We start from the raw sequence: 57,671 nt of genomic DNA on the forward strand, positions 1-57,671 counted from the left end.
GTTGTCGTCGCATGACCTGTGTTGATAGCACCCATGTTCAAAGCATTACTGGCTATTCGCCGGGCATGATCACGCCTATTGCAGTATTGGGGGCGATGCCGATTTTCTTCGACCCTTCTCTCAGCGAATTTGAACATGTCAATATCAGCAGTGGTTCGCCATTGGCAGGCATTGAATTGGCCTATCAAGATCTCATTGCCCTGTGCCAACCTGTGGTGGCCGACATTTGCCGTGAGGGTACGCCAAGCTCATGAGTCGCGTAAATTGGCGTGGTGTGGATTTAAACCTACTGGTGGCTTTCTCCGCGCTAATGGACACACGCAGTGTCACTCGCGCGGCCGAAAAACTATCCATTGGGCAATCGGCCATGAGCCACAACCTCTCCCGTCTTCGCTCCCTGCTTGATGACCCACTGTTCCACCGTCAAGGCAACGAAATGCTGCCGACAGCAAGGGCGATAGAACTGGAGCCCGTCATCACCCAACTATTAGAAACCATCGCCAGTGACGTGCTGACACCTATGGCATTCGAGCCATCACAATATCAAGGCGTGGTGAGGATTGGCCTGACTGATTATGCAGAGCTCGTCTTTGCCCCTGCACTGTTTGATGTGTTTCGCCAGCAAGCGCCGCACTGCCAACTGAGTTGCCGCCCCGTCGATCGCGTCAATTATCGCGAAGCCTTGAAAGCGGATCAGGTCGATGTGGTATTAGGTGCAGTGGAAACGCACGACCCTACGCTGCGTATGGAAGATCTCTACACGGAGCGCCACGTGTGTTTATTCGATCCTGTCGCGACGGCGCTAAAAAGCCCACTGACATTGGATGACTACATCACCACACCCCACGCGCTTGTTACTGTGGATGGGCAGCTTAGTAGCCCAGTCGATGACACACTCAAAGCCTTTGGGTGTGATAGGCAGGTTGTGATGGGCTCACAGCGCTTTCTTACTGTTCGCCATTTACTATCAGGTAGAAACCTCATCTGCACCGTTGCAGAGCTGATGGCAAAACTGGACATGTTCAACACCATGCTCGCGATCAGCCCTGCGCCCGTCGATGTCAGCAATTTTGTTATCCGCCAGATTTGGCACAAGAAACACGCCAACAGTGCTAAGAATCTATGGATTCGCCAAACCATTCATCAAACCGTCCGCCAACAAGTGCAAGATTTACGTGCCAGATAAATAAACCAAGTGTCTAGTTATCTAGAATGTGACCTATCCCAAATTCATTCGCTTAATCCTCATTTTATTCGATCAAGTGTCTTAGCTGTCACATTGTGGTCATGCACGCGTCGTTATAATGCAGCCCGCCAAAATTCCAGAATGAATCACTGGAATAAAGGATGTTGGCTAGCCGTGCCGGGAGGCACAATAATAAAAAAGAAAAGGAACTGCGAATGCGGATGTTTAATCGTTATTTCCCGACTCTCATCGCCAAACACGTCTATCGGTTGTTTAACGGACGTATTTATATTGATGGCCGCGGAGATTTCGACTTTCATCAGGGAATGGTGCAGGCGCAATCAGACGCGGATTTTGAGCATTATCGTACCGTAAAGGAAATTAATGCTGAGATCCGACGCTTGAAAGAGCAGTGCTAATTAGTGCTTCAAACACTTCGCTTGATCAAAAACACCGCGCATTGCGCGGTGTTTTTTTATTGTTTCAACTGGACTACTCTTCTTCTTCCAGATTTTCTTGATACGCTTGTGCATCAAGAAGCTCATTGAGTTCCGAATCGTCGGTGATACGAATTTGGAACAACCAACCATCTCCGTAAGCGTCGGTGTTGACGTACTCCGGAGAGCCTTCCAAATCTTCATTGACCGCAACGACTTCGCCCGTCAGCGGCGAATAAATATCTGAGGCCGCTTTTACTGATTCAGCAACGGCGCAATCATCACCCGCATTTACGGTGTCACCCACCTCTGGTAAATCAACGAAGACCATATCACCCAGCATTGCCTGAGCATGGTCAGAAATGCCTACGGTATACACACCATTGCCTTCAGGTCGAACCCACTCGTGGGATGCCGCGAATTTTAACTCAGATGGGATATCACTCATAAATCAGGTTCCTTCATAAATTTGTGCTGCAAACTGTCGGTGACTTAAAAAAGCGCACAACATCAGATACGCAAGGTAGGAAAGCCTTCACCTAATCGCAAGGAAAATCACTACACAGGAAGCAATTGTTTTAACTCGATCAACCCTTGTCTCAAACATTGATTCAGCGACAGTCCAGAATACCGCCCAATCCAAACAAAAAAAAGCCAATGACAACATAACTGCCATTGGCGCTTTATTCACTTAGCTAAGTATTAGCTTTCGCTTTTTTGCACATGAACATCCATTTGAGGGAAAGGAATTTCTATTCCTTCTTCGTCCAATGCTTCTTTGATAGCTTGCAGCAAATCGAAGTAAACCGGCCAGTAATCACCAGTGCGCACCCAAGGACGTACCACAAGGTTTACCGATGAATCGGCTAGCTCAACCACACCGATAGTTGGCTCAGGCTCAGCAAGAAGACGTGACTCTGCCGCCAATACGCGTGTCAGTACATCTTTGGTTTTTTTCAAATCCGCGTTATAGGAAACGCCAACAACGAAGTCGATACGACGGGTATCATGACGTGAATAGTTGGTGATTGGGCTAGAGATAACGCCACCGTTAGGCACAACGATCATTTTGTTGTCAGGCGTTTTCAATACCGTCGAGAAAATTTGGATTGAATCTACTGAACCTGCTACACCCGCGATTTCAACGTAGTCGCCCGATTTAAACGGACGGAATGCAACAATCAATACGCCCGCAGCAAAGTTTGACAGCGACCCTTGCAGTGCCAAGCCAACAGCAAGACCTGCAGCACCGATAACAGCAACCACAGATGCGGTTTGAACACCCAATTTACCCAGCGCTGCAATCAGGACAATAACGAATAGTAAATAGCGAATAAAGGTATGCACGAATTCAACAACAGCATTGTCGAGGTCTTTCTTGCGTAACACTTTCGCGACGGTACCGGCAATCTTTTTAACGACCCAATTACCGATAATGATAATAACGAGCGCGGATATAACATTCACCGCGTATTGAAGCAGCAGATCTTGGTTTGCAGTAAACCAATTCAAGGCTTCATTAGTTGCATTTTCCATTGCGATTCCCTTGATAGTTGTTTTGTAGTTTGGTCGATTTCCCTGAGAGTCGACAACAAGAGCCTCTCATTTCCGGATCAATCCGCACCAGAAAAATCAGAGCAGAGTGTACAGTTTAAACAGTAAAAAATACTGTCTCAAATTTAAAACACTCACACTGATCTATTTGTGACTTCTCGGGATGACACGCATAAAAAAGCCCTACCAAAGGGCAGGGCTCAACTTCAATATGCTGTCTTTATGCCATTTCAGCGACGGGTTTGCTTTTTTCCTTCGCTTTCGCATTCACAATGGCGGCGTGATAATGCACATCCATCTGTGGGAATGGAATTTCAATCCCTTCTTTATCGAGACCTTCTTTGATCGCCTGCATCAAGTCAAAGTAAGTCGCCCAGTAATCTGCGGTGTTAACCCAAGGGCGAACCACAAAGTTCACCGATGAATCAGCCAGCGCGTGAACACCAATGGTTGGCTCAGGATCTTGCAAAACACGCTCATCAGCATTAACAATTCGGGTCAGTACTTCTTTCGTCTTTTGCAAATCCGCTTTGTAAGAAACACCAATGATAAAATCAATACGACGTGTCTCATGACGAGAGTAGTTGGTGATTGGGCTTGAAATAACCGTCCCATTTGGCACAACGACCATCTTGTTATCTGGCGTCGTCAATACAGTCGAGAAAATCTGAATCGAGGCAACAGAACCCGCCACGCCGCCCACTTCAACATAATCACCTGACTTGAACGGACGGAACGTCACAATCAACACACCCGCCGCAAAGTTCGACAGTGAGCCTTGTAGTGCCAAACCAATTGCTAAGCCAGCAGCACCGATTACAGCGACGATAGAGGCTGTTTGAACACCCAAGCGGCCCAGCGCTGCAATCAGCACAATCGCAAACATCACGTAACGCACCATGTTCTCGATAAAATCGACAACTGTTTGATCCAGTTCGCGCTTCTTCAATACTACCGCCACAGATCCGGCGACTTTCTTCACTATCCAGTTACCGATAAGCAGGATAGTCAGTGCTGTCAGCACATTCATGGCATATTGAATCATCAATTCTTGGTTCGAAGCCAACCAACTCATGGCTTCATGTGCTGTTTGTTCAACAACAAGTACGGCATTTTGTTCGGTCATCGTTTCTCTCACTAGTACAAAAACAAAACCACCTCACGCGACGAGAAACCATCAGATGGCATCCAGTCACGTGAGGTGGTTCAGGGTATGACTGAAATGCAGTCATAAAAAAACCCGCTAAATTTAGCGGGTTTCTAGATCTTTTGTAACCTGTTTTTTTAAAAAACTAAATTACAGAACGTCGATTGCGTTCAGGTCAGCAAATGCTTTCTCAAGACGAGTAACCATAGAAGCCTGACCAGCACGTAGCCATACGCGTGGATCGTAGTACTTCTTGTTTGGCGCAGCTTCGCCAGTTGGGTTACCGATTTGACCTTGTAGGTAATCAAAGTTATCAGCAGAGTAAGTACGGATACCGTCCCACGTTGCCCACTGAGTATCAGTATCGATGTTCATTTTGATAACACCGTAACCGATAGACTCTTGGATTTCTGCTTCAGAAGAACCAGAACCACCGTGGAATACGAAGTTCAATGCGTTCGGAGCGATACCGAATTTCTCAGCACAGTAAGCTTGAGAATCACGCAGGATAGTTGGAGTAAGAACAACGTTACCCGCTTGGTAAACACCGTGAACGTTACCAAAAGATGCTGCGATAGTGAAACGTGGGCTGATAGCGCTCAGTTTCTCGTATGCGTATGCAACGTCTTCTGGAGAAGTGTAAAGCTCAGACGCGTCCATATCAGAGTTGTCTACGCCGTCTTCTTCACCACCAGTACAACCCAGTTCGATTTCTAGCGTCATGCCCATCTTTTCCATGCGAGCAAGGTATGCAGCACAGATTTCGATGTTTTCTTCTAGTGATTCTTCAGACAGGTCAATCATGTGTGAAGAGAACAGTGGCTTGCCCGTTTCAGCGAAGTGCGCTTCACCAGCGTCAAGCAGACCGTCGATCCATGGCAGCAATTTCTTAGCAGCATGGTCAGTGTGCAGAATAACGGGAACACCGTAAGACGCAGCAACTGCGTGAACGTATTTTGCGCCAGCAACAGCACCAAGGATTTGTGCACCTTGGCCTTCTAGCTTAACGCCTTTACCAGCGAAGAAGCCTGCGCCACCGTTAGAGAACTGAACAACAACAGGTGCTTTAACTTTAGAAGCAGCTTCTAGAACACCGTTGATTGAATCCGTGTTTACTACGTTTACCGCTGGAAGAGCGAATTTATTCTCTTTAGCAATTTCAAACACTTTCTGTACGTCGTCACCAGAGATAACGCCAGGTTTTACAAAATCAAAAATCTTAGACATAACAATAGTCCTATTTACTCTGTAGTCTTTGAATGAATCAGTACCAAGCTGGCCATATCCCGACCAACTCAGCTAAATCGGCAAACGTTTGCGATCAGCGCTGCGCATTGTACCCAAACGTCTCACCAAACACATTAATTTTTCGGTTTGGTGTCTGCATCAAACCGGACATTAGTCGCAAGATAAGATGCATAAAAAACGGGGGTAACAACCCCCGTTTTTTATATTATGCTTTTGCGCGAGCTTCTAGCATTTCAACAGCTGGAAGTACTTTACCTTCAACAAACTCAAGGAATGCACCACCGCCAGTCGAGATGTAAGAAACATCAGCTTTGATACCGAACTTGTCGATAGCTGCCAATGTGTCACCACCACCTGCTACAGAGAAGCCTGCAGATTCAGCGATGGCTTTAGAAATACCCGCCGTACCCGCTTCGAAGTTTTTGAACTCGAATACGCCAACAGGGCCATTCCATAGGATGGTTTTCGCGTTGCTGATGATTTCAGCAAGAGCCGCAGTTGATTGAGGACCTAGGTCGAAAATCATGTCGTCATCTTGAACGTCAGCAACGTTCTTGATTTCAGCTTCTGCGTTTTCGTCAAATGCTTTCGCACATGCAACATCAGTTGCAACTGGAATTGCACATTCTTTCATTAGCTTTTTCGCTGTATCTAGCAAATCCGCTTCGTACAGTGATTTGCCCACGTTGTGGCCTTCAGCTGCAATGAAGGTGTTCGCGATACCACCGCCAACAACCAATTGGTCAGCGATTTTAGATAGAGACTCAAGAACAGTCAGTTTGGTAGAAACTTTAGAACCACCAACGATAGCAACCAACGGACGCGCTGGGTTGTCCATCGCTTTACCTAGTGCTTCAAGTTCAGCCGCTAGAAGAGGGCCTGCACATGCGATAGGAGCGAATACACCTACGCCGTAAGTCGATGCTTGTGCGCGGTGCGCAGTGCCGAATGCATCCATCACGAACACATCACAAAGTGCAGCGTAAGCTTTAGACAGCTCGTCTTCGTTTTTCTTCTCGCCTTTGTTGAAACGAACGTTTTCTAGAACCACTAGCTCACCCGCGTTCAGCTCTAGGCCGTTCAGGTAGTCTTTTGCTAGTTTAACGTCACAATCAAGCGCGTCGTTCAAGTAGTTAACGACAGGCTGCAGAGAGAATTCTTCTGCGTACTCACCTTCAGTTGGACGACCAAGGTGAGAAGTAACCATGACTTTCGCGCCAGCTTCTAGGCAAAGCTTAATCGTTGGCAGAGATGCAAGAATACGTGCATCAGAAGTTACTTTACCTTCTTTAACCGGTACGTTTAGGTCAGCTCGGATAAATACACGTTTGCCAGCCAGATCCAGATCGGCCATTTTGATTACAGACATTTTCGTCCTCTCTCTAAAGTTGCAAAAATAAAAAAATTTGCTTTGGTTTTTACAAAATAAAAACCGTGACTCAAGCCTTCGAGCCACTTGAAATTGCATCCATGGCTAACGCGGTATCAAGCATCCGGTTAGCAAATCCCCACTCGTTATCACACCACACCAGCATCTTCACCAAATTGTGGTTACTTACTCGTGTTTGCGAGCCATCGACAATGGCGCTGTGAGGGTCATGGTTAAAGTCTATCGAGACAAGTGGTGCCTCGGTATAATCTACAATGCCGTTCAATGTACACCGAGCGGCCTCTTCGAGTGATTGATTTACGTCATTAACTTTCACTTTCGTGTTAACTGTGACGCTTAAATCCATTGCAGTGACGTTAATCGTTGGAACTCTAACCGAAATCGCTTCAAATTTGTCAGAAAATTTCGGAAAGATTCTTCCAATTCCCAAATGTAATTTGGTGTCGACAGGAATAATTGACTGACTCGCAGCACGGGTGCGTCGCAAATCAGGGTGATAAGCATCAATCACTTGCTGGTCATTCATGGAAGAGTGAATGGTGGTGATGGTGCCAGACTCAATACCAAACTGTTCATCAAGCACCTTAATCACAGGCACGATACAGTTAGTGGTACAAGAACCATTGGAAACAATGCGATCGCTGGCTTTCAAGGAGTCTTCATTCACACCAAAAATGATGGTGTTATCTAAGTCATTACTACCAGGATGGGAGAACAATACTTTTTTCGCACCAGCATCGAGATGGGCTTGACCATGTTCGCGATTGCCATAAACACCCGTGCAATCGAGCACGATGTCGATGTCTAGATCACGCCAAGGAAGCAGATTAATGTCACTTAAGTGAAGGATGCGAATTTTATCGTCGCCGACAAAAAGAAACTCCTGGCTATTGGAGACTTTTTTAAAAAATCGACCATGACTGGTGTCATATTGCAGAAGGTGCGCCATCGCATCAGGCTCAGCGAGTTCATTGACAGCGATGATGTCAATTTTGTCTCTTCGGCCACTCTCGTAAAGTGCGCGAAGCACACTACGGCCAATTCGACCAAATCCATTAATTGCAACGCGTAATGCCATGTCCCTGACCATCTGAGTCGTGAATGAAATACGGCGGACAGTCTATCTCAAGCACGTAAAATACGCACGTAGAATGTGACTGGTCTCTCATCAAAACTTCTGATTGATTCGTTCAGACATCGAAAAGAAAAAGCCCCGCAAAAGCGGGGCTAAATATTGACGTTCGAACACCTGACATCGTCAGTTATGCAAGCAGCTCTTTCGCCGTTTCTACCACGTTTTCAACGGTAAAGCCGAACATCTTGAACAGCTCGCCTGCTGGTGCAGACTCACCGAAAGAGTGCATGCCGATGATACGACCATCAAAGCCAACGTACTTGTACCAGAAGTCAGCGATGCCCGCTTCAATTGCAACACGAGCGGTCACATCTGAAGGCAGTACTGATTCACGGTATGCCGCATCTTGCTTGTCATAAACGTCTGTCGCTGGCATAGATACCACGCGAACTTGCTTACCTTCAGCAGAAATTTGCGCAGCCGCTTCAACCGCCAGCTCAACTTCTGAACCGGTTGCAATCAAGATAAGATCTGGCTGACCCACACAATCTTTCAGCACGTAACCGCCTTTAGCGATGTCAGCCACTTGCTGTGTGCTGCGATCTTGTTGTGCCAAGTTTTGACGCGAGAAGATCAGCGACGTTGGACCGTCTTTGCGCTCAATCGCCAGTTTCCAAGCGACCGCAGATTCCACTTGGTCACATGGACGCCATGTGCTCATGTTTGGCGTTAGACGCAGTGAGGCGATTTGCTCAACCGGCTGGTGTGTTGGGCCATCTTCACCCAGACCAATCGAGTCATGGGTATACACTTGGATGTTCTGAATTTTCATCAGCGCAGCCATACGCATTGCGTTACGCGCGTATTCCATGAACATCAGGAAGGTTGCGCCGTAAGGTACAAAACCACCGTGCAGCGCGATGCCGTTGATGATCGCTGTCATACCGAACTCACGCACACCGTAGTGAATGTAATTACCGGATGCGTCTTCAGCAGTCACGGCTTTCGAACCCGACCACATGGTCAAGTTTGAAGGCGCAAGGTCAGCAGAGCCGCCCATAAATTCTGGTAGCATGGCACCAAACGCTTCTAGCGCGTTTTGAGACGCTTTACGTGATGCAATGTTCGCTGGGTTTGCTTGCAAATCAGCGATGATTTGGCTCGCTTTCGCTTCCCATTCTGCTGGCAGTTCGCCGTTTACGCGGCGTTTGAATTCAGCAGCAAGCTCTGGGTATGCCGCTTCATAAGCTGCAAGTCTTTCATTCCACGCAGACTCTTTCGCCGCGCCAGCTTCTTTGGCATCCCATGCGCCGTAAACGTCAGCAGGGATTTCAAACGGACCGTGCTCCCAACCAAGCTGTTTACGGGTCGCTGCGATTTCGTCAGCGCCTAGTGGTGCGCCGTGACAATCGTGGGTGCCAGCTTTATTTGGTGAACCAAAGCCAATCACGGTTTTCGTACAGATCAGGGTTGGACGACCTGTTTCTGCTTTTGCTGCTTCAATCGCCGCATTGATTGCATCGGCATCGTGACCATCAACAGCAGGAATAACGTGCCAGCCGTACGCTTCAAAACGCTGAGGCGTATTGTCAGTGAACCAGCCTTCAACATGACCATCGATAGAAATACCGTTGTCATCCCAGAACGCAACCAGCTTACCAAGACCTAGCGTACCCGCCAGTGAACATGCTTCATGAGAGATACCTTCCATCAAGCAACCGTCACCCAAGAACACGAAGGTGTTGTGGTCAACGATGTCATGGCCGTCGCGGTTAAATTGCGCTGCCAGTGATTTCTCTGCCATCGCCATACCAACAGCGTTGGTGATGCCTTGGCCTAGAGGACCAGTGGTGGTTTCAATGCCCGGTGCATAACCATATTCAGGGTGCCCTGGGGTTTTTGAATGCAGTTGGCGGAAGTTTTTCAGATCATCAATCGACAGATCGTAACCTGTCAGGTGAAGCAGAGAGTAAATCAGCATTGAGCCGTGGCCGTTCGACAGTACGAAACGGTCTCGGTCAGCCCATTCAGGGTTTTGCGGGTTATGGTTCATGTGGTCGCGCCACAGGACTTCAGCGATGTCCGCCATGCCCATTGGGGCGCCTGGGTGACCAGAATTGGCTTTTTGTACACCGTCCATGCTTAGAGCACGGATCGCATTGGCAAGGGTTTTACGTTCCATCTTAGGCTTACCTTATTAAATGATGTTCAGACCTGTAGGTCAGGATCATATAAGAAATAAGAGAGCGGCAATAGCCGCTCTTGAAAATGTGTTTTGCGAACTTACAACTTCTCGCGAATCATGACTTCAAGTTTGCCTTGGTCAACGGCGAAATTGCGAATGCCCTCAGCCAGTTTCTCAACAGCCATAGGGTCAGAATTATGTTCCCACAGGAACTCAGCGTGTGTCATCGAAGCTGGACGCTCTTTAATTTCAACATCATCAGAAAGCTTACGAACCACTTCACCTTGTTCATCTGACAGCGTTTGAAGCAGGTCAGGACTTATGGTCAGACGATCACAGCCAGCCAGCTCAAGAATTTCACCAATGTTACGGAAGCTTGCGCCCATCACGACGGTATTGTAGCCGTGAGACTTGTAGTAATCGTAGATAGCAGAAACAGACAATACGCCTGGGTCTTCTGCTGGGGCAAAATCGCGGCCTTCTTTTGCTTTGTACCAGTCCATGATGCGACCAACAAACGGCGAAATCAGGAAAACACCCGCTTCAGCACAGGCGCGCGCTTGAGCAAACGAGAACAGCAGCGTCAGGTTACAGTTGATGCCTTCTTTTTCTAGCACTTCCGCCGCGCGAATACCTTCCCACGTTGATGCCAGCTTAATAAGAATACGGTCGTTGCTGATACCTGCTTCGTTGTACATGTTGATCAGCTTGCGTGCTTTAGCGACGCTATTTTCGAAATCATAAGAAAGGCGCGCATCGACTTCGGTTGAAATACGACCTGGAATAACGTTTAGGATTTCTGTGCCAATATTTACCGCGAGACGGTCACCCGCATCTGCCAGTTGTTGTTCAGTGTCTTGGCTTTTTGTTTTTGCGTAGGCAATCGCTTCTTCAATCAGAGGCGCATACTCGGGGATTTGGGCTGCTTTTAGGATAAGAGATGGGTTAGTTGTCGCATCCTGAGGTTGGTACTTCGCGATAGCGTCGATATCACCAGTGTCCGCAACCACGGTTGTGAGCTTGCGTAATTGTTCGAGTTTCGTGCTCATCTTTTAGACCTTTAATGTAGAGTTTCACCATGAATGCTTTGCAGTCAGGAGCTGCTCGGTGACATTTCTATCAACCTGCTTGAATCGATGTCAGCAACAGGTTGAACAAATGCAACGTACCTGTGCAAATGATAGGGTCATATTTCTTGTTTTATGCGATAAAGTCAACGATCTGATCGGATAAATCTCACGACGATCTCACTCATTTTACCCTTGATAACCAAATGTGTTGAAAGGGTGCTGAAATATTGTCCAATCCGCATTTTAGAGAAATATGGTCACTGTTCGTTATCAACCATATTAAGCAATGCCATGGCACAACTTGCACTGGTGGCTAATACGTCAATGGTTTGGGTTTTTAGTGCGCCAAGAATAGACAGCGCTTTTCGACTTTCACTGGCCATGGCGATCACATTAGGAATGTTGATTAAGTCCTGCATTTCCAATCCGACTACACGGTCACGCATCAGTGTATTGGCGCGACTGCCATCCAATTTGAAGAAGTCGAAGCCACCAATGTCCCCAACAATACCGTCGTTAACTCGGGCTTCAACGAACTCGCGTGCAGAAAAGCACCCCAGTTTCACCATGTGGCTATTTTCGTCCATGTCACCGATACCAACCAGTGCAAATTCAGCCTTGCGGGCTTGGTTTAATGTCTCGTTGATATTGGGATGACCAAGAAAAACATCGCGAATCTGCGGTGTGTCTACATAAGCAGGGGCGTAGAGCGTCTCGCTGCTGCCGCCAAACTTCTTAGCCAGACGACGGCAGATGTGGTCTGCGTTAATGATGTCGCCACTTCTGTGTGTACCGCCGATGGCACAAACGAAACGCGCATTTCGATGAGAAACAATGCCGGGTTGATCGGCAACCGCCGCAACGTTTTGGCCTTGTCCAACGGCGACAACCATACCGTCTTGCAAGTTGCCGTCGATAAATGAGGAAACCAGAGTGGCAACTTGGGTGCGTTGCTCTTGCACACTGGGCTGGTCGAGGGCGATCAATGCGCGTTTTAGATTAAATTTCTCCATCAACCGTTGTTCGAGTTGTGCGCTGTGAACCGGGTGGAATTTCACTGTGATTTCGACAATGCCTTCTTCACGAGCTCTTCGTAAAAGCCGACTCACTTTCGCGCGGCTGACACCAAATTTCTTAGAAATCTCTTCTTGGGTCGTGTTGTGTTGATAGTACAGAATCGCGATTTCAGTAAGAAGATTCGTGTCGTCTAGCAGGCTTTCAAAGTTGCTGCTCAATGTTCGCGTGGTGCTCATTGTCACGTCCTACTTTAAATTATTCGTCTTCAGTCTACTGATTTTCTTCAGAGTGAACAAATGTTCACGATCATTTCATTTGTTCGCGTCAGTAACGACAGAAAACAAGATGAAATTTATGCTTCATCCTGCATTCGTGTTTGAAAAAGTAGTCATCCGTATCTAAATTGAAACATACCGGTATCGCTATTTTGGTGGTTATACGAACGATGACATCGCCCCTCATGAACCGTGTTGTGAAAAGATTCCTTTATATTATTGATGTAGCAGCACTTTAGTTGGTTAGCCTATGAACGTTTTATCGAATCCGTATGTTTCCGTGTTTTATCGGTTCATCGGTAGCCTGCGCTTGCAAAGCGAGGCAGGGGCATGAGATTCCGATCCCTGATACCTAACCGGATGCTTTGGATTTATGCGACATTGCTTGTTGTATCTTTGTTCGCCATCGTAGGGATCCGTTTTGCAGGGCTTTTCCCTCCTTTGACGTCTTATGCAGAAAACATCAACGTCAATTATGGGTATTTTGTTGATAGCACCAATAGCCACATTCTTGGTTACGTCAAAGAATCTGCGATATTCAGAAGTGTTGATGACCCGAAAGACATTCCATGGCAACTTGGGAAAAAATCTTACTGGATCAAGATGAATGTCGAAAATATGGGCGCAGATCATCGTCATCTGAGCTTGTATTTTGATACGCCAATGATCGACAGGCTCAACATTTATCAGTTCGCGTCTGAGGGGCAAGAAGTTAAGCGTTGGCACTTGGGAGACAGTGTCCAAAAAGGTTATACGCAAGTCGATATGCCTCCAGCAGTACCATTAACGTTGGATGGGTTTGAAAGCTCAACGATTTATTTACAGGTGTATTCAACGGGTATACCTGTTATGCCTATTTGGCTGCTAAATGCGCATGAGTTCCATGTGCTAACACAACTTCTTCATGCGGTATGGGGTGGTTTCATCGCGATTATGTTACTGGTTGCGGTATATAATCTTGCTGTGTTTTTGTCGCTCAAAGAACGAGTTTACTTGGTTTACTCAGGGTATGTGCTGACGGCGTTAGTACAACTCGGTGCCGTTCATGGTTTTGGTATCTATTTGTTTCCACCCGCGGTACAGACGTTTTTTAGCAATAATATTGTCGCGTTAACGTTTGGATTATTCTTACAAGCGCTCCTATTTGCCCACCTTTATCTGAGAGTGCACAAAGTCGAGTCTCTGCTTAGACAAATCGTTCACTATGGCATCATGGTCTTAAGCGGTTTAATGCTGATTTCCTTTGTTTTACCAGAACACATTTCGGGTACTTTTTTAATTGCGATTCAACCAATGTTCTACGGCTTAATCGGCGTGCTTATTTGGCAGCGCTGGAACGTGGGCAGACGTTGGAGCGGGATGTTCCTGTTTTCTTGGCTTCCTTTACTGGTTGCGGGCATTTTCCCGCCGCTGCTGGTGACTGGCGTGATTGAATACACATTGCTGACTCGTTACGCATTGATGTTTGGTACGGTACTGGCTGTTCTTTGTATGGCGCTTGCGTTAGCTGAACGTTTTCGACATCAACGAGAAGAATCGGTATATCAGCTCACCCACGATGCCATGTCGGCAACACCCAATGCGAATGTGTTGTCTCTGATGGTCGAAAGTCTGATCAATAGAAACGTCAACTTTAAACTGTGCTGCTTTGAAATTGGTCGATTCTCAAGCCTAGCACCCTATATGTCGGCGGAAGAAAAACGATATTTCGTTGGTCAGGTATGCGAAAAACTGGATGCAGCATTAGATAGCGATGTTGTCCACGTTGTGGAATCGGGCTATCAAAAATCGCGGTCGTATAGGATTGCCAGTATCAAGGAAGGTCACTTTGGTTTCATCGTCTTGTCGTCTGACGATGAGAAAGTGGCGTTGCTCTTGTCGAGTGTGATTGATGAACTCGATTGTTATGTAGAGCTCAATAGTTTTGCTATTCGTATTCAGGGTACGATTGGAACGAGTTCATATCCAAAAGACGGTAAGCTTACCGATGTACTGTTCAATAAATCGTTGCAGGCACTCACTGAAACGTCCATGACGGTCAATAAAGTTCATGCTTATGATTCGCTGAATAACTTTAACCGTACCTTGAATATGTCGTTAGTCGCGGACCTCAAAAAGGCGATAGACAACGATGAATTGGAGCTTTATCACCAGCCACAGATTGACCTGCGTTCGGGCTCAATACATGGGTCAGAAGTCTTGTTACGTTGGGAGCATCCTAAGTTTGGGCAAGTGTCGCCAGAGGTGTTTGTTAAATTGGCCGAGGGAGTAGGCTTGATCAATGACCTGACGATATGGGTTATCAAGCGGGCGTTCTATCAACAAAGTAAGCTAATAGAACTGGGTTATAGCCGTCGCTTATCCATCAATATCAGCGCGTCAGACATCGCGATCCCTAATCTTGTCGACAAAATCGCCGACATTGCACAAAACTACAATGTCCCAACCGGTCTTCTTTCGCTTGAGCTAACTGAATCCACCATGGTGTCTGATTACGTGAGGCTTAATGAAGTGATAGAGAAGCTTTCAAAGTTTGACATTGAAGTGTCGATAGACGACTACGGAACCGGATATTCCTCGCTGACTTATCTCTCGCAGTTGCCGTTTACGGAATTAAAAATTGATCGTAGCTTTATCACGGGGATTACGAGTAATCCTCGCCAGCAAAATATCGTGAGAACAACAACGGAGATGGCTAAATCACTGGGTTTGATGGTGGTGGCTGAAGGGGTTGAAGATCTCGAAACGGCAGTCATCCTGAAACGTTATGGTGTGGATATTGCCCAAGGTTACCACTATTCGCGTCCGCTGAGCTTTAGCCAATACTTGCTCTATCTCAAGCGAACGAGCCACCAAATACCGATCTCTGTTAAACACCCGCGTCGGCAGGGTTCTCAACTGGGCTAGCGCGAAAGATCAGTCCGAATAATAGATAGCGCCAAGTCGGCAAGGTCGGCTGGCGCCTGTCACTTCAGGCAAATTTCCCGGTTCCCCTTCTAATGCCTGACGTGCTAGCCACGCAAAAGCGAGTGCTTCCATCGAATCACCGTCTATCCCTTTATCGTCTGTTGTCATGACTTGCCAGCTTGGCAGTGCGTGTTGCAACGCATTCATTAGGGTCGAATTTCTTGCCCCACCGCCACAGACCAGCAACTCTCCCTTGTCATCATCGTTAAGTTCGTCGGCAATTGAGGTTGCTGTTAATGCCAGCAACGTGGCTTGAACGTCTTCCGGTGCGATCTCTTCTCCGAACTGTGCCAATTGTTGAGTTAGCCAACCCTGATTGAAAAGCTCGCGTCCTGTGCTTTTTGGGGCAGACTTTGCGAAATATCCATCAGATAGCATTTGGTTGAGTAATGCCGGATTCAGCTCGCCGCAAGCGGCCCAATTGCCGTCTTCGTCATAAGGTTTGTGTTGGTGTTCGAGTACCCAGCTGTCCATCAACATATTGCCAGGGCCGGTGTCATAACCCATCACGGGGTGATTGGGCGCCAATACGGAGATATTGGCAATACCCCCGATGTTGAGCACGACGCGCGTTTTATTGCTTTCTCCAAACAAGTAACGATGAAACGCAGGAACGAGTGGCGCGCCTTGGCCACCTAATGCCATATCTTTGCGACGAAAATCAGCGACGGTGGTGATACCGGTTAGTGCAGCAATGATGTTGGCATCGCCAAGCTGCATCGTGAAAGGCATAGGACCGTTAGGTTGATGGAATACGGTTTGGCCGTGGCAGCCAATAGCCGTGATGTCTTCGGCTTTTAATCCTGTTTGTGCTAAGAATTGATTGACGGCGCTTGCGTAGGTTTTGCCAAGGAAATGGTCGATGGCGCCAATTTCTTCCAGTGTGACAGGTGCGCCTTGGCTCAATGCAATCAGCTTTTCCTTAAGCGCTTCAGGAAAGGGATACATGGCTTGATGATGCGCGTTAGCGCTTTGATGATCAAAATCAGCAGCCACCAAGTCAATACCGTCCAAACTTGTGCCGGACATAATGCCAATATACATGCTCACGGATAGCCTCTTTATTCTTCTAAATCTGATGACTTAAGTCTCTCACAGTCCTAAGAATTTGGTGATCGAAATTGTGTTGAAGATGTGACTCATCGTACTATTCACCACAGAGCCTAATTTGAAACAGGAGAGCACCATGGGCCCATTGTGGCTTGATGTGGAAGGATGCGAGCTAGACGCTGAAGAGCGAGAGCTATTGGCACACCCAACCGTTGGCGGCGTAATTCTATTTGCGCGTAATTTTCATGACAGCCAGCAACTTGCGGCGCTGAATCAGGCAATCCGAAAAGCGGCAAAACGCCCTATATTAATCGGTGTTGATCAAGAGGGTGGTCGCGTACAGCGTTTTAGAGAGCAGTTCACCTTGATCCCGGCCGCACAATCTTATGCGCGAATGCCTAATGGTGAGGCGCTTGCAAGAGAGTCTGGATGGTTGATGGCTGCAGAGCTAATGGCGCACGATTTCGATCTTAGCTTTGCGCCAGTGCTCGATCGAGGTTTTGATTGCAAAGCCATTGGTAGCCGTGCTTTTGGCGATGACAATGCGACTGTAATTCGTTATTCAAGCGCGTTTATGTCAGGCATGAAAGAAGCGGGCATGGCAACCACGGGCAAACACTTTCCAGGACACGGTGCCGTGTTGGCGGATTCTCATGTTGAGAGCCCAATCGATGAGCGTAGCAACCTATTCGAACAAGACATGGCCATTTTCAAGGCCCAGATTGATGCGGGTACCTTGGATGCCATGATGCCCGCACACGTCATTTATCCACACTATGATGATTTACCTGCAAGCGGTTCATCTTACTGGTTGAAGAAGGTGCTGCGGGAGCAGTTGGGCTTCAAAGGTATTGTTTTCTCAGATGATCTGAACATGGAAGGGGCAACCGTGATGGGTGGCCCAGCAGAGAGAAGTCAGCAAGCATTGTCGGCAGGTTGTGACATGCTGTTGCTTTGCAACAATCGTCGATCATCGATTGAAGTGTTGGATCAACTGCCAATCACTGAGGTGTCACATGCTGGTAGCCTAGCGAAAAAGCACGAGTTTACAGTGAAAGAGTTACAAAGCTCTGTGCGTTGGCGCGAAACGACGAAACAGGTCGAAATCTTCAACGCACAATGGCAAGAGCAAAACGCTTAAGTCTATTCTGTTATAAATTCGCGGCGGGCTACTCTGAAAAAAGAGTGCTTTGCCGCTATGTCTTACCACGAACTTTGATACTCATTCCGCGCTAATTTGTCAGCTCTTCGTCAGCACAACACTCTTCTTGCAAGAACGTCAGGACACCATTCAATTGTTCAAACTGAGGCACACAGTAAAGAACACGGCCTTCACGACGCTGAGTAATTAGACCTGCTGACATTAAGCTAGACAGATGATGTGACAATGTCGAGCCTGGGATGCCGAGATCTTCTTGAACTTCTCCGACGGAGATACCATTGTGTCCGGAACGTACCAAGCGTTTGAAAATCGACAAGCGGGTCGGGTGCCCTAACTCTTTCAGTGCTTTCGCAACGATCTCCAGTTCCATGTCATATCCTCTCATCTATTCTATTTAATATTTCGATATTACCAGAAATGTCTTATTCGTGTCTTCGAAGATCCTTACGTTTCTTGCGGTCGACATTTTCCCATTAGTTATTTGGCTGGTGTGCTGCGAAAGGTATGCTCGTTGGAGCAGTAATGGCTTCAGTGATTGGTCGTGCGGGAGCCACGCACCTTGAGGTTACTCGGGCATGGTTTGCTCATTTACAAAACTATAAAAGCCAGGAATGCAGAGCATTTCTGGCTTTTTTCTCATCAATCGAACGGGTATTCCTCGTGGGAAGTTCGACTAGGGCGCGGTTTACGTCGCTTCTTGTCGCGTTGAGGTTGCTCACCGAACTCTTCGTTGAACTTAGAATGTACTTTGTCTTTTCGATTAGTGTCGTTTTTCAGCCACTGTTCCCACTTGGCCATCTTATTTTACCTTGTTCGTATTCTTGTTACTTTGGATAACTAGGGATCTAGAACCTACTTGGTTTCTAGACGCTAAGTCGTTGTCTATTAAATATAGCCCAAATAACATGACATATTGATGAAGTTTCTTTGGCGTTTCCATTACGCCAATTCCAAGTAAGAATAAATCCAGATCATGAATTAAATACAACGAAAAAAATCACTGCGTTTGATTAAATATTTCGATTGTCATGAGTGCCGGTTGGCTATTTTGGGACGTATGTATCATTAACGGAAGATAGCGATAGTGAAAGTGGCAATAATCAGCTGCAAGCCAGTAAATTTGGGTTTTTATTTGTGATTCAGGGGTGTGATGTAAAACAAGTAAACGTCAAAAAGTGGCATATTTTTTGTAATAAGATGATGTTTTTCACATTGTTACAATAACTTACTTCATTCATGCTCGACCTGCGAATGCTTATTGGCTACCTTACTTATAAAATTCATCACTAAACAGGTGTTTGATACTCGACAGGGTTCTAAAACACCGCTATAACGCTAAGAGAATAAATTTTCTTTGTTGTCAGATAAATAATATTTTTCTTTACATCGAATGTAGTAATGAAGAATATTGCACAATGTATGTTGAGGAGTTAAATAATGTTTAGTGGTCAAAGGTTTTTTGATGACAGGCATTTCCCAAAAGGTTTCGCGCGTTCCGGCTATTTCACGATTAAGGAATCGCAGCTTTTGGAAACCAGTGGCCGTACCATGAAAGCACTGTTTGACGGTGTGATGGTGCCGCAAGACGAAGAACAGCAAAAGTTTGTCGACGAGATAAACGGACGTCGTGCAGCGGAGTCTCAATACGCGCTGTGTTGGTTGAAGTATTTAAGAGAAATCAATCATAAGCACGTGGTATACAACCTGTGCTCTACGTCTCGTAACGGTGCAACTGAAGATTATTCTGAAGCAGAAGCAGACGAATAAGAAATGTGACTGACAAGTAAAAAGCGAGCATATCGAGCTCGCTTTTTTGTTTTGTTGACGAAAGATTACGCGAGTAATTGTGCCAATGTGTATGGTTGCCTCGTTAGCCCCAACGCTTGTGCTGGGGTTATCCCATCGCCATTTTGATGGCACAAGTTGTTCCAAGCGCGGAAAATATCCAGCAGAGGGAGCAAGCCTCCTGGTCGAAGTCGTCTTCTAGGCTCATCGATCAATGATCGGAAGTTCAGGTAGAAGCGGGCTTGATACTCTTCCAGCATGAAGGTGCTTGCACGCTGCAGCCATTCATCTTCTTTTCCCGTCTCTTTACCAAGGTGACATATTGCTTTGGCTGCATTGCCTCTTTGGGTGAACGCCCAGCGATCACGCCACCAACTCAGTAACATGATATCAATATTGTCTGCCGTGTCGTTTTCTTGCCATTCCGACGTCTGCGTGACGTAAACCGGTTGGCATTGGCGTTGTTGCAAGCGCTCTTTAAACACACTAATTACCGCCGAACGCAGCAAGGGTTCTTGTGGGAGATAGAGTGTTAAATCATCCCATTGCATGGTCAATTCTTGTAAACGCAGAAACTGGGCATACGCAGTGTACTGAGGGCGTATCAAGCAACCTTTTGATGGATAGTCCACATTGACGGGGCGCGTGTACAGGTCTTCTACATTGCTACGAGATAGGACTTCTTTGTATTTGTTATTAACTTGATTCAGCAAATCATTGCTGTCTGGCTCGCCAATTTCTGCCAAATGAATAAAGCTATCGGGCATGCGACGTGAGTTTGGGGTGTAAACATCGGCTTCTTCGTCGGGCTTTTCTTCATCTTGGGAATAATTGATGTTTTGAAGCAGTACATAACCTTGCGCTGCATCGCCTGTGGTTAGCCACATAACCCCGTTATCACTCAGTGGTTGCAACGGTGCAAGCGTTGAAGCAAGAGGGTTATTGATGGCAAGTTGTAAAAAACGGGCGTCAACACTGGCCAGTTTGTTTCGACAGCGTGCCGCAACTTGATCCAAGTGATCATAAAATGTCTTGGGGTTCATGCTTAACTTGCGGCAGATTTCTCTGACAGGGTGACCAGTGAACAATAAACCAAGCAGCTTTTGTTGTACGCCAGACTTTGGGTTCGCGTTCGACCACTTGTCCACGAAGGTTGATTGGCAATGTTTGCAGCGATAGCGCTGACGTTCACCACTGTATCCAAAAGCATGATAGAGCTCGCGGTTAGTGAGGACGGGCTTACCATGTGCAATGCAGCCCTCTGTGCTGCAGGCTGCCAAGTTACCTGAGTCTTGCGTTTTGAGTCGTGCAAACTCGGTTCGCACGGCTTGATTGTTAAGGAGAGGAGGAAAGGCGCCACACTCACGGCACACCAAACCGGGACGAGACGGATCAGTATCTTGAAGCAAATAGTACTTCGCATCACTCAATCCAAAGTTTCGACACGCCAATGTTTTACAAAAGTTGAGTTGTAATCCATCTGCCGCCGGCGGTAGCTTCCCTGTAGACACCAGTCCTCCTCGAGTTTTCTTACATCTTTAATAGAAAATAAAAACTGGCACACCTTGCGCTAGATATGAACAGAACGGGCTTGGGTTAAGAAAAAAAGCGGGTAATCATTGTTTGGTAGGCCATGCCACCCAAGTAGATACCAACAATGCCCATAATTCCGGAAATGACAGGAGGAGCAGGTAACGGTAGCTTGACCGCGCTGAAGAAGAAGCCCACAACGGCACCTGCAACAATGGCTAAAAGAACTTCACTCATCACGACACCTCTCTGTCTTTTTTAGACGAACAGCAGTTTGTTCCTGTAAATGTATATTCAGTGTTAACGTTTCTGTGCCCAGTCTAAGGAACCCGCAACATGCTTCAGCAGATCGTGATCACATTCATTGGCATTCTATTTGGCTTTTCTGTCTTAATTTACCTTTCCTGTTGATTTGGTGATATCGATCACTTTTTGGGGTTAGGGTTTTATCCGAACTATTGGTCAAGATAGAGAGCTAACTGAATAAATCTCTTGGATCTTTTTTCTACATATTTTTTAAAATATAAAAAAAATACTATTATTCATTGCTTTAGAGATGTAAGTCTTGACTGGCTTGAACCTCTTCTCCGGCTCGCATATTCCCACATTAAAACTAAGATTAATTTAATTCTCAATATTGAGATATAAAACGTTATTTAATGACTTTGGCTTGTGAGCAGGGGGATGTATGAAAGGTTTATCGAAAATGGCATGTATAGGGCTGCTATGCAGTGCGATATGGGCGTGTAGTGATAGCGGTTCTACAGCAGCAACGACCACGTCAACCAGCAGTTTACAGTTACCCCAGCAACTGGAGGTCGTGACAAATGAAAATGATTAACACTCTGTGTGTTGCGGGTTCTGCTGTGCTGTGGTCGGGTATCGCCACGGCAGCTTTTAACGATGCTGGAACGGAATATTCGACAGCTGAGACCAAAAACTATGTATGGAATGAGGCGTTAGAGCCCATTGAGCTGGTCAACAGTATCTTGTGCTTCACGGCTCAATTTAATGTGACGGAATTTGCCAATGAAGGACCATACCTCGTTTTGGCCGATGAAGGGGCATGTTTTGATGACAGTGATGATGGATCTACCGGTCAATCTTCTGGGGCTAGCAATACACCGTCCTATTTAAAGGCTGTCGCGAACGTAACGCGAGAATCAGATTCTTCGCCCTTGATCGCCAATGTTTGGATTCCGGAAATGGCGTCTGGATCAGGCGAACAGGCCATTCGATTTAAAGCTGTCATTTCTGAGGGGGCCTCGAGTACGGATCCTTTCGGCCAGTTCACCTTTAACTTTGAGTTCTTTGATAACTTCACCGATTTATCGCCACAAGGTGGCGGTGAAGTGCTGACTGTTGATTCCTTGGCGGGGTCGATTGGTTTTACCTTATATGAGTCCAGCCAACAGGGAGCGAGTACATATACACAAAGCGCCAGTGTTGTGATGTCGAGCGATCGATCTGATGGGATTGCCTTGACCTCTTCAGGCAATGGCGGTGCTTATGCGTTAACGTTTAGTGCTGATAATGTATTGCTTCAAAATGCCAGCGACTTTGATAGCTTGCCTTATAAGTCTGGCGATAACAGCGGTACGTGTCTCAGCCGAACGCTGTTTGACAGCGATGTTCATCGCTATGATTTATACAATGCGTCAACGGGTGCGCAAATCGGCGTCAATGCGGGTTTTCCTATTCGCTATGCCAGTGCAAACAACGCCAACTATGACAGTTATGGTTACATCGGTTACTGGGGGCTTTGGTCTGAGGTAGAGGGTGCGGTGACGAACGGTGAGACGATCGTTAAAGATGACGGTGGTACGCAAACGCCTTATACCGTGGTGACTGCGCCAGGTAGATTGATTAAAAACACGGTTAAAACATTGAATCTATCTGATGCGCGAGGCGTCAGCTTTAGTTATTGGGATAGCACGGTATTCAGTGACAGCACGTTTGATCAATGGGTGGTGAAATACCTCACTGCGGCACAAGACAGTGTGGGGTCTGACGGTTTTTATAAAACCGGTAAGCTTAGCTGGGGGCAAAATGGCCCAACGATTACTGCGTTTGGTCCGACTCAAATTGTGTTGTCGAGTAATGAATCGTTATATATGTATTCAGAGCAACTTGGCGGCGAAGTGAAGTATCTGCAGGGAAAAACGGCGCTGACTTATTATGAGCAGAGCTTTATTAACGGCAGTGAAACAGGGTCTGGCGAGTTACTTAATGGTGGGTCAGTGACGCTGTACTGTTACGACAATTGCCCTATTGGTACGCTCGATCTTAGTGATTTGACTCACTGGAGTGGAGCTAGTAGCCCATTTGAAACTGCCAGCGGCCCGCATAATTTCACGTTCAGTACCACTGGCGGTAATTTACTGACGCTTGTGAGTGCAAACAGCAGCGAACCTGTGCGCTATAACGCGTCGCTCACGCAATCTAACATTGATTCAACGCCACACAGTTGGGGTGTAAGAAGTGGGCCGATGGTGACATCAACGGTGTCGAATTCTTATGATATTTATGACCCTGCGATCGTGACGGAATACTATGTGTGGGAAACGGGTCTCCAGCCATGGAACCAGCTCACAGCCATCCAAGACGGTAGCGGGGATGTTGTTAGCTTCGACAAGCCACTTCAATTTACTTATTCACATAGTAATGCCAATGACAGATCGGGGTCGGCGGGAACGTTTGCGGGACAGACATTCTTGCTGAATTATGGTGGCAATGGCGATCTGTGGGGAATTCCTTATACGCAGAATGGAGAGCGTTATGTTCCTCAGTTCTCGGTTTCTGACGGAGTTCTGATGGGGTCAGCAAATCAATATGTGGTTAAAGCGAGAGAAATTGAGCAGACCATGCAGGCCGCTTCAGGACAATGTAGTGCGCTGACGTTGGCCGATCCAGCAGTGAGCGTGCCAACGTCTGTGTCTGGTTCAGCAGATATTGGCGATATGCCTGTGATTGAGGGTGAGCCGTCGGTTATCGCAGGTGTCACACAATAACGCGGCTGTTTAGAACGGAAAAAGCGCCAGATTTTACTCTGGCGCTTTTGTGTTATTGAGCTTCAGGAAGTGGCTAATTGTCGCAGGGAAGCACAGTGCTTACCGTTTGTCCCAAGCGTCAGCCCAGTAAAGGCTATCACCCGGTGCGTAAGATGCATTCGCACACCAGCTGGTGTAAGGCCAAGGCTTACATTCGTATATATGACCGTCTACACCTGTCACCAAATCGCCCGCCGCGTAAGCCGTACCTGATACATAGTCAGGATACTCGCCACCCGGAGGTGGAGGCGTAATTGCCTCATCTCTCACGGTAAACGCCGCGTTTTGCTTCACGGTGGTGCCGCTTTCGGTTTTACCAATAACAGATACCGAGTATTGACCGGCTTCAACGTTGCTCAACGTCAGAGAAACAGCCAACTTACCGTCAACGTTCACTTGAGTTTCGCCGCCAGACACCATTGAAGCGCCAGAAACGGTGATGTCTGTTGCCATCGCTTGGTTGCTCTCTAGCTCCAGCTCTAGCGTGACATTGCCATTGTCGGCAGTGTAGGTGCTTTTCACGCCTGACAGTTTCAACGATGCCGCTGGCGTGCCAGTGTCACCGCAATCGCTGTCGCCTGTTTCGCGCCAAACACCCCATTCGCCCGTTGTGCCTGGTTCTTCACCACGTGACCACCAACCCGCTTGCCAGGTTTTGCCGGCGTGGCTCACGATATCGTCTGTGTTATATACCGATGAGGCATCCCATGCGTTCACACAGGTGCTGCCGTCGGTAACAGAAATCACACGGTCAACGGTCGCGGTTTGAAGTGCACTATCAGTGACGCGGTAACTTATTCCGTATTTGCCAACAAGGGATGTATCAACGTTACCTTCAACCGATACGGTGCTGGTCAGGTCGCCATCTTCTGCATCAGTGGCTTTTACGCCGGCCATTGCGTCGAATTCAGCGCCCAGTTTTAGGGTAAGTTTCTCCACACCGGAGAAAACAGGTTTTTGGCTGTAAACCTCAACAGTGCGCGTTGCTTTGGTTTCGTTGTCATCTTCATCAGAAACACTGTAAACCAGCACGTATTGACCCAAACGTGAGGTATCAACGCTGCCATCAACCACAATGCTAAAGGTCAGGTCGCCATTTTCTTCGTCCATCGCAGAAACGCCTGCCATGGCATCGAATTCATCACCGTGGCGAACGCGAACGTCATTCACACCGCTGAACACAGGTTTGCCTTCCGCTGGTGGTGGTGGCGTTTGGCCGTGAATAAATGGGCCGTAATCTTTAATGAACTGCTCGTTGTATTGGTTACCCGCTGCATCTGTTCCCATGTCCCAGTTCACTGACCATGTCATGACACCGCGAAGTGGCTGACCTTGGTTACTTAACTGTCCAAAGGCTGCATATAGCTTGGCAGGATCTTTTACAAAACCGGTTGCTGCCGCATCGTCGCTTGAAGGAATACCGAATACCAGTTTGTCGTGCGGGATCTTGTGGAAGCCACGGGTACCGTTGATCAACGAATCAGAGATGTAATAGATAAACTCTTGTTTTAGCGCATCGTTGTTTTGTGCAATCCAGCCCACACCATCAATCCAAATGCCGTCGCCGCCTTGGTTGTAAAACTGTGGGTTGATCCAATCGTAGTAACCTTCCAGTGCCGTAATGTAAGGCACGTATTTCCCGCCTTCTGTCAGGTAAGGAAACTCTGGTGCCATGGTGATCAGGAAGTTTTTACCTTGCGCCGCATAGTGGTCTTTGACCATACGCAGTGCAGCAGGAATCACGGTTTGGTTGTCTGCCGCGGTAACCGCCGCTTGTTCTAGGTCGATGTCTAAACCATCGAAACCGTACAGGTCGGTAAGACGAATGATTTCATCGGCAAATGCTTGCTCATCGCCGGTCTTCAATTCTACGTGTGCATCCGCACCACCAAGAGCTAGCAGCACAGAACGACCTTGACGGTTTAGCTCTGCGATTTCGTTAATGAAATCTTGCTCAGACAAGCCAATCATAGGGTCAAGACGGAAAGTAGGAATGCGGCCTTCTGCGGTATCGAACACTTTCATGAAAGACACGTCGATCACGTTATACATTGGGTTCACTTCTTCCAACGTGACACACGGTGCGTTGCCGCGTTTATAACCTGCACCATCACACCAGTTGTGCCAGTAACCCACAACAACGCCACCCTCAGGGTTCACCATATCGTCGCCGTTTACCGCTGACACAGAAGCGTGAGTAGAAAAGCTCGCTAAGCCTAAAAAGAGTGCCGCACAAATTGCATTTGGCTTGAACGTCATGGCCGTTTTATTCCTTAAAAAAGAAGAGACAGGTATTTTCGCCAGTAAGTTACGGGATGTTTTTAAAAGACATAAGCGAAATTTATGTCTGCTTTTTTTACATGGAAGTATGATCACGCCTTGTCCGCTGCTCTGACAAGGGTATACAAAATTCTTCTGTGTAACTCACTGAAAATCGGCGCGAATTGTAGGGGGGGGATGTGGGCGTAATATCAGGGCAATGATGAAAAAACGTCAGAGGAATGTCAGGAGTCGCCGTGTTGAACAATAAGAACTCAGCCATATAGCGAGTTTCCAGACAGCCCTGACGATGCTTTTGTATATCGGTAAGAAACGGCGGCGAGTCATGAATAAATGACACCCTAAGAAGGCATGCTGGGAGTTCGGGTGAATGTCACGAAATTTGGGGTGCTTTTTTAACCGTTTTGGTTTTTCTAAAAGCGCCACTCCTCTGATAGGCAAAGTCGATAATTATTGGCTTTAATTCATCGACTCGCCTCTAGCTCATGCTCACAATCACTCAATCGTTTCAAAGTGGAACTTGTAATCACGGACACCGTCTATCTGAACCCCTTTTTCTCTCAATTCAAGATACTGCTTAATCTTCACGGTTCTGAAATCCATTGCTTTCAGCGCAAGGATTATCCGGAGTTCATCCATTGAGCGTGATTTAGCGTCAGAGCCACACGTACCGCAGACAACATGCGTCTTTTGCTTAAAACCCACCTTATCCAGCCAGTGCAGTTCTTTGGGTTCTTTGCGTGCGCCACAGAAGTAGCATTGATTATCTTGTTTCAATGCTGCCTGTTCCCTTAACGCTTTAGGGCTTGGCGATTGTGTTGCTGGGGTATTGTTGGTCTTCTTACTACCACCAAACTTCGAGAACTGAACGACATTAGACATTGGGATTGCTCTTATCATCAAGGTAAATGGCATGTCACTGAACTTGACTGCTATGTGCCTTTATACCCTATTTTTAGTGCATGCAATGAGTCAAATTATTCTAAACATGTTTGTTCTTAGATAGACGCGAATGAGTTAGCTAGCAGGCAACTGCATCGGCGTTAAATTTGGTGACACCAGAAGCGTGGCTTCTGTCGCGGCCTGAACGTCGTCGATGGTAAACTCAGGGGCAAGCTCAGTGAGTACCATGCCGCGTTCGTTGATTTCAAACACGCCCATTTCTGTCACGATCAAGTTCACCTGATTCGCGGCGGTGAGTGGCAGGGAACATTGCTTTAACAGCTTAGGCTGGCCTTTCACGGAATGCTCCATCGCGACAATGACCTTTTTGGCACCGACGACCAGATCCATTGCGCCGCCCATGCCCGGCACCATTTTCCCTGGAATGATCCAGTTGGCGAGGTTGCCCTGTTCATCGACCTGCAGCGCACCCAATACCGTGGCATCGACATGACCGCCACGGATGATGGCGAAAGAGTCGGCGCTGTTGAAGTAACACGCCCCGTTTACGGCAGTAATATGCTGTCCGCCTGCATTCACCAGATCGGCGTCCATGGTGTTTTCACATGCCAATTGATCAATGCCTAACAGGCCGTTTTCCCCTTGCAGTAACAACTCGACCTCTTTATCGACATGGTTGGCGACCAGTGTTGGCAAACCAATGCCTAGGTTTACCACATCGCCGTCTTTCATCTCGCGGGCGACACGCCATGCAATGCGACGTCGGATAGTATTTTTATCTAATTGTGCTGTCATTGCGTGTCCTCCACCTGAATGTGATTGACGTTGATATGATCGACCAAGATATGATCGACAAAAATACTCGGGGTATGAACCGCTTCGGGTGCAATCTCGCCAAGCTCAACAAGTTGTTCAGGTTCGACAATGACGATTTCTGCGGCGGTTGCCATTAACGGATTAAAATTCTGGGTGGTTTTGCTGTAAAAGACGTTGCCACGACGATCGACTTTTGAGCCTTTGATTAAAGCCAAGTCGGCTTTCAGGGGGGGGGCTAGCAAAAATTGTTGCCCATCGACGTCTATCACGCGCTTGTTTTCCGCCACAATCGTGCCAAGCCCTGTTGGGGTAAGTACGCCGCCTAATCCTGCACCTGCAGAGCGAATACGCTCGGCGAGGGTGCCCTGTGGAACCAGTTCAACCTCCAACGTGCCTTCGTTCATTTGTTTGCCTGTTTCGGGGTTCGTCCCAATGTGAGAGGCATACAGCTTTTTGACCCGCTTATCAGCAATCAAACGGCTTGAACCACGACCGGGAGAACCCGTGTCTGTGGTGATCAGCGTAATGTCTCTAATGTCTTTTTGAATTAAGAGATCGATGAGGCGCTCTGGTGCGCCTGTCGCCATAAAGCCGCCAATCATAATAGTCATGCCGTCATGCAAAAGGTGTTCAATCTGCTGGGGTGTCGCTGCTTTTTTCATGGTGACTCTCCCTTAGCAACGTTTCAGAATGAGTGCCGTGCCCATGCCGCCGCCAATACACAGCGACGCTAAGCCGTATTCTTGCTGCGTGCGTTGCAGTTGGTAAACTAGCGTGGTGACAATACGGTTGCCGGACGCGCCAATAGGGTGACCGAGGGCAATCGCGCCGCCGCTTAGGTTGCTGCGCTCTAACAGCCAGTCTTGTTCGATCTGATGTTCTTCAGCGACTTCTTTGATCACACCTAGCGCTTGTGCCGCAAAGGCTTCGTTCAGTTCGAATACCTTGATGTCTTCGATGGCCATTTTGGCCTTGGTCAACGTGTTGGCGATGGCTGAAACAGGCCCAAGCCCCATCACCTCTGGCGCAATGGCGCCCTGTCCGTATTCCACCAACTCAGCCAATGGGGTGAGGTTGTGACGTTTCACCGCGCTTTCTGATGCCAGCAAAATGGCTGATGCGCCATCGTTAATGCCAGAAGCGTTGCCCGCCGTTACGCTGCCTTGTTTGTCGAAGGCTGGGCGCAGCGCTTGAAGCCCTTCAAAGGTAGCGTTTGCTTTGGGGTATTCATCGTCTTTAACGTCGAACTGACGTTTGCGCTCAGTCACCGTGATTGGCGCAATTTCCGCCTCGAAATGACCGTTTTCAATGGCGTTCACGGATTTCTGTTGGCTTTGCAGGGCAAATTTGTCCTGCGCTTCGCGGCTGATATTGCATTGGGAGGCAATGTTCTCGGCTGTTACGCCCATATGGTAGTGATGGAAGGCATCGGTTAACCCGTCTTTGATGATGCTGTCTTCCTGCATCTGATGACCCATGCGAACACCACGGCGGACTTGCCCAGACGTGATATACGGCGCGTTGGACATGCTTTCCATGCCGCAAGTGAGGACGATTTGCGCATCGCCGGCGCGGATGTGGCTGGCACCGTCCATGATGACTTTCATGCCGCTGCCGCAGATCATGTTCAGGGTGTAGGCGGGCACCGTATCTGGAACGCCTGCGTTGATGGCGGCTTGACGACCCGGCCCCATACCCGCACCGCCCGTTAGCACATTGCCAACAATGACTTCGTCGATAAGGTCTGGGGTGATGTTTACTTGCTCAAGTGCGGCTTTCATCGCATGTGCGCCAAGATCAACGCCTGACAATGGCGCGAGAGAACCGTTAAAGCTGCCGATTGGCGTGCGCTTAGCCGCCACAATATAGATGCGTTCCATGTCACCAGTACTCCCATGTTTGCTATTTGCTAACTGCTTTTCAGCTTACGGAAGGGGAGCGGGAGGCGATATAGACAGAAATTCAAAGTGGCTTTGCAAAAATGCAAAGCAGGAACATTAGGCGAGTGGAGGCTCTATAAACAAGAATTTGTCAGCAAGGATTATCCAGTAAGAAATCTTTAAATTTACTGGCGACGGGCGAGGCGACACTGGCTGGGTGGTAATACAGATTCAAACTCCAAGTGCTGGTGTTAAAGTCTTGCAGCAAGGGAATTAGCGCTCCGCTTTCGACCGCTCCTTGCGTCACAAATTGCGGCAGGTAAGCAATGCCCGCCCCTTGGGAGACGCCACGAAGCAAGAGGTCGCTGTCGTTTACTTCAATGGTTTTTGGCACTTTCAGCACGATGTTTTCAACGCCTTTTTGGAAGATCCATTCGTTGCTGCCAGTGAGTGTGGTGGCGACCAGACAAGCGTGATCGTGTAAATCTTCTGGCTGGGTTGGCAGGCCTTGTTGCTCTGTGTATTGCGGTGAAGCCACCACCACAAACGGAGAAGCCAACAGTTCCCTTTTTACCAGCAGCAAATCCTTTTCACGGTAGCCCTGAAAGCGGGCGTTGGCACTGATCATCAAATCGCTAGTGCTGGCATGGTCGAGAGCCCAAGGCGTGACGTTGATGTTGAAGGTCACTTTCGGGTTGAGTCGGGTGTACTCGGTGATTTTGTCCATCAAATAGTGGTTGGCATAAACCGGTGTACAGGCAATGTTGATGTGGCCTTTTTCATGATCCTGAAAGCCTGCTAGCTTTTGACTAATGCGCTCTGCTTTGTCGACAATCGGCGAGAACTCTTCATAGAGAGTCTGACCCGCCTGTGTGGCTTCCAATAGGCGGTTTGAACGATGGCACAGCGTGGTGCCGAAATGTTGTTCCAACTCTTGAAGCCAACGGCTTCCCGCAGAGACGGAGACATTGAACTGACGCGCCGCAGAAGAGATAGAACCTGTGCGGATCACGTAGATAAAGAATGCCATTTTATCGAGCATGAAATCTCTCCGAGGCTGTTTGGGTATATGCTAAATCCCTTTGTAACGTCCACTTTCCTTTGTCATGGGAGCGTGCTTCACATCTTGAGCGGGCGTTATACCGTAATCAATCATCTAACCTTTTCGTCGCTTTACGGTATACATCGCTACGTTCGCGTTTTCCGACTGCTAAGACGGTTACAATGATGACATCGTCTTCAACTTTGTAGACGAGACGGTAGCCTGATTGACGCAGCTTGATTTTATATATGTTGTCAGCCCCAGAGAGTTTTGAAGCCGGAACATGTGGGTTATCTAAGCGCTCGATTAGCTTTTTCTTAAATTGCTGTTGCAGAGTAGAGCCAAGCTTTTTCCACTCTTTGAGTGCGCTCTTTTTAAAGTCGAGTCTATAGGTCATCAATATCTACCGAAATGCTCTCTTCAGATTCACGCTCTCTCGCAATAGCTAATAGTTCAAGATCTTCGAGTCTGTCCATCATCATTTCGTACGCTTCGGCAGGTACGCAATAAAATGCTGGCTCATTTCGGTTCAATACAGCAACAGGTTCACCGTGAGCACTCGTTGCAACTTTCATCGGGTTAGCTTTCAACTCAGTAATGCTTGCAGCAACATCGGCTAAAATTCTAGCGGTCATTTAATCGGTCTCTAAATTGGTCTTTGTGTTGGTCATCTTAGCCTCAACCAAGCGGTTTAACAAGTTGCTTACGAGTGATTCGCAACGCGTGTTATTTTTGGTTTTGCTGCGCCAGCAGCCAATGCTCTCGAACAACAAAGCTGTCTACCTCGTTCTGTCACTTTCGCCATTAAGGTATTGCTTACGGCAAACACATATTGAAGGCCTCATACTGCGGTCTCACCGCTGCCTGTATTTCCCCAATCTCGCTTAACATCGTCCTGCGTGGCTTTAGAGAATCGTGCACTGGCTTCGGGGGCGGCAATCCTATCTTCCGAACCTATTGAGATAGTATTTTCCAAAAAACGCTCATAATCTTGCTTCAAAACACTTAACGAAAAACTATCCATGACTAATTTTCAATATTACTTTCATCAAGCGCCTTGTTTTAACTCTAAAAATACCAAAGTAAGCACCGATCTTGGTTGGTTGACTGCGGCGATGAAAGAGGATGTCGTTGCACAAATGGCAGCGATTGTTGCTCAAGGCAAGGTTGAGCCAGAGTTTTCGGTGAACGTGACGTGTACAAAAGAGGAAGCGCGCGATTACTTACTGCTTAATTTCTAAGGTTACTCAGAAGAAGACCTTGCGAGCCAAGTGAAAGCGGAAGACGAGCAAGAAGTGGCGGATGAAATCGCAGAGCTTTTAGCAGAAGGTAACGACGCCGTTTTTGAACATGAAATCTCACTGCAAAGTTGCAATGATTGCGACATTGACTAAGCGTTAAGCAACGCGAAAACATGTGCTTCGCACAAAACAAAAAGCGCCGTTTTTACACGGCGCTTTTTTCACACTCGAATCCATGAACGCTTAGCGAATCACATCAATTTCGACTTTCTTACCCAGCGACATCGCAAGGTTGTTGTCGTAATACGCGGCTTCATTGATGAAATGCGGGTAAGCATCGTAATCGCCTTCCCAGCAGACTTCGGTGCCGTCAAACAGGGTGAAGATAGGGTCGCCGTTACGCAGTACGGTGAAGTCAGCATCTTGTACATTCTTATGTACCATACCAAGGCGTTCACCCTCTTCACTTTCAGGTAATTTGAGCGTCTCTTCGTAGCGGTAGGCAGAAACGGTGGCTGGCAGTTCAGGCACTTCGTTCTTGTTGAACAACTCGACAAAATCCAGAATGTGGGCGGTCATTTCGTCCATCCAATCCAGCACATCTTGGCGCACCACTGACTGAGATTGCGGGCCAATTTCTACGATGATGCCTTGGTCTGCGATTGAGCAGAGGAAGTAATGCTCTTCGACCGAACAATGGTCTTCAAACAGAATCACGGCGTTGGCCATACGGGCAGACACATACGCGGCTAGCTGGGTGTTAAACGCATCTGCTTTCAGCAAAATGATGGTCGGGCCCATGTTGCTGGTGGTGTTGTGCAGGTCGATAACCAAATCAGTACGGGCATTGCCTTTTGGGCCAAGCTGAGCGTTGATCACTTTGGCACGGCTTTGCTCGTAATTGCTTAATTCCATGTTCGCGAGATCGGCAGGAAGGAACTGTCGGTTGAGATCGCAATCAAGATAACGTTTGTTATCGCGAAAGCCATTAGGGTTAGCAAAGAGTGTTTCCGTTTCAAAGCTGGCGCGGCGAATAAGCGCAGGGGAAGCCTGCCACTTTTTAAGAAGATAAATACCGCTGAATTCGTTGCCGTGGGTACCGCCGACAATGGCTACCCGATTGAATGTGCTCATCCTTGTCCTCTCCTGATAGACGAAAATTCAATATATCAGGGAGATGAGCAATCCCCAAGCGCTTCGACATACTTGAGGAGTGCATAATCATTCAATAATCGTATGGTTACTCGTCATGCCAACGGCCTTTGTACGCACTTGAGTAGTCTGGTACGTCGGTAATTTTGTTGTCAGACGTTGGTTCCAACGGCCCGACAACAGTGCGAAATGGCAAAATACCTGCCCACACATCAATGTCCATGTCCGCCAAATCATCGTTTACGCCATGACGTCCAATTTTTACCGAGGTTTCATCCAGCGGCATCACCAGCATTTCTGTGGCGGTGAGTTCTTTCTCGTTGCCGGGGCGCGCTTCTTTGCTTCGCCCTGGGGCGATTTGCTCAAGAAACGCATCCAGTGCGATGGATTTTTCGCCGTTGTCTTCCACCACAGAAAAGCGGCCAAAAGCCATGGCGCAGCGATAATGCGCACTGTGATGAAACGCAGAGCGTGCCAATACCCATGCATCCAGAATTGAGAACGTCATGCTGCATGGCTCACCATTTTTAAGGTGCTTCAGCATTTGGCTGTTTTTCGCGCCATGAATATAGATGTTGTTGCCGATACGCCATGCAAGCATAGGGATGACAGTAGGGCCGCGTTTGTCATTGAACGCGACGTGCGCGAGTTTGGATTCATCAATGATGCTGTAAAGCGCTTCTTGGTCTTTCACCGCTTTGTGTGCGCCTTTTCTTACGCGTGTTCTTTCTGTTGTTCCTACTGTCATAACCTTTCCCTTCTTTTGGCGCTGTTTTGCGTTTGTTTGTCCGTTGACTTGCAATTTACGGATAAACTGGCACCTTAAATAGAGCCAGTTTGAATAACTCAATAGATCCAATTTGAGGCGAGATGAGATGCAACCCATTGATATCGGTGATTTACGCTTGGATGCGAGCAATACGTCTAAGCAAAGTGCCTTGTACCTTGCGATTCAAAACAAGATTTTGAATGGCCTGTGGCCAACGAACGGACGTTTACCTGCCACGCGCTTGTTGGCGGAAGAACTGCGTGTGAGCCGAAACACGGTGACTGCCGTGTATGAGCAATTGAAAGCAGAAGGCTACATTGAGAGCCGTCGTGGAGCGGGGTATTTCATTCAATGGGCAATGCCTGATCAGTATTTACATACAAATATCAACAGCGAGCGCCAGTGCTCACTGGAAACCAAATGCGTTGTTGATGATAGGGAAGAAAAGCGACCGCCTTTTGATGCACATGTTAGAAACCGACCTTTCGCCCCCGGAGTGCCCGATCTTGCGCAATTTCCTTACAAGAAGTGGGCAAGATCGCTGCAATGTCATTTTCAACGTTCAATACTCGGCGGGCAGAATGACATTCAAGGGAATCTCGCGCTTCGCCAAGCGCTGAGCGACTATCTTTCACTCAGCCGTTCGGTGGATGCCTCGCCGCAACGCATTATTATTACTGTTGGCGCACAGCAAGCGCTCTATATTGCCATCAACGCGATCCTCGAAGCGGGTGAAAAGGTGATGATGGAAAACCCCGGTTACGCGCAAATGCGGAAGGTGCTTGATCGCAGCAACATTGATGTGTCCTACATGCCTGTTGATGCGATAACAGGGGCAGATATTTCATTGCTCGATAAGTTTGATGGCAAGGCGGTGTACCTGACTCCGAGCAATCAATACCCCATGGGAACAAGTTTAAACACCAATGACAGGATGCGATGCATTGAGTGGGCAACGCAGAAAACCCAAGGGGAGCAAGCAAGGTGGATCATCGAAGATGATTACGACAGTGAATTCCAATTCGCGAATCGTCCCTATCCTTCACTTCAAGGTTTGGCAACCAAGTTTCATGGTGACGCCGCTAATGTCATTTATGTTGGTACATTCAGTAAAACCCTGCTGCCTGCGATCCGTGTCGGCTACATGGTGGTGCCAGAATCTCTCGTCGAGAAATGCTTGAGCGTGAAAGATGCCATCGGCGGCGACACTGCCATGCACATTGAAGAAGTCTTGGCGGAGTTTATCGCGGAAGGGGATTACCTTCGCCATATCCGAAAAATGCGGACCTTGTATCAAGAAAAACAGCGGGTATTTGTCGAAGCCTTACATCAACATTTTGGCGACGAAGTGGAAGTGATCAGCCAAGCGGCGGGGTTGCATGTTACATTTCGTTGGCAAGGTGGATTAACCGCGCTAGAAGCCAAAGCGTTGTTAGAAGAAAAGGGAGTTACGATCCGCACATTGCTGTTTTACTGCGATGCCGACTCAGTGAGTGACATGCCCGAGTGGATGCAGCGAACTTTGGTAGCAGGGTTTGGCAACAGTTCGCTGGATGATATCCGCCAAGGCGTGAAGAAACTGGCAGAGTGTTTTTCTTGCCAGTAGGTTTAGTCCACTAATTCAATGCCAAGTGCTTCGAGCAGATAAAGGGCTTCGTAGCGGGAAAATTTAGCGGCATTGACGTTGTTGTCCAGCACGCTCAACGAGACATTGGTGGATTCAGTCAAATCGGCATTTTGAAGATTGGTGCGCATAAACACACTGTTGGTGAAATCGCAGTAAGTCATTGACGAATCAGTAAAATCACCTTCACGAAAATCGGCATCGTGTAGCTTACATTCTTTGAGGTTTAGCCCTCTGAGTGTTAAGCCAAAAAACGAGGTATCGTTCATGATGCACTTAGAAAATGTCATATCGGCATCAACACGATAGGCAGGCCATTCCGCAAAAGTCCAATCAACCCCAACCAATTTACATTCACTAAACGTAACGTCAGAGAAGCGAGAGTGATTCACTTTCATCAAACTAAGATTACAGCGCGTGAAGGTACAGTTTATGAACTTGCAGCGTCGAAAAGCGGATTCAGATAACTGACAGTCTCGAAACTCACACTCTTCAAATTCAGTGCTATCAAGGGTTTGGCTGGACAATTCAAGCTTATCGAAAGTTTGGTCGTAGTATTCGAAATGGCTTTGTAGATGCTGCATTTTCACCTCAATGAGTGAGCAATTAGACGTGGTATTTAAGCATTACATGCTGAAAAGTCGATATAAATTTCAATGTCATGTGAATGTTTACTGTTTCCCCTATGACGTTAAAGACGTGAGTGCTCAATGTTCATCCTTTAACTATGATTAGAGACAGCCAACAACATAAAAATAGGCTGCGCTAATGACCAACACGATCTGTTTTTACGAACCGGACGAGGCCTACGGCTTTCTTTCGAACTTCTATGGCGCACCATTACGCATAGACGGGAAGGCGTGGTTAACGTCAGAACATTACTATCAGGCGTGTAAGTTTGAAAGTATGGCATTGCAACAAAAAATCCAATGCGCGCTGACACCTGATGAAGCTTTTTCATTGAGTCGTGAATTTAACCGTGAAGTGAAAAGTGATTGGTTAGATATACGTTGTGATGTCATGCGCCATGTTGTGGGGCAAAAATTTCAACAACATGCCGATCTCGCTCTAAAACTGGCTTCAACTTATCCTGCGGATTTGGTGGAATGTTCACATTGTGATGCATTTTGGGGGACGGGAAAGAGCGGTGATGGCTTTAATAAGCTCGGTCATATTTTGATGGATGTCAGACATCAAATTCTTGTTCAAGACGTACTTTTGAGCAACCCTGGAACACATCATTGTTAAGGATTATTGTTAGGTAGATAGACATCAAATAACATCAACTTCCCGCAACATCTGCGTTCATATACGCCATTCAATATCAAAGAAAAGTGACTACAAAATAAGAATTAATCGTAATTCCTAGGTTTGCACTGCCCGACTTTTTTTCACGCTGCTAGAGTGGTTATCGAGCGTTTAAAGTCTCGATGATTGTGTTACTCACTCATGCATTTGAATGAAAAAAGTGCTCGCTACCTACTTTAATAACAAAGGCGATAATCAACACTTTTACTCGGGACTTAGGGTGCCAGTGCAGATTAAGCACCGATGAGTTCTAACACAGCCACGGACCTTTTAGCGCTCAGACTGCTGTTGATTTAATTTTCCTGATACGGGAATTGCGTTAATCAAACAGCTTCTATCAACATAATCTAACGTGGTGCGTGTGAATTGCGCTACCAGCCCTTTCAGAATTCGCCCTATGCCTGAAAGTGTACCCATTGTTTTAATCAAGATTGTTTTTAATTAAGAAAGTGGCACCAGTGACTTTAATCGACTGGCAGAGGTAACACGAGAGTAGAGTTCGGGGGAAATGATTGAACCCAAATACCTGAATGTGCTTACCCGTTGGATCTGATGCGCCAAAAAGGCAAAAAACACGGATTTACGTGTTGCTTCCGAATGCGAATGTTTCAGTTTGTTCGCGCTTGGCCTGAGGCATTTTCAAACTCACGGTGCTAATTACCCTATAAGGTGAGATCCATGGTTGATACCCATCAAAGTTTGGCCTCTCAATTGCAAGAAGCGTTGCTTATTGTCGAGGATGACCCATACGCACAGAAGAAACTCTGCCAAGCATTAGAAAGTGAAGGCTCGATACTCACCGCGCATTCATTGAGTGTGTCAGCGGCGTTGCAGCAACTGTTAACGTCGGTTGTGGTTATTGGACGATGTGATGCCAATACATTGTCGTTGATGAAGGAAATTCTCTCTTTTGCACCTCGCACAAAAGTGCTGGTTGTGGTGAACACAGAGAACGATGGTGATGCGGTTTTAGCGTTGGAATCTGGCGCGTTTGATATTATCGAACAACCGTTTAGTGATGAACTATTGAGGTTATTGGTTCGTCGCGCGCGACATATCGGGCAACTAGAGCGGGAAGTAGATCGCCTGAAAAGCTATGAGCGTCGGCAAGAGTCTATTCTTGGTGGCAGTCCGCAAATGATGCAGTTACTGCGCATGGTTGATCGTGTGTCCTTGACGGATATCAACGTGTTGATTTATGGCGAAAGTGGTACGGGCAAAGCGTTGTTGGCAAGAGCTATCCATGATCGTAGTCCGCGTAGCGAGAAGCCTTTTATCACTATCAACTGCGCGTCCATTCCTGAAGAATTGCTTGAAAATGAACTATTTGGTATAGAGAGCGATACCTTAGGTGTTCGTCGTGTCAAAGTGGGCAAAATCGAAGCCGCTCATGGCGGCACCTTGTTCTTAGATGAAATCGGGGACATGCCTTTGCATGTTCAAGCCAAGGTGTTGCGCTTTGTGCAAGATCGCGTGGTTGACCGAATTTCTGGCCAGCGCTCAATCCCTGTTGATGTAAAGATCGTCTGTGCAACGCATCAAGATCTCAAGCAACGTTGTTCTGAAAAGCGCTTCAGAGAAGATTTATTGCACCGGATTGGTGACGTGCCCATCACTATCCCGCCTCTTAGAGAGCGTGGAGACGACGTGTTGTTACTGGCTAAAACGTTTTTGCTTCAGTTCAACCAATCCATGAATCGCAGCATATCGGGGTTTAGCGACGATGCATTGGAAGCCTTGTTGACGCACATGTGGCCAGGAAACGTGCGAGAACTTCAAAACAAAGTGAAGTCTGCCGTGATCATGGCTGATGGTAATCAAATCTCGGCCTCAGATCTGGCGTTAACGAAAGAGCAAAAAAAAGATTCTGGGCTACCACTCAATATCCGTCAGGTCAGAGAAGAAGCGGAGCGCCAAGCAGTGACGCGTGCGTTGGCACGAGCTGAAGGCAATATGTCGCAAACAGCCAATCTTCTTGGTGTCTCTCGCCCGACGCTATATACCTTAATTGAAAAGTACGCGCTGCAGCGCTAAAGGAGTACATGTATAGCAACGGGTTGGGCATGTTCGTCTTGATTATGAGAGCTCGGGGTAAATAGCCTTTCATTCTCAATGGGCTTATCGCTAAAGCATATACAGTGAATATAAGGCAACGAATTTGTCGAATGTTCCCCACCTTGTTTTCTTTGTCCGTTAATGGGAGTGCGTTTCGGGAAGGTTGTCTTGTTCGTGTGAGGTAGTCATCTCACGCTTATGTCAGCGAAAATGACGTGGAGTAGTAGAATGAAAGTAGCTGAATTGGTTGATAGTAATTTGGTACTAAAAGCTGAAGTTGATGTGTGCATAGCGGACAATTTCTCTCTCGATATATGCAGTTATGAATCGGGTGATCAGCTTGTTATTTTCAGCCCCAATACTGAAGACGTGCTTATCTGCGATAGTGCCACCAGTGTTTTCCTTTCCCTTATTGAAAAGAACCTTCCACTTGGCGCGGCACTTTCAGCGTTGTCAGTCTGCGAGCCAGAATATGCAAAAAGGTTATTGCATGAGCTTGAACGCATGGAAATCATAAAGCTAAATGGCGTGCGTTGACGCTAACCATCCCTTCTTGTCTATGCCCGAGTAAACTCTCGCTGAACAAGCACTTTGAGGTTGCAGGGTATAGATATAAACAAAGACGTAAGTAAGCACCTGATCTTTCTCCTCTAAGCTGTAATCTTTTAATAGCTGCGGTATGCTGAGTCTATTGTTAATCGCTGAGCGAAGCCGCAACCTTGCAATACATTCGAATCAAAGACGCGATCAAAGAGCAGATCCAAAGCGGGCAATTGGCGGCGGGTCAAAAGCTGCCTTCAGAACGAAAACTGGCAGACACCTTTAAAACGACGCGTGTCACGCTGAGAGAAGCGCTTTCACTATTGGAAACAGATGGCCTGATCTACCGTGAAGATAGACGTGGGTGGTTCATTTCACACCGTGCACTGCATTTGGATCTCTCATTGCCTTTTGTGTTTTCATCGGTTGCCAGCGCCCAAGGCCGCGTACCTTCCATCGAAGTTCATCGTGCTGAAAGTGTGATGGCGAATCATGAGAGTACGACATACCTATCACTGCTACCGTTTACGGAAGTGTTTAATATTGGCCGTATTCATCGTCTTGATGGAAGGGCTGTAATGTACGCTGATCATTATGTTCGCGCGGAGCGACTGCCTAACTTGCTCCAGCACCCACTGGATGGAAATTTGGCAGAACTCTATCGAGAGAACTGGCAGCTCAACATCAGTAAATGCTGCTACACCGTACGATCCTCGACATTTGATGCGCTGATAGCAACAACGATAAAATCAACCGTTGGGGCGCCCTCATTGCGTATCTCTCGTGTGCATATTGATGAGGCAGGCGTTGCGCAGGAATATGTGATCGAACATTGGCGACACAACGCGATTTCGTTAGATATGACGGTCGGATTTGGTGATAGCTGACTTTAGATTGAATGCTCACATCTTGTAGATAGAGTGGGATTTCTTGCTGTTATGGTCGAAATGCTTTGCGCTACTTCGTTTGGGCTCTGAGTTGCTGCTGGCGCTCGATACGCTGAATTTGTTTTTGCAGCGTCGCCGCATTGAAGGGTTTCACAACAAAGCCATTAACGCCATGTTGAATCAACTCTTTTACCCGCTCTTTATCCTGCTCACAGGACACAATGAGGACTGGGGTTTGTTTTAGTCTTTCGTCACAACGCACTTCTTTGAGTAGCTCTCTGCCATCCATCTTTGGCATGTTCAGGTCCGTGATGAGCAATCCATAACTGTTCTTCTTCAACATTTGAAAGGCTTGCCATCCGTTGGTGGCTTCCTCCAAATCTAAATAGCCAATGCTTCTCAGTAAATTAAGCATGACGTGCCTCATGGATGTCATGTCATCCACGACCAGAATTTTCATCGTTGAGCATTACCTTTATATTGGCTTCCTGAATAAAATATAGCCTAACACTCAGTAACTTCGAGAAGTGCTCCCAAGTGAGCTTGGTTGTATATTGGGCAGGTTGACTGACATCCTAGATATTCAGGGGCATAGCTGGCATTAACACCCCTATTTTTATTCATTGAAAATTTTACGGATGTGACTGTGTTGGACGGGGGTTGGGCCTAGGAGACCTTGTTGAACCTTCGGCTTTCAAGGTTGAATTCGCCAAATCGTAGAGCATACCGAAGCGAGAATGATAGGTAGGCTGGCAATGAAAATCCTGAATATAACGTCGCGCTGCTCGGCCGATTTTTAAGCGTTTGTTGTTGTCAGAAAATAGCTCTAGCAGCTGATCTTGTAGCATATTGGTTTCGGAATCGGTCGACCAATAAAGTGGATGGTCAACATCAGCATATTCACTATCAGTTCGATGGGATGCAATTGGGAGTCCCATCGACATGGCTTCCAATACTGAAGTGTCATGCTGCTCAGGGCGTAAACAGACAAAGGCATCGATATGTGTATGAAAAAGATAATTATCCTTTAAGTGGCCACAAAAACGGATTTGTTCTTCTGCGACATTCTTACCTTCAAAACCACGGCGTAGCCTATTTAAGTGGGGGCTATTGCCGGAGACAAGCAGCAAGGTTTGTTGCTTGAACGTCGGCGAGCGCATGCACGCTGCAAAATACTCGTCGAAAAATGCTTCTAGTTTGCTTTTTCTTTGTCCGGACACATCGACGCCGATAACGAATCGGTGTGTTGGAACAGGAACGGTACCGACAAAATGATTAGTCACATTGGTGTCAATGACTTTCAATGAAGGGCAGTATTTTCGGCTATCTACGCCACAGCGAATAAGCTGCAGTTTGTCTTTTGGGATATTTGCTACTTGGTTAAGCCACGCCTTATCCTTGTCTGATTGTGCAATGACAAAGTCAGAGGAGTAGGAAAGCGTTCGATGCATCCATTGGCGAAACCAAGCGTTAAGCCCCTTGCTTTTTTCCACGTTATTTTGATACATGTGCAGCTTAACGGGCACGTTTTGCCTGCGCGCGACCCATTGTATTGGAAATGTCTTATCACCATAGGTTTGGCAAACATGAGGTTTAAGCGCCACGAGTACTTTATGGCATTCTCTTAGCCGTCTGGGTAGCGATCCTTTTAAGTCTAACTCTAAAAAACTTGCGTGGTGAGGAAGTGTTTGCGCTGAAAGTATTTTTGATTTTTTCAATACGATCAGTGTGTGCTCAAAGTAGGGTTGTGGAAAGTGACGGATGTTCGAAAAGACCTGATCATTTTGCATCGCATCGCTCAACGAGCTGACAACGTGGCAGATATGGAGTGGCTGCGGTCTGACAGACACCATCGGGAACCTCATGCTCATGCGAAAAACGTTGAGTAATAGTCGCACAGTTGCAAGAGGCAACATTTCCGATTTCAGAGACAACGACAAAAAAAGCAACGCGCGATGTCTTGAACGACGTTGGTGTTGTGCGCGTAGGTAGGTGTCATTGAGCGAGGAAAAAAATGGAATCGCGATAAAGGCAGTGCCCGCTAGGCGTTATTGGGGTTCTTTATCAAGAGGAAGGTAAGGTTGTAAAATCGCGCGATTTCTTCCTCCGTGCTTTGCTTTGTACAAGCATTGATCAGCGGCTTCCAGTAGTTGGTTGGGCTGAGTATCTGCGGTGGGTTCGCAGGTAATGCCACCGATACTGATGGTGATAATGCCGCTACTGGTGCTCCCTTGGTGGGAGACGCAAAGATCACGCACTGCTTGGCAAAGTTGCCAAGCCACTTTTTGTGTTTTTTCGAGGTCGCTGTTAGGTAGCATCAAGGAAAATTCTTCACCACCAAAACGCGCGAGTGGTGCATCCCATTGCTTCGCAATACCACTCATTGCTTGAGCAACGCGAGACAGCACTTTGTCGCCTTGCAAGTGACCATAAATGTCGTTGTAGGCTTTAAAATGATCGATATCTATCATCATGACAGACAGCATGGATTGGTCATCCACTGTGTCATACAACGCAGCGCTTAATTGGCGGCTAAATGGCCGACGATTCAACAAATGTGTCAGATCATCGGTTTCAGCTTCCACACGTAGTCTTTCATTGGCCATGATCAGCTCTTCTTGAAGTTCAGCCATCGCATAGTGATCGCGCTCGCGAATCGTCAGCTCACTGAGCATGGTGGCAAAACGTGTCAGTAAGAGGCTTTTGTTCTCATTCCAAGTGAGAGAGCGGTGATTGTTGGTTGCAGCGAGTATACCAAAGCTCTTGCGTCCATCTGTAAGGGGGAACATTGCCAAGCTATGTATGCCGACGTCTTTGAGGAAATCGAGCTCTGCAAGTGCGTCTTCCTCGAAATTATCGACATCAACCAGCGCCACATTCTGTGCCGCCATGAGCCAGCGTTTCACTTTGAACATATCGCTGAAATCAATTGGGGGCTGCTCGCTGCTTTCGGGATAAGAAGCACGATATAGGATGTTGTCGTGATCGAATGAAAGCCAGAAAATATGGTCTGATCCAAGCAGTTCTGCCATTTGAGGCATACAACATCGAACATCATGTTCAACGTTGGTTTTGTGGCCTTTCAACAGTCTGAGTGATAAATCTGCGAGCAGTTTATTGGCGAGATTTTGCCATTCAATAGCTTGAGTGCGGGCAGTGACTTCCTCTACCAGTAGCGATTTGTGTTGTTTTAACGTGCGTTCTTTTAATCGCTTTTCAATGGAATCAGCTCGTATGCGCATATAGAGTTCTTGCACCGATCTCGCCACTTGTCCTAGTTCATCTTGGTGATGAGTCAGCGAGTGTGGGATAGCAAATTTGTTGACTTTATTAAGGTCAATTTTGTCTATATTTTCGACTAATGACTTCACGCGAGTAATACACGTTTTGCCAATGATCATCAGAAGTAGCATTGCTACCAGTAAAGCTTCAACAAGGTAAACCAGTGCCGCGGGGATGGCATCGCGTAACGCGCTATTTTCAATTTCTTCAAGGTTTAAATAGATGTCGAGTTGGCCAATACTCTCGCCTTGAGTGACAAGTGGGTATTTTTTGTATCTTCCATCTTTCCGGCTTCGTGTAATGTTGTCAGCCCAATATTGCTCTCCATCTATGCTCGTTAAATGGACGTTTTTCACAAATGGCATATCTGCAAGGCTTTGAAGCTGATGAAGAAGTAAGGACGTGTCTTCTTTTTTTAGTGAATAACGAATGGTAGATAAAGAGCTGTCTGCTCTTTTTTCTAGCAATGAAACGGTCAAAGAATAGGTGTTCGTATAATTGATGTGTAGCTGCAAGCAGATAGAGACAACAGCGAAAGTTAAGCTTAAACCTAGGACCAGTGCGGATAATTTAGCTTGGATACTTTGGCGCGTATTAAGAAAGGTTTTTGGCATGCAAGGCTCATCATAATTAACAGAACGCTGTTACTCGCAGCAGTTTACCGCAATAAATAGTCAACTCTGGCTTAAAAAATCACCAATGAGTTATTTAGCGCACTGATCGAATGGAAAACCATCGGATATAAATAAATTGTTACATTAAGGTAGCTTTCATTGGCCTCAATAATCAACGAAGTGTGAGTTTTATGACCTTGGATTTTTAACCTTTTCTGTTTTCTGCACGAGTAGACCGTATTTCTATTTTATTGTTGCTTGTCTTGTAATACGCAAATTCTATGGCTGCCAGCATGAGTTTGTTTCCCCATGTCTAAGCATGCATCCAGATGGGTGAATTTTTGATATTCGACACCCAGTACAAATGCGCCGATGACGAGCACTACAACGATAATCCATCTAAAAATGTTTAACTTCATGTAAGCTGTCGCTCCTTTGATATGCCATTAGCGCTAAGTATAAACAGGTATCTGTACTTGGATTGCATTATGGAAACTGTCTCGGGTTACTGTACAGAATTATGTTCTGGATCATTAGACCCAGATTTACGAAAAAGAAAGAATAGATACTAATGAAAACAACAATTTATTTTGTAGTGGATTTATGGCAGCAATGAAATCTGGCTCTATACTCAGATCTTGTACACATCAGGTTTTCACATGAAGAAGAGATACCACATTGAAAACTAGAAAACGAATTCGAAAGTTCTTTCCACTAGACTTTTATGGCGCAGACAGAGGTTGGCGATTCGTCATTCGAGCGTATAACACATCTGAAGTTTTTGATGCGTTAATGTGGCGCTCTTACCTTTCGGTACGCAGACAAGATTTCAATTTGTTACGCCTTGCCGTCGAAACATTTTCCTACGTCAGTGATTATTCTGAAGGACATGTCGCTGAAATCTCTGGATCACATGGCACATTGATGCGCGTTAAAATGCTCGGGCCGGTTGTAGAAGTTGGCGCATTGAACAAGGCCTACTTGGAAAAGAAGCGCATAAACGCTGATTGCTGCCCAGTTGGGTAACTATGCTTATTGTTAGGGGCCGTTGCACCAGGTTCTCACCCATGCGATAGCAAAAAAGCCGAGTTTGAAACTCGGCTTTGTTGTTTGTGATATTGCTTTTTGACGGGCAGACTTTCTGAACAAGGAAACCAATGCCTAGTGAGATGAGTGTGGCTAGGATGGCACTGACATTTTTTTGTCTGTAGCGGGTAGCCAGTGCGATATCACACAGGTTATGCCAAGCATTGCGCACGAAACCCATAAGCAGGCAACCAAGCCATAGTGTTGATAAATCCAGCCAGATAGCAGAGTTCCTAGTAACCTTCCCATCGCATTCGCCATGTAATAGAACCCAACATCTAAAGATACGCCGTCTTCACGTGCATAGCTGACAATAAGATAGCTGTGAAGCGATGAGTTAACGGCGAAGATGGCGCCAAATATCAGAAGGCCAGCAACAAGGCTAATTTGCGGTGTAATGTTGTTCATTAGGGCAAGCGCAATGAGTCCGGGGATCACGGTTAAAACGCCGACCCAGATCATGGCCGCACGCCCATCGGGTACTCTCCCTGATGTTCTTGCCGTTATCTTGGGTGCAAACCCCTGAACAACACCATATCCAATCACCCAAAGTGCCAGGAAACCGCCAACGGTCCAGTGATCCCAGCCAAATTGACTGGCAAGGAACACAGGAAGTGCGACCACAAACCAGACATCACGTGCGCCAAATAGGAACATACGCGCCGCAGAAAGTACGTTTATGGGGGCACTCTTGGAAAATAGCTGGGTAAATTTTGGTTTGTTCTTTGCTTGTCCTATTTCGGATTTTAGGAAAAACAAGCTACCTAACCAAACCATTGTCAATGCGCCGGCCATGATGAGCACAGAGCCTTGGAATCCAACCAATGAAAGCAATGCACCACCGAGAAAAAAACCCGCTCCTTTCAGTGCATTTTTTGAACCGGTAAGTACTGCAATCCACTTATATAACGTGCCTTCGGCATTTGTAGGAACCAGCGCCTTAACCGCACTCTTTGCGCTCATTTTGTTTAGATCTTTGGCAATGCCTGAAAGGGCTTGTGCCGCCATGACCCAGCCAACAGTCAATATGCTTGATGGCACCATTAGCATCGCCAGAGCAACAATTTGAAGCCCTAAGCCTATGTTCATGGTGCGGTTCAAACCAATATGTGCACCTAGCCAGCCACCCACTAAGTTGGTGACAACACCAAAGAATTCATAGAACACAAACAGCAATGCAATATCGAGAGGGCTGTAACCCAAACTATGAAAATGGAGGACAACCAGCATTCTCAATGCGCCATCGGTGAGGGTGAAAGCCCAGTAGTTACCGGTGACGACTAGGTACTGTTTTAGTTCTGATGAAAGTGCAGCAAACGGCATGGTTTGCAAACTCCTATTGTGCTTTGTCGATGCGGCCGACCATCAATGCGAGTTCGGCGGTACGGTTTGCATAGCCCCACTCATTGTCGTACCAAACGTAAAGTTTAACTTGTGTGCCGTTGATCACCATGGTTGAAAGCGCGTCGATCGTGCCTGAGCGAGGGTCAGTGCGATAGTCGATAGACACTAGCGGACGTTCTTCGAAGCCCAAGATGTCCTTTAGCGGCCCTTCAGCAGCGGCTTTCAGCATCTGATTTACTTCTTGCTCGCTGGTTGGGCGGCTAACTTCAAACACGCAATCAGTCAGTGAAGCATTGGTCAATGGAACGCGCACGGCATGGCCATTTAGCTTGCCTTTTAGCTCCGGGAATATGTGTGTAATAGCGGTGGCTGAGCCTGTGGTGGTAGGAATGAGTGAGGTACCACACGCACGGGCACGACGAAGGTCTTTATGCGGCGCATCAATAATAGTCTGCGTATTAGTAATATCGTGAATGGTTGTCATTGAACCATGAACGATACCCAATTGCTCATGGATAACTTTCACCACGGGTGCAAGACAGTTTGTGGTGCAAGATGCTGCGGTCACAATGCGATGATCATCTGGAACATATTGATCATGGTTAACACCCATGACCACATTAAGTACGCCATCTTCTTTCACTGGCGCAGTCACTACAACACGCTTTACACCTTGCTCTAAATAGGTGTTTAGCAGTGCCTTTGTCTTCATTTGCCCCGATGCTTCAATCACTAAATCACAGCCAGACCAATCGGTATCTCCAATGGCGCGGTTTTGGCTGCATTGAATCACGGTGTCACCCACGATGATTTGATTGTCTTGCGCTTTGGCTTCGTGGTGCCAACGACCGTGCACAGAGTCGAAGTTGGCTAAGTGAGCCAGTGTTGCCGCATCGCCAGCTGGATCGTTAATGGCGACAAATTCTACGTCACTTTGATCGAATGCTGCACGGAAAGAGAGGCGTCCCATCCGTCCAAATCCATTGATACCGATTTTGATAGTCATGCTTTGTCCTTATCATTCACACTGAAAGCTTTAATATTTGGAAAATCATATATACGAAATAACATATGTAAAGTGAAGATTTGTTGACAAGGTATGAAGCAGGGTAGAGAAAGCTGAAAAATGTGGCGTGTTATCTCCTATGAAATATCACGCTTACCGATAAGAAGTGGCGAGAATGGCTCCCTAAAGGTATTAATCATGTCTGAATCGCATATTTTTAAATCATAATCGTAACAATATGTTTCCATCGGTAACAAATGCACAAGTTGTTAACGTGCGGAAGTATGTCTAAGTGATAGAAAAACCGCAAGATAGCTTCTGCTAATACCCTGAATTGGCGTTATTATGTTGCAGGGTTGTAACATTTGGCGTTTTAGCACTCTGCGCAAAACTATGTAAAAATAGACCCAAGCGAGCAAATATTGCTCAACCCTCTATTAACCCTTTATGTAGGAGTAGAAATGGCCTTTTTCGCGGTTGTTTTTCTGTCTGTTGTTGGTGGCATCCTTGCTGGTGATCATTTTCACTCGTACATGGTGGGCTTTTCACTAGCGACACTGGCCGTTGGTTGTTGTTACTGGCTGAGTTTTCGCCATACCAACTACCCACAACTTGCGCTTCTTATGCTTTGCTCGGGATTTGCCGTAAAAATGGGCATTACGGTATTCGGTGTGATGTGGAGTTTGGAACGTGACCTGCTGACATCGCCATTTGTTTTTGCGTTGTCATACCTATTCTTCTCCTTGGTAGCGACATACGGTTACTTTAAATACCGAGAATATGTTGGTAAACGTATTGAAGCGGTGAAAACCAGCCTTCAAAGCAGCTAGTAGCTAGCGGCTAAATATAGAATATCCAGTTATGAAGGTGGCTTATGCCACCTTCATTGTTTGTACCCTCCGCAATGTATTACCCACACTATTTGTACTAACCCCTTTGCCTGTTCGTGCCTGTCTTTGCACATTCGTTCCGTCTATATACTCAAGCTTGTGAATGAATATCTACTACAATTTAAGTGGCTCAAAAATAAGACTAAGTGTCAGGTATACATGGCAAACAAAACCCTTAACACCATTCTCATTCTTCTGTGTGTTGCTATGTTGGCAACGTCTGTTGGGTACAGCGTTCATCAGGCGAATCACGTCGAAAAGCTCAATGATGAATGGCATTCAGAAACTCAACAGCAATTGAATGTGGCGCTGGAATTTGAAGCATTAGAGAGAGCATTCGGTTATCTGGGCTTCATACATCATTTCAAAAACTACGTGTTGAGGCGGACTGATTACTACTACGTTGAAGCCACGAAAAGTTATTGGGAAGCCAATGAGGCATTGCTCAATCTTCTATTGGTCGATCTCCCTAACTCTGACGTCAATGACATCATTACGATTCAAGGCACATTGAATGCGTATTTTAAAAACCTCAATTATGTCTATTTGGAACTGAAATTAGAATCGGCAGTTGATGTCGATAAGCGCGTAAGGGTCGACGACAATAACGCGAGGGAAGCATTAATTAGACTACGAGCAGGGGTAGTTACGAATCTTTCCAAGCACAATCAAAATGCCAACTCTAGAGATGAGAGTAAAAGCACGTGGTCGTACGTTTCCACCTCACTTCCGCTATTCGTCATTGTATTTCTCGCCATTATTGTTTCTGTGGTTGCCCGCCAGATGTCTCATCGCCAGCGTGAAACCAATGCTATCTTCAATTTTTCTCCTGACGGCTGCCTATATGCAGATTCTGAGGGGAATATTCTGCGTGCAAACAAAGGGGTAACCACGATTTTTGGTTATAGCCTGACAGAGTTAACGTCGATGAAAGTGGAAGATCTGATGGATGAATCATTGCGTCAGGATCATGTTTTACATAGAGAAGACTTTTCCAAGATAAGCCGCACACGATTGATGTCAGATTCAACCACCGAAGTGAAAGGGAAAACGAAATTTGGAAATGCTAAGCCATTATCGATTGCTATTTCTTCGTTTGAATATGATAAAACTTATCGAAATATCGCCATTATTCGGGATTTGTCGGCCCAAAATAAAACGGAAAATGATCCTCAATACGATCTGCTGACCAGCCTTCGAAGTCGACGTGCGATGGAACAATTGATGGACGTGGAAGTGAAGCGTGCAAAGCGGTATGGAAGAAATATGTCAGTGCTGTTGATCAATATCGATGACTTCAAAACGCTTAATGATAACGAGGGGCATACTGCGGGAGATGAAGGTTTGGTGATGGCGGCGGATCACTTACGGAATGTGTTTAGGACTGTCGATCATATTGGCCGATGGGGCGGAGACGAGTTTCTTGTCGTTTGTCCTGAACTGGATGCTGAAGATGCGATCTACCTTGCGGATCGTGTTTGCATGCGATTTGCGAAGTTACCGTTCCCCTGGGACACAAAACTCACAATGAGTATTGGGATCTCTTCAATGTCGCCTACTCGTGCGTCGGGTTCACTTGAAACCTTGTTTGATGAAGCGGATCAAGCTTTGTATTCGGCCAAAGCACAGGGGAGAAATCGGCAACAACACTTTAGAGAGTTGCGCCGACCTAAGCTGGTGAACTAAGTGCGTTAGCAATCCCTTGGGGTCTACCGTTCAATTTGGTCGGGCTTGGCCACTGCTCGGCCCTGGTCATCAAAAAAAGGCGTGGGGACGTTAGTGCCTTTTATCTTGTTTTTCAGCATAAACGACATGACCGCCATGAGTGATGAAGCAGAAAACTTAGGATGTGGATTTGTTGGCGGTGTGCCCTTGGCAAATTTCCCCATCACGTAGCATTTTACTGGGCCCAAAGCCGCTTCCTTGCCATCATCATGGATCGCTGTTGTTGGTATACCCGCAAATGGCATTTTTCGACTAATCGTATTAGCGATAGGTGAATGGCAACAGGCCGTATAAAAGCGATAAACCCCTTTGGGTGTCATTCGCATACAACGTAATTGGTCAGCGCCTTGGTGAATATCAACTTGCGCGGGAGCAAGTTGGAATAATTCAGTACCACCCCATTCATCTAACCACTTTCCTCCAGCATCCAGACGGTTGGCAAACCCTTGGCAGTCATCGCAATAACACACCAAATGGTTGCCTGTTTTAGGCGAGACATTTTTTACAGTGCCTTGTAATGTGCCACATTCACAACGCAGTGTGAGATCGGTCATTGTGCAGTCCTTTGTCGATTAGATAGTTGAAATAATACCTAATTTAATCCGTCGTTAAGGTTGAAAAAATCACCAAATTCCATCACTCATTGCCATTGATCAAGGTCATTCATAAACTTAGATTAGATCAGAACGATAAGGTAAATGGGTCTTTGCATCGTCAAGGTACTGCTTTATCAACGTATGCTCCCGCTGCAAATAGTCGCCAATGGCTTGATGAAATCCTTGATGCTGCAAGTAATGCGCTGAATAGGTGTAAACAGGCTCAAACCCACGCATCAGTTTGTGTTCGCCTTGTGCGCCAGCATCAAATCGCTCAAGGTCATGCTGGATGCAATATTCAATGCCTTGGTAATAGCAAAGTTCAAAGTGCAGGTTTTCATATTCAGCCAAGCAGCCCCAATATCGACCGTAAAGGGTATCGGACGATTTGAAATACAAAGCGCCAGCCACTGGCTCGTCGTTGACGTATGCAAGAGCAAGCACCAAGCTTTTTCCCAGTGATGCCCCAATGCGTTCGAAGAACGCCTGATTGAGATAGCCTGTATGTCCCGAACGTTTCAGATAAGTACGTTGATAAAAGCGGTAAAACGTTGCCCAGTCGGAGGGTGCGGCGGTATCTCCATCCAGCATTTTTACATCGACACATTGATCGCCAATGCTCTTTCGCTCTTTGCGAATATTCTTGCGTCGACGCGACGTCAGCGTGGCAAGGAAATCATCAAACGTCAGGTAGTTTCGATTAAACCAGTGGAACTGCACGGCGCGTCGTTCCAGAAATCCGCGTTGAGTGAGCGAGGGTAAATTCGCCTGCTTAGGGAAAAGAATATGTGCACCGGAGCAGCCGATTTGGTCTATGAGCGAGCGCATGCCCCCTAACAGATAAGTCGTGATTTCCTGTAGGTCTTCACCCTCGACAATAAGCAAGCGTGGACCGGCAGCAGGCGTGAAGGGGATGGCACAAACTAGTTTTGGGTAATATTCAATCCCCGCGTCTTCGTAGGCTTCGGCCCAAGACCAATCAAAGACATATTCGCCATAAGGATGGCTCTTAACAAAGCATGGCATGGCACCGACAAGGGTGTTGCCTCTATAAACCGTGAGATATTGCGCCGCCCAACCACTTTTGTGGCCAATGGCCTCACTTTTCTCTAGTGCGACAAAGAAGGCATGACGGGCAAATGGGTAGTCATCCTTCAGTAGGGAATTCCATTCGTCTTCTTTGAACGCATCAATTGTCGGGACTGCCCGACACGTCAAATTCTCTGTGTCGCTTTGTTTGTTGTCCATGTTGATGTTTGATGTCCTTTGAGATGAATACGCATCTTGGTTGAGCTTCTACTGAAATACAACCCACAGACATGGAGGGTATTTGGGGCCTTTTGGGTGCTCTTGGTAATACACACTGATTAGGTACCAATGCCCGTTAATAGTATTAAGGGTGGTACAAAATTCCAACGATGACATCAGAAGCAATGGAATATGCCAGTTCTGGGTAGGTGTGATATTTAATACTGGTTAATCAGTCTTTATTGGCGTTTTGCTCTTGTTTGTTGAGTGATATGTGGCATAAGATTTCATTAACAATCTGATAACAGGTTGGGGTTTTGTTACGGTTTACAAGGAATGAGAGATGCAAAACAAATTTCTGATCGAAGCCTTCCAAACACCTGATGCGGTGTCACAAACCTTGCTACCTTACTTTTCGAGGTTGAGCAAAGACCCTTATGTCGACAGTGATGTGCGCTTTAGAAGCTATGCGCGTTTTGCGATCGACACGGAGGGAGAGATCATGCGCTTGCCTCATAAAGCCTTCATGCAATCTTCGGATGTAAATCGTGTGGTTGGCGATGTTGAGCGTCATTTCGCCCCGATGGATGATGGCATGGTGACCTTGCCTGAATTCGCTCATCTTTTGAGATCATTCACTGCTGCAACAGGGTTAGAGCATACCGGCGGTGAGGTTGATGTTCATCAGATCCGTGTGACATGTTCAGCGCAAGATACCAGCGCTCCAGCGCCTGAGGGGATTCATCAAGATGGCTTCCGCTTTGTTGGTATTTTTTGCGTGCAGAGACAAAACATCGCAGGCGGTTTTACGCAGATATTTACATCTCCCGTTGAACAACATCCTCATCTCAATACGGTATTAGAACCCAATCAATTCGTTATTATTGATGACCAACGCTATTACCATCACATATCAGAAACGCTCTCGAGCGAATCTGGGCAGGAGGGGGTACGTGATGTCTTCGTCTTTACCGCTTAATCAAGAAACCGTTAAATCGCTGCGCCGTCAATTTCCTGCACTGCAACGTAAGATTGATGATTTGCTCCCCGTCTATCTTGATGGACCCGGCGGCACGCAACTGCCCGACTCTGTTATCGATGCCTTTGGTGATTATCTTCGTGCTGGTAATTCTAACCTTGGTGGCAAGTTTCATGTGAGTGAGGAAACGGTGTCATTGGTTGAACATGCACGAGCAAGTGCGGCTTCGCTGGTGGGAGCCGCCTCGGCGAGTGAAATTTTCTTTGGCCCAAATATGACGTCTGTGACGTTTTCCTTCAGCCGCGCCTTGAGCCAACAATGGCTGCCAGGCGATGAAGTGATCGTCTCAGTGGCGGACCATGGTGCCAATCGATCCAGTTGGGTCATGGCGGCGCAAGATCGAGATGTGCAGGTGCACTATTTGCCAGTGAAAGATCATCGTGGTGAGTTGGATGTAGATGCGTTGGACGAATTGCTGAGTGGAAAGACAAAACTGGTTGCGCTGACGGCGGCAAGCAACATTACGGGCACAATAACTGACCTAAAAACAGTGATAGAAAAATGCCACAAGGTAGGGGCAAAAGTGTTTATTGATGCGGTTCATTTGTTTCCTCATCAATTGGTTGACGTGCAGGCGTTAGATGTGGATTTCCTCGCCGGTTCTGCCTACAAATTTTATGGGCCACACCTTGGTTTTCTGTATGGAAAAGCCCAGTGGCTATCATCGATTAAGCCCTATAAAGTCGAGCCCGCACCGACTTATGCCCCTCACTGCTGGGAGACAGGAACACTCAATTTCGAAGCGCTGAGTGCGTTTGTGGCCACTGTGGAGTATCTCGCGTCGTTAGGCGAGGGGGACACGCTTCGAAACCGACTCGCATCGGGTTACGACAACCTTCATCAGTACGAAGCATCACTGTCTGCTTACTTTTTGAACCAATTGGTATTGATAGAGAATGTGCAACTGTTTGGCCTGCCACAAGCCGAAGGGCGAACAGCGACGTTTGCGCTTCGCTTCGGTGAGCGAGACCCCGCAGAGATTGCGTCAGCGCTCGGCAAGCGTCAGATCTATGTGTGGAGTGGGCATTTGTACGCCGACAAGCTCACGGACGCGTTTGGTGTCACAGACAAAGGCGGTATTCTTCGTGTCGGCTTAATGCACTACAACACAATAGAAGAAATTGACCGTTTCTTTGAGGCTTTGAAAGCGGTGCTTTGATTACCATGTCTGGAACTAAGGCGTAAAAAAGCCGACATGATGTCGGCTTCTATTTCAATCTGCAGCTTATGGTGTATTGGTTAGCTAACGAGCTTGTAGCTGATCACGTAAAACGTATCGTCTTCGGGATAGATCTTGCGGATCAAAGGTTTCAGTTCATCCAGTGGCAGAAATTCTTGGGCGGCATGAACTTCGCCAATGTCTTCAAATGCGATCTGCTCAACGGTCAGAATATCGATCTGACAAACATACTCATCTTTTTCTAGGGTGTGTACGTCTACGCGAGTGCCTGGTACATAATGTGATTCAGACACATCGCGGATCGTGATGGTTTTCTTGCCAGATGCAACAAGCGGCGTTAGCCATTCAAAGAAAGTAATTTTAGTCGGTGCTTGGCTCACAGTAATGCCTCAAATAGGTGAGATGACTATTGATCCGCATTAAAGCACAGCCTGTGAAGTTCTCAATTATATTTCGCTTACCTGTGGCAATAAAGCAGGAATCGCGGGGGGAGGCGAGACAGAGTGACGCCATGTCACGCTAGCACTATATTGCTTGTTTTTGCTTATACATCAAGGCATCTGCATCTGACAGTAAATCTTCTAGTGATGCGTGTTGTTCAGGTTGGTATTCGACTGCGCCATAACTGAATGCTAGCTCATACTCTTTTCCTGAATGATTGTTGTATTCATCTACGTAAGTTTGGAAGCGAGTCATAATGGTGGATGCGACTAACGCTTTGGAATTTGCAAGCAACACAACGAATTCGTCGCCGCCAATGCGAGCACAGAGATCAGACTCTCTAAAAAACGAAAACAGTAAATTGGAAAAGGTTTTTAAGGCGAGATCGCCTTCTTGATGGCCAAATTTGTCATTAATGGGCTTAAATTTGTTGAGGTCGATGAAAATCAGAGTTGCATCAATGCTTGTGCGTTTGCAGATCTGAATGCAATGGGCACCCAGTGTCATGAATCCGCGACGGTTTGAAATGCCGGTGAGCTCATCGATGTTTGAGTTACGCAGAGCCACCAGTTCGTGCTCAATCATGGTTGCGAGGTCAATTAAGGCTTCTTTGTCGTCGGTATCAAATTCTTTAGGTTCAGCATCAATCAGACACAGTGTGCCGATCTTGGCACCATTGGGGGTTTTAATTGGATAGCCCGCATAGAAGCGGATATTGGGATTGTCAGTAACCAAAGGATTATCAGAAAAACGCGCGTCCTTCGACGCATCCGAAATAATGAAAACCTCGTCGCCAAGTATGGTGTGTCCGCAAAAAGATATGTCTCGTGGTGTTTCGCTTGCATCCAAGCCTTGGCTGGATTTAAACCATTGTCGGTTTGAATCGACCAAGCTAACAAGTGCAATCTCAACGGAGAAGAGGCGTTTTGCCATGCGAGTGACACGATCGAATCGCTCTTCCGGAATGGTGTCGAGAATATCTAAAGACTTGAGAGTGTTAACACGAAACTCTTCATTGTCTGGAAAAGAAGGCTTTTTCATCTGTTTTCTTCCCTGAAATTTGGCGCGAACGGCTGTTACTTTTCTGTAATGATTTTCAATGCGTTGATTGTTCTTCACGTGTCACGAATGTGTTGCCGAGCATCCTCAAGGCCCTCTGAATCCTGCCTCTGAGGTTACTCGAGAATAGATAAATTATAGAGCACATTATTATCGTGCATCAATATTAAGACGGTTCGTGTCAAATTTTTCTATCTTTGTCTGTTATATTTTATCGTGGTCTATTTGTAGCGATTGTTTTGTCACAAAACAAACAACATCTTTCGCGGTTCTGTTGGCTTGGCCTTCGAGATCTGTATGTCGACGTTCAGACAGCTGTTATCAGCATTCATGATAAAAAATGCGCTTCAATCTATCTTGCCAAGTTATGTTTCAAGTACAATGAGCGATTACATCGAGAAAGCCATCGGAAGCCGCGTCAATGCGTGCTCGCAAACCACATGGCTGAACGTGATCAGTACAACTTGAGATAAGAAACGTTTGTGAACACAAGTAGCGGAATACGACTAAATAAATTCATCAGTGATTCTGGTTTTTGCTCGCGTCGCGAAGCAGACAAATTCATTGAGCAGCAAAAAGTCACCATCAACGGCATCGTGCCTGAGCTTGGCACCAAAGTGCTGCCAGGCGACGAAGTGAAGGTGAACAACAAACGCATCGACAAAGTGCCTGAAAGTAAAGAAGACCGCGTTTACATTGCTTATAACAAACCTATTGGTATTACCTGTACCACGGCGAGCAATGTACGTGGAAACATTGTTGACGCGATTCGTCACCCAAAACGTATTTTCCCTATTGGACGTTTGGATAAACCTTCTGAAGGTTTGATTTTTCTGACCAGTGACGGTGATATCGTCAATAAAATTCTGCGTGCGGGCAACAATCACGAGAAAGAATATCTTGTCACGGTTGATCGTCCTATCACGCCAAAATTCCTTGAATTGATGTCAAACGGCATCCCAATTCTGGATACCGTCACCAAACCTTGTGTCGTCGAAAGACAAAGTAAATTTGTTTTCAAGATCATCCTGACCCAAGGCTTGAACCGCCAAATTAGACGCATGTGCGAATACTTGGGGTTTGAAGTTACCAAACTAAAACGTATTCGTATTATGAACGTGCGTTTAGGGACGTTGAAACTGGGCGAGTGGCGCGAGCTAACACCACAAGAGATGGATGACATTAACTCTGCTGTGGCTGACTCTAAGAGTACTTTTGTCCCTGATGAGGCATACGTGAGTAATGAGCCAGGATCGGGTGACGTGAAAAGCGCATCGAGTCATGCCGCTAAGGAAAATCTAAAATCCGGCAAGATTGCTTTTGCGAAGCCAAGAACATCATCAAATGCGCGTTCTGGACGTGGCGATGGCCGTTCTTTCTCGAAAGACGATCATCGTAAAGATAGCTCACGATCGGGCAATGCACGCCGTGGCGATGCTCGACAAGGCGATTCACGCCCAAGTGACTCGCGAAAAGGTGAGTCGCGTAGAGATGACAACCGCCGAGATGACTCTCGCCGAGGTGGCCCTCGTCCAG

Annotated in this window: 53 protein-coding genes and 1 pseudogene (2 of these 54 cut by a window edge); 19 read left to right on the forward strand and 35 right to left on the reverse strand. The window is 46.8% G+C overall.

Going from position 1 to position 57,671, the window contains the following annotated elements:
• The 3 genes from A1OO_RS12840 to A1OO_RS12850 form a co-directional block, all read left to right on the forward strand.
• Window positions 1-254, forward strand: partial view of an aminoacyl-tRNA deacylase gene (locus A1OO_RS12840; protein ID WP_017003259.1) — the 3' portion only. Its footprint begins 238 nt before the window's first position; 254 of the gene's 492 nt are visible here — the last part of the coding sequence; the start codon falls outside the window, past its left edge; its stop codon occupies window positions 252-254.
• Window positions 251-1,186 carry a LysR family transcriptional regulator gene (locus A1OO_RS12845; protein WP_016960315.1) on the forward strand — a complete coding sequence of 312 codons (936 nt, stop codon included), beginning with the start codon at window positions 251-253 and terminating at the stop codon, window positions 1,184-1,186. Before A1OO_RS12840 ends, A1OO_RS12845 begins: the two co-directional genes overlap by 4 nt.
• Window positions 1,187-1,401: 215 nt before the next feature.
• A complete protein-coding gene (locus A1OO_RS12850; protein WP_026023849.1) occupies window positions 1,402-1,605 on the forward strand; it encodes a DUF1107 family protein in 204 nt (67 codons plus the stop codon).
• 73 nt (window positions 1,606-1,678) lie between these two features.
• On the opposite strand, the gene gcvH is transcribed toward A1OO_RS12850, so the two are convergent.
• The 9 genes from gcvH to A1OO_RS12895 all read right to left on the reverse strand — a co-directional run bounded on the left by gcvH (window position 1,679) and on the right by A1OO_RS12895 (window position 12,545).
• A complete protein-coding gene (gene gcvH / locus A1OO_RS12855) occupies window positions 1,679-2,071 on the reverse strand; it encodes a glycine cleavage system protein GcvH (protein WP_016960317.1) in 393 nt (130 codons plus the stop codon).
• 254 nt (window positions 2,072-2,325) lie between these two features.
• Window positions 2,326-3,159 (reverse strand): small-conductance mechanosensitive channel MscS, encoded by an 834-nt coding sequence (gene mscS, locus A1OO_RS12860; protein WP_016960318.1) that lies wholly within the window; start codon window positions 3,157-3,159, stop codon window positions 2,326-2,328.
• 238 nt (window positions 3,160-3,397) lie between these two features.
• Window positions 3,398-4,303 (reverse strand): small-conductance mechanosensitive channel MscS, encoded by a 906-nt coding sequence (gene mscS / locus A1OO_RS12865; RefSeq protein WP_016960319.1) that lies wholly within the window; start codon window positions 4,301-4,303, stop codon window positions 3,398-3,400.
• Window positions 4,304-4,474: 171 nt separating this feature from the next.
• Window positions 4,475-5,551: a class II fructose-bisphosphate aldolase gene (gene fbaA / locus A1OO_RS12870; RefSeq protein WP_016960320.1), complete on the reverse strand. Its 1,077-nt coding sequence runs from the start codon at window positions 5,549-5,551 to the stop codon at window positions 4,475-4,477.
• Between the two features lie 226 nt (window positions 5,552-5,777).
• The gene (locus A1OO_RS12875; RefSeq protein ID WP_016960321.1) at window positions 5,778-6,941 is read right to left on the reverse strand and encodes a phosphoglycerate kinase; all 1,164 of its coding nucleotides are present in this window, start codon (window positions 6,939-6,941) and stop codon (window positions 5,778-5,780) included.
• 70 nt (window positions 6,942-7,011) lie between these two features.
• Window positions 7,012-8,040 carry an erythrose-4-phosphate dehydrogenase gene (gene epd / locus A1OO_RS12880; protein WP_016960322.1) on the reverse strand — a complete coding sequence of 343 codons (1,029 nt, stop codon included), beginning with the start codon at window positions 8,038-8,040 and terminating at the stop codon, window positions 7,012-7,014.
• Between the two features lie 184 nt (window positions 8,041-8,224).
• Window positions 8,225-10,219, reverse strand: coding sequence for a transketolase (gene tkt / locus A1OO_RS12885; RefSeq protein ID WP_017003260.1), 1,995 nt, complete (start codon window positions 10,217-10,219; stop codon window positions 8,225-8,227).
• Window positions 10,220-10,320: 101 nt separating this feature from the next.
• Window positions 10,321-11,271 carry a transaldolase gene (gene tal / locus A1OO_RS12890; RefSeq protein WP_017003261.1) on the reverse strand — a complete coding sequence of 317 codons (951 nt, stop codon included), beginning with the start codon at window positions 11,269-11,271 and terminating at the stop codon, window positions 10,321-10,323.
• A gap of 278 nt (window positions 11,272-11,549) precedes the next feature.
• Window positions 11,550-12,545 carry a sugar-binding transcriptional regulator gene (locus tag A1OO_RS12895; RefSeq protein ID WP_016960325.1) on the reverse strand — a complete coding sequence of 332 codons (996 nt, stop codon included), beginning with the start codon at window positions 12,543-12,545 and terminating at the stop codon, window positions 11,550-11,552.
• 399 nt (window positions 12,546-12,944) lie between these two features.
• On the opposite strand from A1OO_RS12895, the gene A1OO_RS12900 reads away from it, so the two are divergent.
• The gene (locus tag A1OO_RS12900) at window positions 12,945-15,491 is read left to right on the forward strand and encodes an EAL domain-containing protein (RefSeq protein ID WP_017003262.1); all 2,547 of its coding nucleotides are present in this window, start codon (window positions 12,945-12,947) and stop codon (window positions 15,489-15,491) included.
• A 9-nt stretch (window positions 15,492-15,500) separates the two neighbouring features.
• Here the strand turns inward: A1OO_RS12900 and A1OO_RS12905 are convergent, their stop codons facing one another.
• Window positions 15,501-16,595, reverse strand: coding sequence for an anhydro-N-acetylmuramic acid kinase (locus A1OO_RS12905; protein ID WP_016960327.1), 1,095 nt, complete (start codon window positions 16,593-16,595; stop codon window positions 15,501-15,503).
• Window positions 16,596-16,737: 142 nt separating this feature from the next.
• Here A1OO_RS12905 and nagZ point away from each other — a divergent pair, with 142 nt between their 5' ends.
• Window positions 16,738-17,742 carry a beta-N-acetylhexosaminidase gene (gene nagZ, locus A1OO_RS12910; protein ID WP_017003263.1) on the forward strand — a complete coding sequence of 335 codons (1,005 nt, stop codon included), beginning with the start codon at window positions 16,738-16,740 and terminating at the stop codon, window positions 17,740-17,742.
• A 91-nt stretch (window positions 17,743-17,833) separates the two neighbouring features.
• Here the strand turns inward: nagZ and A1OO_RS12915 are convergent, their stop codons facing one another.
• On the reverse strand, window positions 17,834-18,133 hold the full coding sequence (locus A1OO_RS12915) for an ArsR/SmtB family transcription factor (RefSeq protein ID WP_017003264.1): 300 nt from the start codon (window positions 18,131-18,133) through the stop codon (window positions 17,834-17,836).
• Window positions 18,134-18,402: 269 nt separating this feature from the next.
• The gene (locus A1OO_RS23590) at window positions 18,403-18,561 is read right to left on the reverse strand and encodes a hypothetical protein (protein ID WP_016960330.1); all 159 of its coding nucleotides are present in this window, start codon (window positions 18,559-18,561) and stop codon (window positions 18,403-18,405) included.
• 639 nt (window positions 18,562-19,200) lie between these two features.
• On the opposite strand from A1OO_RS23590, the gene maoP reads away from it, so the two are divergent.
• Window positions 19,201-19,530: a DUF413 domain-containing protein gene (gene maoP, locus A1OO_RS12920; protein WP_016960331.1), complete on the forward strand. Its 330-nt coding sequence runs from the start codon at window positions 19,201-19,203 to the stop codon at window positions 19,528-19,530.
• 65 nt (window positions 19,531-19,595) lie between these two features.
• Here maoP and A1OO_RS12925 read toward each other — a convergent pair whose 3' ends face one another.
• A complete protein-coding gene (locus A1OO_RS12925; protein WP_016960332.1) occupies window positions 19,596-21,059 on the reverse strand; it encodes a lactate dehydrogenase in 1,464 nt (487 codons plus the stop codon).
• Between the two features lie 85 nt (window positions 21,060-21,144).
• On the reverse strand, window positions 21,145-21,315 hold the full coding sequence (locus A1OO_RS12930) for a XapX domain-containing protein (RefSeq protein WP_016960333.1): 171 nt from the start codon (window positions 21,313-21,315) through the stop codon (window positions 21,145-21,147).
• Window positions 21,316-21,905: 590 nt separating this feature from the next.
• On the opposite strand from A1OO_RS12930, the gene A1OO_RS12935 reads away from it, so the two are divergent.
• Window positions 21,906-24,089: a hypothetical protein gene (locus A1OO_RS12935; protein WP_017003265.1), complete on the forward strand. Its 2,184-nt coding sequence runs from the start codon at window positions 21,906-21,908 to the stop codon at window positions 24,087-24,089.
• A 99-nt stretch (window positions 24,090-24,188) separates the two neighbouring features.
• Here the strand turns inward: A1OO_RS12935 and A1OO_RS12940 are convergent, their stop codons facing one another.
• The 8 genes from A1OO_RS12940 to A1OO_RS12975 all read right to left on the reverse strand — a co-directional run bounded on the left by A1OO_RS12940 (window position 24,189) and on the right by A1OO_RS12975 (window position 31,684).
• Window positions 24,189-26,387: an immunoglobulin-like domain-containing protein gene (locus A1OO_RS12940; RefSeq protein WP_017003266.1), complete on the reverse strand. Its 2,199-nt coding sequence runs from the start codon at window positions 26,385-26,387 to the stop codon at window positions 24,189-24,191.
• Window positions 26,388-26,903: 516 nt separating this feature from the next.
• The gene (locus A1OO_RS12945) at window positions 26,904-27,290 is read right to left on the reverse strand and encodes a hypothetical protein (RefSeq protein WP_017003267.1); all 387 of its coding nucleotides are present in this window, start codon (window positions 27,288-27,290) and stop codon (window positions 26,904-26,906) included.
• 135 nt (window positions 27,291-27,425) lie between these two features.
• On the reverse strand, window positions 27,426-28,106 hold the full coding sequence (locus A1OO_RS12950; protein ID WP_017003268.1) for a 3-oxoacid CoA-transferase subunit B: 681 nt from the start codon (window positions 28,104-28,106) through the stop codon (window positions 27,426-27,428).
• On the reverse strand, window positions 28,103-28,789 hold the full coding sequence (locus A1OO_RS12955) for a CoA transferase subunit A (protein ID WP_017003269.1): 687 nt from the start codon (window positions 28,787-28,789) through the stop codon (window positions 28,103-28,105). Before A1OO_RS12955 ends, A1OO_RS12950 begins: the two co-directional genes overlap by 4 nt.
• Window positions 28,790-28,801: 12 nt before the next feature.
• Window positions 28,802-30,007 carry an acetyl-CoA C-acetyltransferase gene (locus A1OO_RS12960; RefSeq protein ID WP_016960339.1) on the reverse strand — a complete coding sequence of 402 codons (1,206 nt, stop codon included), beginning with the start codon at window positions 30,005-30,007 and terminating at the stop codon, window positions 28,802-28,804.
• A 151-nt stretch (window positions 30,008-30,158) separates the two neighbouring features.
• Entirely contained in the window at window positions 30,159-31,049 is an 891-nt protein-coding gene (locus A1OO_RS12965) for a LysR family transcriptional regulator (RefSeq protein WP_017003270.1), read from the reverse strand.
• A 106-nt stretch (window positions 31,050-31,155) separates the two neighbouring features.
• Window positions 31,156-31,446 (reverse strand): type II toxin-antitoxin system RelE family toxin, encoded by a 291-nt coding sequence (locus A1OO_RS12970; protein ID WP_017003271.1) that lies wholly within the window; start codon window positions 31,444-31,446, stop codon window positions 31,156-31,158.
• Entirely contained in the window at window positions 31,436-31,684 is a 249-nt protein-coding gene (locus A1OO_RS12975) for a type II toxin-antitoxin system Phd/YefM family antitoxin (RefSeq protein ID WP_017003272.1), read from the reverse strand. Before A1OO_RS12975 ends, A1OO_RS12970 begins: the two co-directional genes overlap by 11 nt.
• A gap of 387 nt (window positions 31,685-32,071) precedes the next feature.
• On the opposite strand from A1OO_RS12975, the pseudogene A1OO_RS12985 reads away from it, so the two are divergent.
• Window positions 32,072-32,443: pseudogene (locus tag A1OO_RS12985) on the forward strand (hypothetical protein).
• 90 nt (window positions 32,444-32,533) lie between these two features.
• Here the strand turns inward: A1OO_RS12985 and A1OO_RS12990 are convergent.
• Together A1OO_RS12990 and A1OO_RS12995 are read right to left on the reverse strand one after the other, a co-directional pair.
• Complete coding sequence (locus tag A1OO_RS12990; RefSeq protein WP_017003275.1) at window positions 32,534-33,424, reverse strand: aspartoacylase; 891 nt, start codon at window positions 33,422-33,424, stop codon at window positions 32,534-32,536.
• Between the two features lie 106 nt (window positions 33,425-33,530).
• Window positions 33,531-34,190, reverse strand: coding sequence for a pyridoxamine 5'-phosphate oxidase family protein (locus tag A1OO_RS12995; protein WP_017003276.1), 660 nt, complete (start codon window positions 34,188-34,190; stop codon window positions 33,531-33,533).
• Between the two features lie 127 nt (window positions 34,191-34,317).
• Between A1OO_RS12995 and A1OO_RS13000 the strand changes: the two genes are divergently transcribed.
• The gene (locus A1OO_RS13000; protein WP_016960349.1) at window positions 34,318-35,817 is read left to right on the forward strand and encodes a PLP-dependent aminotransferase family protein; all 1,500 of its coding nucleotides are present in this window, start codon (window positions 34,318-34,320) and stop codon (window positions 35,815-35,817) included.
• A 2-nt stretch (window positions 35,818-35,819) separates the two neighbouring features.
• Here the strand turns inward: A1OO_RS13000 and A1OO_RS13005 are convergent, their stop codons facing one another.
• Window positions 35,820-36,419 (reverse strand): pentapeptide repeat-containing protein, encoded by a 600-nt coding sequence (locus tag A1OO_RS13005; protein ID WP_016960350.1) that lies wholly within the window; start codon window positions 36,417-36,419, stop codon window positions 35,820-35,822.
• A gap of 184 nt (window positions 36,420-36,603) precedes the next feature.
• Between A1OO_RS13005 and A1OO_RS13010 the strand changes: the two genes are divergently transcribed.
• The 4 genes from A1OO_RS13010 (at window position 36,604) to A1OO_RS13025 (ending at window position 40,625) form a co-directional block, all read left to right on the forward strand.
• On the forward strand, window positions 36,604-37,083 hold the full coding sequence (locus A1OO_RS13010; protein ID WP_016960351.1) for an NADAR family protein: 480 nt from the start codon (window positions 36,604-36,606) through the stop codon (window positions 37,081-37,083).
• A gap of 738 nt (window positions 37,084-37,821) precedes the next feature.
• A complete protein-coding gene (locus A1OO_RS13015; RefSeq protein ID WP_016960352.1) occupies window positions 37,822-39,177 on the forward strand; it encodes a sigma 54-interacting transcriptional regulator in 1,356 nt (451 codons plus the stop codon).
• Between the two features lie 249 nt (window positions 39,178-39,426).
• Window positions 39,427-39,735, forward strand: a complete 309-nt coding sequence (locus tag A1OO_RS13020) for a hypothetical protein (protein ID WP_016960353.1) — start codon at window positions 39,427-39,429, stop codon at window positions 39,733-39,735.
• 182 nt (window positions 39,736-39,917) lie between these two features.
• On the forward strand, window positions 39,918-40,625 hold the full coding sequence (locus A1OO_RS13025) for a UTRA domain-containing protein (protein WP_017003277.1): 708 nt from the start codon (window positions 39,918-39,920) through the stop codon (window positions 40,623-40,625).
• A 70-nt stretch (window positions 40,626-40,695) separates the two neighbouring features.
• Here the strand turns inward: A1OO_RS13025 and A1OO_RS13030 are convergent, their stop codons facing one another.
• The 4 genes from A1OO_RS13030 to A1OO_RS23595 form a co-directional block, all read right to left on the reverse strand.
• Complete coding sequence (locus A1OO_RS13030; protein ID WP_016960355.1) at window positions 40,696-41,085, reverse strand: response regulator; 390 nt, start codon at window positions 41,083-41,085, stop codon at window positions 40,696-40,698.
• A 172-nt stretch (window positions 41,086-41,257) separates the two neighbouring features.
• Window positions 41,258-42,541 (reverse strand): glycosyltransferase family 4 protein, encoded by a 1,284-nt coding sequence (locus A1OO_RS13035; RefSeq protein ID WP_347230842.1) that lies wholly within the window; start codon window positions 42,539-42,541, stop codon window positions 41,258-41,260.
• A 132-nt stretch (window positions 42,542-42,673) separates the two neighbouring features.
• Window positions 42,674-44,521, reverse strand: a complete 1,848-nt coding sequence (locus tag A1OO_RS13040) for a GGDEF domain-containing protein (protein WP_017003279.1) — start codon at window positions 44,519-44,521, stop codon at window positions 42,674-42,676.
• A gap of 248 nt (window positions 44,522-44,769) precedes the next feature.
• Window positions 44,770-44,940 (reverse strand): hypothetical protein, encoded by a 171-nt coding sequence (locus A1OO_RS23595; RefSeq protein ID WP_016960358.1) that lies wholly within the window; start codon window positions 44,938-44,940, stop codon window positions 44,770-44,772.
• Between the two features lie 259 nt (window positions 44,941-45,199).
• Here A1OO_RS23595 and A1OO_RS13045 point away from each other — a divergent pair, with 259 nt between their 5' ends.
• Entirely contained in the window at window positions 45,200-45,547 is a 348-nt protein-coding gene (locus tag A1OO_RS13045; protein WP_016960359.1) for a hypothetical protein, read from the forward strand.
• A gap of 153 nt (window positions 45,548-45,700) precedes the next feature.
• Here A1OO_RS13045 and arsJ read toward each other — a convergent pair whose 3' ends face one another.
• Both arsJ and A1OO_RS13055 read right to left on the reverse strand, forming a co-directional pair.
• Window positions 45,701-46,930 carry an organoarsenical effux MFS transporter ArsJ gene (gene arsJ / locus A1OO_RS13050; RefSeq protein ID WP_017003280.1) on the reverse strand — a complete coding sequence of 410 codons (1,230 nt, stop codon included), beginning with the start codon at window positions 46,928-46,930 and terminating at the stop codon, window positions 45,701-45,703.
• Between the two features lie 13 nt (window positions 46,931-46,943).
• The gene (locus A1OO_RS13055) at window positions 46,944-47,957 is read right to left on the reverse strand and encodes an ArsJ-associated glyceraldehyde-3-phosphate dehydrogenase (RefSeq protein ID WP_016960361.1); all 1,014 of its coding nucleotides are present in this window, start codon (window positions 47,955-47,957) and stop codon (window positions 46,944-46,946) included.
• A gap of 461 nt (window positions 47,958-48,418) precedes the next feature.
• Here A1OO_RS13055 and A1OO_RS13060 point away from each other — a divergent pair, with 461 nt between their 5' ends.
• Window positions 48,419-48,787: a hypothetical protein gene (locus A1OO_RS13060; RefSeq protein WP_016960362.1), complete on the forward strand. Its 369-nt coding sequence runs from the start codon at window positions 48,419-48,421 to the stop codon at window positions 48,785-48,787.
• A gap of 219 nt (window positions 48,788-49,006) precedes the next feature.
• Window positions 49,007-50,533 (forward strand): sensor domain-containing diguanylate cyclase, encoded by a 1,527-nt coding sequence (locus A1OO_RS13065; protein WP_017003281.1) that lies wholly within the window; start codon window positions 49,007-49,009, stop codon window positions 50,531-50,533.
• Between the two features lie 23 nt (window positions 50,534-50,556).
• On the opposite strand, the gene A1OO_RS13070 is transcribed toward A1OO_RS13065, so the two are convergent.
• Together A1OO_RS13070 and A1OO_RS13075 are read right to left on the reverse strand one after the other, a co-directional pair.
• Window positions 50,557-51,126, reverse strand: coding sequence for a DUF6151 family protein (locus A1OO_RS13070; RefSeq protein ID WP_017003282.1), 570 nt, complete (start codon window positions 51,124-51,126; stop codon window positions 50,557-50,559).
• 117 nt (window positions 51,127-51,243) lie between these two features.
• The gene (locus tag A1OO_RS13075) at window positions 51,244-52,416 is read right to left on the reverse strand and encodes a GNAT family N-acetyltransferase (protein ID WP_017003283.1); all 1,173 of its coding nucleotides are present in this window, start codon (window positions 52,414-52,416) and stop codon (window positions 51,244-51,246) included.
• Between the two features lie 343 nt (window positions 52,417-52,759).
• Between A1OO_RS13075 and A1OO_RS13080 the strand changes: the two genes are divergently transcribed.
• Together A1OO_RS13080 and A1OO_RS13085 are read left to right on the forward strand one after the other, a co-directional pair.
• A complete protein-coding gene (locus A1OO_RS13080) occupies window positions 52,760-53,395 on the forward strand; it encodes a 2OG-Fe dioxygenase family protein (RefSeq protein WP_016960366.1) in 636 nt (211 codons plus the stop codon).
• Window positions 53,373-54,614, forward strand: coding sequence for a cysteine desulfurase-like protein (locus A1OO_RS13085; protein WP_017003284.1), 1,242 nt, complete (start codon window positions 53,373-53,375; stop codon window positions 54,612-54,614). The genes A1OO_RS13080 and A1OO_RS13085 overlap by 23 nt, the downstream gene beginning before the upstream one ends.
• Window positions 54,615-54,694: 80 nt before the next feature.
• Here A1OO_RS13085 and yqfB read toward each other — a convergent pair whose 3' ends face one another.
• Together yqfB and A1OO_RS13095 are read right to left on the reverse strand one after the other, a co-directional pair.
• Entirely contained in the window at window positions 54,695-55,015 is a 321-nt protein-coding gene (gene yqfB, locus A1OO_RS13090; protein WP_016960368.1) for a N(4)-acetylcytidine aminohydrolase, read from the reverse strand.
• Window positions 55,016-55,160: 145 nt separating this feature from the next.
• Window positions 55,161-56,117 carry a sensor domain-containing diguanylate cyclase gene (locus A1OO_RS13095; protein WP_016960369.1) on the reverse strand — a complete coding sequence of 319 codons (957 nt, stop codon included), beginning with the start codon at window positions 56,115-56,117 and terminating at the stop codon, window positions 55,161-55,163.
• 500 nt (window positions 56,118-56,617) lie between these two features.
• On the opposite strand from A1OO_RS13095, the gene rluF reads away from it, so the two are divergent.
• Window positions 56,618-57,671 carry the 5' portion of a 23S rRNA pseudouridine(2604) synthase RluF gene (gene rluF, locus A1OO_RS13100; protein ID WP_017003286.1) on the forward strand. 188 nt of this gene lie beyond the right edge of the window, so 1,054 of the gene's 1,242 nt are visible here — the first part of the coding sequence; it begins with the start codon at window positions 56,618-56,620; the stop codon falls past the right edge of the window.

This window comes from Enterovibrio norvegicus FF-33 (assembly GCF_000286835.2).
GTDB lineage: Bacteria > Pseudomonadota > Gammaproteobacteria > Enterobacterales > Vibrionaceae > Enterovibrio > Enterovibrio norvegicus_A.

Excerpts from the sequence above, each read along its gene's own strand:
- A1OO_RS13055 (WP_016960361.1), bottom strand. The coding sequence starts at position 47,957 with ATGACTATCAAAATCGGTATCAATGGATTTGGACGGATGGGACGCCTC.
- A1OO_RS12965 (WP_017003270.1), bottom strand. The coding sequence starts at position 31,049 with ATGCTCGATAAAATGGCATTCTTTATCTACGTGATCCGCACAGGTTCT.
- A1OO_RS12960 (WP_016960339.1), bottom strand. The coding sequence starts at position 30,007 with ATGGAACGCATCTATATTGTGGCGGCTAAGCGCACGCCAATCGGCAGC.
- epd (WP_016960322.1), bottom strand. The coding sequence starts at position 8,040 with ATGGCATTACGCGTTGCAATTAATGGATTTGGTCGAATTGGCCGTAGT.
- arsJ (WP_017003280.1), bottom strand. The coding sequence starts at position 46,930 with ATGCCGTTTGCTGCACTTTCATCAGAACTAAAACAGTACCTAGTCGTC.
- A1OO_RS23590 (WP_016960330.1), bottom strand. The coding sequence starts at position 18,561 with ATGGCCAAGTGGGAACAGTGGCTGAAAAACGACACTAATCGAAAAGAC.
- A1OO_RS12935 (WP_017003265.1), top strand. The coding sequence starts at position 21,906 with ATGAAAATGATTAACACTCTGTGTGTTGCGGGTTCTGCTGTGCTGTGG.
- A1OO_RS12930 (WP_016960333.1), bottom strand. The coding sequence starts at position 21,315 with ATGAGTGAAGTTCTTTTAGCCATTGTTGCAGGTGCCGTTGTGGGCTTC.
- A1OO_RS12875 (WP_016960321.1), bottom strand. The coding sequence starts at position 6,941 with ATGTCTGTAATCAAAATGGCCGATCTGGATCTGGCTGGCAAACGTGTA.
- A1OO_RS12915 (WP_017003264.1), bottom strand. The coding sequence starts at position 18,133 with ATGGAACTGGAGATCGTTGCGAAAGCACTGAAAGAGTTAGGGCACCCG.
- A1OO_RS13060 (WP_016960362.1), top strand. The coding sequence starts at position 48,419 with ATGGCCTTTTTCGCGGTTGTTTTTCTGTCTGTTGTTGGTGGCATCCTT.
- fbaA (WP_016960320.1), bottom strand. The coding sequence starts at position 5,551 with ATGTCTAAGATTTTTGATTTTGTAAAACCTGGCGTTATCTCTGGTGAC.
- A1OO_RS13070 (WP_017003282.1), bottom strand. The coding sequence starts at position 51,126 with ATGACCGATCTCACACTGCGTTGTGAATGTGGCACATTACAAGGCACT.
- tkt (WP_017003260.1), bottom strand. The coding sequence starts at position 10,219 with ATGGAACGTAAAACCCTTGCCAATGCGATCCGTGCTCTAAGCATGGAC.
- A1OO_RS12945 (WP_017003267.1), bottom strand. The coding sequence starts at position 27,290 with ATGTCTAATGTCGTTCAGTTCTCGAAGTTTGGTGGTAGTAAGAAGACC.
- mscS (WP_016960318.1), bottom strand. The coding sequence starts at position 3,159 with ATGGAAAATGCAACTAATGAAGCCTTGAATTGGTTTACTGCAAACCAA.
- A1OO_RS13005 (WP_016960350.1), bottom strand. The coding sequence starts at position 36,419 with ATGCAGCATCTACAAAGCCATTTCGAATACTACGACCAAACTTTCGAT.
- A1OO_RS13015 (WP_016960352.1), top strand. The coding sequence starts at position 37,822 with ATGGTTGATACCCATCAAAGTTTGGCCTCTCAATTGCAAGAAGCGTTG.
- A1OO_RS13035 (WP_347230842.1), bottom strand. The coding sequence starts at position 42,541 with ATGTTGCCTCTTGCAACTGTGCGACTATTACTCAACGTTTTTCGCATG.
- A1OO_RS12975 (WP_017003272.1), bottom strand. The coding sequence starts at position 31,684 with ATGACCGCTAGAATTTTAGCCGATGTTGCTGCAAGCATTACTGAGTTG.
- A1OO_RS23595 (WP_016960358.1), bottom strand. The coding sequence starts at position 44,940 with ATGAAGTTAAACATTTTTAGATGGATTATCGTTGTAGTGCTCGTCATC.
- A1OO_RS12955 (WP_017003269.1), bottom strand. The coding sequence starts at position 28,789 with ATGAAAAAAGCAGCGACACCCCAGCAGATTGAACACCTTTTGCATGAC.
- A1OO_RS13010 (WP_016960351.1), top strand. The coding sequence starts at position 36,604 with ATGACCAACACGATCTGTTTTTACGAACCGGACGAGGCCTACGGCTTT.
- A1OO_RS13085 (WP_017003284.1), top strand. The coding sequence starts at position 53,373 with ATGTCTTCGTCTTTACCGCTTAATCAAGAAACCGTTAAATCGCTGCGC.
- maoP (WP_016960331.1), top strand. The coding sequence starts at position 19,201 with ATGTTTAGTGGTCAAAGGTTTTTTGATGACAGGCATTTCCCAAAAGGT.
- A1OO_RS13065 (WP_017003281.1), top strand. The coding sequence starts at position 49,007 with ATGGCAAACAAAACCCTTAACACCATTCTCATTCTTCTGTGTGTTGCT.
- A1OO_RS13075 (WP_017003283.1), bottom strand. The coding sequence starts at position 52,416 with ATGGACAACAAACAAAGCGACACAGAGAATTTGACGTGTCGGGCAGTC.
- A1OO_RS12895 (WP_016960325.1), bottom strand. The coding sequence starts at position 12,545 with ATGAGCACCACGCGAACATTGAGCAGCAACTTTGAAAGCCTGCTAGAC.
- A1OO_RS12905 (WP_016960327.1), bottom strand. The coding sequence starts at position 16,595 with ATGTATATTGGCATTATGTCCGGCACAAGTTTGGACGGTATTGACTTG.
- A1OO_RS12845 (WP_016960315.1), top strand. The coding sequence starts at position 251 with ATGAGTCGCGTAAATTGGCGTGGTGTGGATTTAAACCTACTGGTGGCT.
- A1OO_RS12850 (WP_026023849.1), top strand. The coding sequence starts at position 1,402 with ATGCGGATGTTTAATCGTTATTTCCCGACTCTCATCGCCAAACACGTC.
- tal (WP_017003261.1), bottom strand. The coding sequence starts at position 11,271 with ATGAGCACGAAACTCGAACAATTACGCAAGCTCACAACCGTGGTTGCG.
- A1OO_RS13020 (WP_016960353.1), top strand. The coding sequence starts at position 39,427 with ATGAAAGTAGCTGAATTGGTTGATAGTAATTTGGTACTAAAAGCTGAA.
- nagZ (WP_017003263.1), top strand. The coding sequence starts at position 16,738 with ATGGGCCCATTGTGGCTTGATGTGGAAGGATGCGAGCTAGACGCTGAA.
- A1OO_RS12990 (WP_017003275.1), bottom strand. The coding sequence starts at position 33,424 with ATGAGCACATTCAATCGGGTAGCCATTGTCGGCGGTACCCACGGCAAC.
- A1OO_RS13030 (WP_016960355.1), bottom strand. The coding sequence starts at position 41,085 with ATGAAAATTCTGGTCGTGGATGACATGACATCCATGAGGCACGTCATG.
- A1OO_RS12995 (WP_017003276.1), bottom strand. The coding sequence starts at position 34,190 with ATGACAGTAGGAACAACAGAAAGAACACGCGTAAGAAAAGGCGCACAC.
- A1OO_RS12940 (WP_017003266.1), bottom strand. The coding sequence starts at position 26,387 with ATGACGTTCAAGCCAAATGCAATTTGTGCGGCACTCTTTTTAGGCTTA.
- A1OO_RS13080 (WP_016960366.1), top strand. The coding sequence starts at position 52,760 with ATGCAAAACAAATTTCTGATCGAAGCCTTCCAAACACCTGATGCGGTG.
- gcvH (WP_016960317.1), bottom strand. The coding sequence starts at position 2,071 with ATGAGTGATATCCCATCTGAGTTAAAATTCGCGGCATCCCACGAGTGG.
- A1OO_RS13000 (WP_016960349.1), top strand. The coding sequence starts at position 34,318 with ATGCAACCCATTGATATCGGTGATTTACGCTTGGATGCGAGCAATACG.
- A1OO_RS12970 (WP_017003271.1), bottom strand. The coding sequence starts at position 31,446 with ATGACCTATAGACTCGACTTTAAAAAGAGCGCACTCAAAGAGTGGAAA.
- A1OO_RS12900 (WP_017003262.1), top strand. The coding sequence starts at position 12,945 with ATGCTTTGGATTTATGCGACATTGCTTGTTGTATCTTTGTTCGCCATC.
- A1OO_RS12950 (WP_017003268.1), bottom strand. The coding sequence starts at position 28,106 with ATGACAGCACAATTAGATAAAAATACTATCCGACGTCGCATTGCATGG.
- A1OO_RS13040 (WP_017003279.1), bottom strand. The coding sequence starts at position 44,521 with ATGCCAAAAACCTTTCTTAATACGCGCCAAAGTATCCAAGCTAAATTA.
- A1OO_RS13095 (WP_016960369.1), bottom strand. The coding sequence starts at position 56,117 with ATGAAAAAGCCTTCTTTTCCAGACAATGAAGAGTTTCGTGTTAACACT.
- mscS (WP_016960319.1), bottom strand. The coding sequence starts at position 4,303 with ATGACCGAACAAAATGCCGTACTTGTTGTTGAACAAACAGCACATGAA.